Below are 57,671 nucleotides of genomic sequence, written 5' to 3' on the forward strand. Positions count from 1 at the left end.
TAAACCACCAGCGATTGACCCAGAGCCAAACAAAGAACCAGACAAGCCGACAGTGAGGTTTAAAGACGTTACAAAAGTTATCTATACCATCAAACGTAGTGACTTTGGTTCATGGGATAAATTTGAACATCGTGTAGCGTGGGGCGAAAGACGCAAAGGTAAGGTTAAAGGTGTAACGATTAAAAACGCGCACACAATGCGTTCAGTGAGCGACTTATATAACGATAGGAATCAATATATCAATTCAAATGAATACCCACATTACTATATTGATTACATCTCATCGTGGTCGCCACGCGACGAGGGGTACGAGTACCCTGGAGAACCAAATAACTTGGTTATCGAGATATGTGGTGATTATGCAGACGACAAAGAAGCATTCATCTTGAGTGAGTTGAAAGCTATCATGTTAGTTTATGAGATATTTAAAAATCACAACATCCAGCCTAAACTTAAAAACTTAAAAATCGAAAACAAAGTATGGCGTTCGTTGAAAGAACATGTCAATTGGGATTTCGTAAAAGACGGTTTTCCACCTGAACAAAAAGTTGATGAACTTATTAAAAAGATTTACGGTTTGTACGAAAACCGCGAAAAATTACTTGCTAACGTAAATAAGGAAAAAGTAACAAAGTCAAAAATAAAAGTTGTTGTTGATGGAAAAAATAAAGATGTTGTCGCTCAAAGTGAGTCTAAAAAGGGTGAAAAGAATGTTACATCTAATTCACCTAAGATAACCGTCGAAAAGAGTAAGTATGCTTTTAAACAGGCTTTAGACAAACAAATGCGTGTTAACCCGCAAACTAACACAGGTGGCGGTTGGTATAGCGCAAGTCGTGCCAAAACAAGTGACGCTATGAACCCAACTAAGATATGGAACAATATTACACAACGTTATCAAATGTTGGATTTAGGTAAATATCAAGGTGTTCCAGTATCGAAATTAAATCAGTTGTTGGACGGAAGAGGGAAGTTACACAACCAAGGAAAAGTATTTGCTGATGCTTGTAAAAAATATAAGCTAAACGAGATTTACTTGATTGCTCATGCGATTTTAGAAAGTGGCAATGGAAAATCGAACTTTGCAAGTGGTACTTATGGTGTTTACAACTTCTTTGGCATAGGTGCAGTTGATTCAAACCCTAACAACGCGATTGACTTCGCTAGAAATAGCGGTTGGACTACACCGGCTAAAGCTATTATTGGTGGTGCTAAGTTTGTAAGACAAAGATATATTTCTAAAGGACAGAATACGCTTTATCGTATGCGTTGGAATCCTAAAGCGCCCGCAACGCATCAATACGCTACTGATATAAACTGGTGTACGCATCAAGCAACAATAATGGCGAGTTATTACAAAAAAATAAAGTTATCAGGAATACACTATATTCAAGATAAGTATAAGTAGGTGATTGAGTGATATATAAAAACAAAGATATTAAAGCAAACATCAATTCAAACGGTGTTGATGTAGGTACTATCGATGCTAACTTTTATACTAAAGATGTTGGTACAGCATCTATTAGAATTAGTATAAGTTGGCAAGGTAAGCCTTTCGATTTATCGAAAACAAGTTTTACACCTCAACTAGATCTATTTTGCGAAGACGGTTCAATTTTTATTGACGAGAAAATCGATGTCATTTCCCAAATTGGTGGTTTGATTCAATATAACGTTAGCGACAAGGTCATTCGCCACGCTGGTAAAGTTAAAGCTAAACTATTTTTAACGAATGGCAATGAATCTATTCATGCGTTAAATTTTGAATTCACTATTATTGACAGTGAAATTGATTCTCTTGTCTCCAAAGAGGTAAGCGTTAATTTAGTAGACGACACTGTACGTCGCATCGTAAAAGAAAATGCGATTCAATTATTAGGAGACGATTTCAAAACAAATTTGAATGACAATATTAAAGTATATTTGAATGACAACACCGATAAATTTAAAGGTGAATCGTTTAAATATACTGATTTCACTGAAGAACAATTAAGTGAACTAAAAGGAGAACGAGGAGAAGTTGGACCACCAGGCCCACCAGGAGAAAAGGGTGAACAGGGACCTAGAGGACTTCAAGGAGAAAAAGGTGTTGCCGGCAGCACAGGCCCTCAAGGCCCATCGGGAATACCTGGAGAAAGAGGACCTCAAGGAGAGCGCGGGCCTCAGGGAATAACTGGAGATAAAGGTGATAGAGGCGACGTAGGTCCACAAGGGGTGCAAGGTCCACCAGGTATGAAAGGAGAACAGGGTGTACCTGGAAACACAGGACCTCAGGGGCCGCCAGGGAAAGACGCGGTTATTTTCGATACTTCTTGGATTAATTTAAATTTAATCAACGGTGTACAGTCCTATGGCAGCACATCTACTCCATCATATAGATTGGTACAAAGCGATTCTGTTTATTTTTTAAGTTTTACTGGAGCTGTAAAAAATATTACATCAACACCTCTAGTAATAGCTAAGCTACCTAGCAATGTAAGTAATAAAATAACTGGCGATATTCCATTCGTTCAAAACACATCGATAAAAAGTGGTAATGCTAGTTTTGCACGTTGGACTGTTAAGGCGGACGGTAGCATAGAATTATTTAGGACATCAGAAGGGAATAGTAGCTTAAGCGAGTCAGATTACTTTCCTATTTCAATAACTATAATTTTGTAAAAAGTCGGCACTGATGTGTCGGCTTTTTATTTTGAGGAGGAATTAAATATGGAAGATAAAATTAAACAGTTTATCGCTTTAATTGGTGGCTTTCTAGGCGCTCTATATTTAGCATTACAAGCTAGTGGAATCAGTGCGGAATGGATTAATCCGCAAGCAGTTGATGCATGGATTAACGTATTAAATACAGGTGTGCCTCTAGCATTAGTAGCGTATGGTGTGTGGAAGAATACATTTATTGTTAAAAAATCAGCACGTGAACAAGAGGAATATCTGAAAGAGAAAGGGCTGAAGTGACATGCTAACTGCTATTGACTATCTTACGAAAAAAGGTTGGAAAATATCGTCTGACCCACGCACTTACGATGGTTATCCTAAAAACTATGGATACCGCAATTACATTGAAAAAGGTATTAACTACGACGAATTTTGCGGTGGTTATCATAGAGCGTTTGACGTGTATTCTAACGCAACAAATGACGTGCCTGCAGTAACAAGTGGTAGAGTCATCGAAGCGAATGACTACGGTAATTTTGGTGGTACATTCGTCGTTAAAGATGCTAACGGTAATGAATGGATCTATGGCCATCTTCAACGCGGCTCAATGCGTTTTGTTGTAGGTGACAAAGTCAATCAAGGCGATATTGTTGGTTTACAAGGTAGTAGCAACTATTACGACAATCCTATGAGTGCCCATTTGCATATACAGTTACGACCTAAAGATGCATCAAAAGACGAAAAATCACAAGTGTGTAGCGGGTTAGCAATAGAGAAGTACGACATTACTAACTTAAATAAAAAACAAGATAAATCGAAGAACGGGAGAGTGAAAGAATTGAAACACATTTATTCAAATCACATTAAAGGTAGTAAAATTACAGCGCCTAAACCTAGCATTCAAGGTGTAGTTATCCATAATGACTATGGCAGTATGTCACCGAGTCAATATTTATCGTGGTTGTATGCGCGTGAAAATAATGGAATGTATGTGAATGGTTGGGCGAGTGTTTATGCCAATAGAAATGAAGTACTTTGGTATCATCCGACGGATTATGTAGAGTGGCATTGCGGACATCAATGGGCTAATGCTAATTTAATCGGTTTCGAAGTGTGCGAGTCGTATCCTGGTAGAATCTCGGACAAATTATTTTTAGAAAACGAAGAAGCGACATTAAAAGTAGCTGCGGACGTGATGAAATCATATGGATTACCAGTTAATCGCAACACTGTACGTCTGCATAACGAATTCTTCGGTACTTCTTGCCCACATCGCTCATGGGAATTGCATGTTGGTAAAGGTGCACGATACACAACTGCAAATATTAATAAAATGAAAGACTACTTCATCAAACGCATCAAACATTATTATGACGGTGGAAAGTTAGAAGTAAGCAAAGCGGTAACAGTTCAGCAATCTGACGTTAAGCATCAAGTGAAAAAGCAAGAAGCTAAGCAAGTTGTTAAAGCAACAGATTGGAAACAAAATAAGGACGGTATTTGGTACAAAGCTGAACATGCTTCGTTTACCGTTACTGTATCAGAGGGGATTATCACAAGATATAAAGGACCTTGGACAGGTCATCCTCAAGCTGGCGTATTACAAAAAGGTCAAACGATTAAATATGATGAAGTTCAAAAATTTGATGGTCACGTGTGGGTTTCTTGGGAAACGTTCGAGGGCGAAACTGTATATATGCCAGTGCGTACATGGGACGCTAAAACTGGCAAAGTCGGTAAGTTGTGGGGCGAAATTAAATAAAATATGATACACTATGTATATCCACGACATGAAAGGGTGGTCATTGCGACTGCCCTTCTTTTTTATGCTATAATATACATAGATTACCGGTAACCAATCCTGCTTATTTACCACCACCTATACTAGTTAATGGGGGGAGGTAAATATTTTTATTGACTAATTAGTTAATAGAGTTTATGATGGCTATGTTTATACCTGCAGAAAGATGGGGATGCAGTTTGATTATTGAATTAATAGGGTATCATGGTACTACTCAAGACAACTCTTTAAGTATAATAAGGAACAAAAGTTTTAAAAAGTCAAATAAGAAAAACGAATGGCTTGGACATGGTGCTTATTTTTATGAATTGTATGAAAAGGCTGAGTGGTGGGCCAGTCTAAAAAAGAATCCAGCCATTATAAAAGCTAAAATATTGGTAGCTGAAAAAAGTTATATCAACTTAGATAAACCAAGTGAAGAAGATAAATTAGGAAAATTTATAGAAACAATTGAAAAAAGTGGAGTGAAATTTACAGTTCCTGGCGATACTGAAGAAATTAGATGCCAAATAATGAATTTATATATGAGTTATGGAAACTTTAAAGTAATATCCGGTACACTTCCTTCAACTAACAAGAGGTATAAAAGACAATTAGATAGTATAGGGTATCCCAGAACAGAAAAACAGATTTGTGTACACGATGTAGATTGTATAGTGTATAATGAACTAGAAGTCGTGAACTGTTAGGAGGTAGTAATTATGTATGATATAAAAGAAATTGTTGAAATTGCTAAAGAAATTGGTATGGAAGTTGATGAGTCCCCAGAAAATAACGAAAGTGGTTTTTATTCTATTAGCGATAATAATCAAACAGAAAAATGGGACGCTTTTTCAGCTTTTGGCCTGGTTTCTGCAATAAAGAAAAATGACGACTGTCATAATAATTACTTTAATAAACACTCTTACACTAAAGAAACAAATAGATTTTCTTATAATAGTTCAATTTCTAAAAATAATACTTTCCCTTCTAATCCAGAAAAAATTGATTCACTAATAACGGAGGCGGCGTGATGGCGGCTATAAATTTTATTAATTACGTAGTAGATACTATGTATTATAAAACTAACCCTAATTTTGACATTGACAACAATGAAGATATAATTATTGATGAGGAAGTTGACGCTCATATAAATATTATTGATAACGAAAAAACAGCAATAATAACTTTGAGATCTGAACTTAAAGAAAAAGATAGTGTGCCCTTCTCTTTTGAAGTAAGGATAGTGGGTTATTTTGAATTTGATGAAAAAGAATCAGATGGGGTGGATTTTAAAGATTTGTTAAAAACTAATGCGGTTGCTATTTTATTCCCATATTTAAGAGCGATTGTAAGTGAGTTAACAGGGAAATCGAATAGATTTCCAAACTATAATATGCCAGTCAGAAATATAGCTCGAGAAATGGCTGAAAAAAATAATATAACAATCACAGAATAACTAAATTAAAACAGCGGTACCCACCTACCGAGCGTATTTTAGGCAACTGTTACTGACGGTTGCCTATTTACCCACCACACCCTAACCGGTGTGGTATTTTTTTGCGTAAAAATTAAAAAAGTTAGTGATAGGGGTTGTAAAAAGGACGATTGTCCTTTATAATGATAAGTGTAGTAAGGGAGGTGATAACATGGATAGGCTACAACGGCAAGAAATTGAAGCAAGAATTGCAGAATCCAAAAGCAATACCTTTCGAAACTACTGCTTGGGGATTGCAACGCTTGCTTCTATAATCAAACTATGGTGGGGGATTTAATTCCCTCCTTCATAGTATAAAACGAGGTGACTAATATGACAAATCTTACGAAATTTAAAATTGTATTAAATTATACAATTGGCGTCTTAGCTCTAGTATTTGCTGTATACATTCTATTCTTTTTATAACGAAGTAATTAATCAATAGCCTATCCATGTTTTATATGATAATTCAAACAGTAAAAAAATTAATTGATTCAAATATTGATGCAACTACAATTGAAAAGAACACAGGTGTTGACGCTTCTTCTATTAGGAGAATAAGACGTGAGGAAAGAACTGTAGAAAAGTTGAGTTTCGAAAAAGGTATCGCCTTATACAACTACCAAAAGCAACTCGAAAAAGAAAACGAATAAATTAACCCCGCCTGCAATAGGTGGGGTTAATTTTAGGGGGTATGAAATAGGTACGCTCATTGGGACACCGCCACTCATCATTTTAAAAGGGCAATATGCGACTAACTTTGGTGGCGAACTGAGTTTTGCGAAATGGATGATTGTCGGCGTGCCAACTGTCATTTTACTGCTATTTTTAGCATGGCTTTATTTCAAATTTGTCGCATTTCGTCATGATATGAAAACATTGCCAGGCGGTCAAAAAGTTATTAAAGATAAATTGGACGCGTTAGGCAAAGTTAAATATGAAGAAAAAGTCGTATTCGTTGTCTTTTTATTAGCGAGTTTCTTATGGATTTCACGTGAATTTTTACTGTCGAAATGGGCATTTACAGAACTTGTGGCAGACGGTACCATAGCGATGTTCGTGTCGATTTTACTGTTTTTAATTCCAGCGAAACATCAACATAAGCGTATTTTAGATTGGTCTGTCGCAAAAGAATTGCCGTGGGGCGTGCTCATTCTATTTGGTGGCGGTTTAGCATTAGCCAAAGGGATTCAACAAAGTGGTCTTGCAGCATGGCTCGGTGAACAACTGACATTGTTAAAAGGAGTTAGCCCGATTATTATTGTCGTGGTGATTACCGTATTTATCTTGTTCTTGACGGAAATCACATCCAATACCGCGACAGCAACGATGATTTTGCCAATATTAGCGACACTCTCTGTAGCCATTGACGTGCACCCATTACTATTAATGGCACCTGCAGCGATGGCGGCCAACTGTGCGTACATGTTGCCGGTAGGGACACCACCGAACGCGATTGTCTTTGGTACAGGTAAAATTCAAATTAAAGAAATGGCGGTCAAAGGTTTTGTCATGAACTTGATCAGTATCGTCGTTATTATCGTTGTCGTGTACTTTATCATGCCGCTCGTGTTAGGGATTGATATTACACACAGCCTTCCAGTTAAAAAATAATAGAAGTCCAATATCAATAGGCGTTGAACAAAAGTCTGAATGTATTTTCAGATTATCATGTTCAACGCTTATTTTTTGCATTTGACAACTATACAGTTCGACTATATAATTGAACTATACAGTTGAACTATATAATGTGTGGTGAAAATAAATGAAAAAAAGACCTCAACTCGTCCCATTATCCGAAACAATGCATTACATTTTATTAGCATTACGTGAACCGTTACATGGCTATAGTGTGATGAGTCATGTCCAAGAGTTAAGTTTAGGACAAGTCCAAATCGCTGCCGGAACATTGTACGGGGCGTTAGAAAATTTAAGCAAACATGGGTATATTCAAATGACTAGTGACCCTAAAGAAAGACGTAAAGTGTACCAAATCACAGCGCGAGGCGAAGAAATTTTAAAACTAGAAACAGAACGCTTGCAACATTTAGTGTCACTTTATCAACAAGGAGGGACTTCAGATGAAAATGCGTTATAAAAAGTGGAAATGCTTTTTTGATCCTGTAAAAGAAGAACAGTGGCTCAATGACCAACTTCAACAAGGATATCGTTTAGTCAAAGTGTCATTATTAGGCAACTATTATTTTGAAAAAACGCATGAACCGCATATCGTACGCTTAGATTATCAAGAAATTTATAGCCGCCAAAAAATGAATGACTATCTTTCATTATATGAATCATTTGGTTGGGAGCACGTCCAAGGCTATCGAGGGGGGTGTACGAATCAATATTGGATGAAAGCAGGGGACGAGACAGAAGTGTTGTTTTCTGATCGTGAGTCTTTAAGCCATTACTACAAACGATGGCTGAGATTTTTGGAAGCGATGTTCATTCTGTTTTTCGTCTTATTCATAACGAGCTTGACGCAAAATCATTATAATAGCGGCATATTTTTAACGCCAGGACTGTGGGAGAAGCAAGGTGCTGAGTTTTGGCATGCATACTTGTTTGAACTGCCCTTTGCGATGATGCGCCTCGCCGGTCATTTCATTTATTTGCTTATCTTGATTCCGCTTTTGGTTGTTTACCATAAATTTAAAAAGAAATTGAAAGCACTCAGTGTGTAAGCGCAGTGGTTTAGGGTTTTTTTGTTTTATAGTAAATCGTAACATGAGTAAGAGGCTGGAAATCAAGCGCCAGCCTCTTTTGTTGTGTGTGCTAAAGTGAGGAACAAGATTCTAATTTGCATTTTTATTAATCCAGTCTGCAATGTCTTGAGTGATAGGGAGTATATTGCCCTCATAGTGTTGATTTCTTGTAGTGATGATGCCAATAAAGCGACCATTTTTCAAGAAAGCACCAGACCCCGACTGTCCTTCATAAGTAGGCATTGACGTATAAAGGAAAAAATCTTGTTGATAATAATTTTGAATGCGACCATCACTGCGATATTGCTTATATCTACTAAACTGATACGGGTAGCCATAAGTATATACGTCACGACCTATCATATCCTTTAATGCTTTATTTGAGAGAGCTGTAACAGTAGTTCTCTTGAAGCCTTTAAAATAGTATTTGTAGGCTCTACTTTGGTCTTGTTCAGTCCCTTTTAATAGCGCAATATCATATCTTGGGTGTGGAATGTAGACTCTCACGTTCATATAACCAAAAGGCGTACTCATTCCTGACTCGCCTGGATAAATCGTTCCATTAAATGATGAGAGATAATCCCCACCGCAATGTTTAGCGGTTAATGCGACAGTTGATGAAATCAGAATGGCACTACAATGGCTAAGGTGAACAGACTCGTATATTGCGGTATATCTGCTATGAGGATCTTTGACGGTATCTGGGACGAGCACTTGTGTCCCTTTTTTGGCATAAGCAGAGTCGATAGGGAAGATGATAACGTATGCGAGAGAGAAAAAGCACATCAAACGTAATATTTTCATATCAACACACCTTTAGCGTATTAAAATTTATGAATGCATAATTTTTGAAGTTTTGAAGTGACAAAAGTAAATTTGTAAACAGAATGTAGGTGGCTAAGTTTATTTTTCAGTTCACTCATCACGTCAGTAAGAGGACAGGAATACACACATTTGGCGTTGAAGTTCGTAAAGGAATGTACGGATTACAGCGAGATTCTAATTTTTTGCGTGTTGGTTAATCCAATTTGCAATATCTTGAGTAAATGGGAGGAAATTGCCTTCATAACTTTCTGTCCTTGTGATGATGATTCCGACAAAGCGCCCATCTTTTAAGAAAGCGCCAGATCCTGATTGCCCTTCATACGTAGGCAATGACGTATGAACAAAATGTTTATCTTTGTAATAATAATAGATGCTACCATCACTGCGATATTGCTTATAACCACTAAACTTGTAAGGATAACCATAGGCGTAAACATCTTGACTGACGATATCGTACAATTCTCTATCACTGAATCCAGTAACGGGTGTATTGAAATTTTTAATATAATATTTGTAAGCTCTACTTTGGTCTGCTTCAGTCCCTTTTAATAGCGCAATATCGTATGTTGGGTGTGGGATGTAGACTCTCACGTTCATATAACCAAAAGGCGTACTCGAGCCTGACTCACCTGGATAAATTGTCCCGTTAAATGATGATTTGTAATCTCCACCGCAATGTTTCGCAGTTAATGCAACTGTTGGAGAAATCAAAATGGCCGTACAATGATCAAGGTGAACTGACTCGTATTTGGCAGTTAATTTACTGTGAGGGTCCGCGACGGTATCTGGAACGACGTGTTGAGCCCCTTTTTTGGCGTAAGCAACATCAACAGGAAAGAAGAGAAGGCATGCTAGAAACAATAAAAGTAGCCAATGTATTTTTTTCATGTAATCACTCCTTTAATAGATGTCATTTTATATAGTAAAGGAATAACTTTAAAATTTTATGAAATAATTATTTTTCGAGTTGTAAACTGAAAGTTGAAAAATCTAAATCAATGTTAGCGGACATTAAATGACTTTTTTACCATTAAACCATGACACCAAAAAGAGGCAGGAATGAGCTACTAACCTCTTTCTTAATGTGACTGATATAAGTGCGGTGAGTTATGAATGGTCGTTAATCCATTGGGCAATTTCTTTTGTAAAGGGGAGAACGTTACCTTCATATTGTGGTGTTCTAGTGATGATAATGCCGATAAATTGACCATCTTTTTTGAAGACACCCGACCCCGATTGTCCCTCGTAAGCAGGCAATGAGGTGCGAAGGAGAAGGGGATTTCTTTGATAAAAAATAACTTGACCATCACTACGGTATTGCTTATAAACACTCCGCTTGTATGGATAGCCATAGGAGTATATATCGTCATAGAGAAACCCCTGTAATTCTTTATCTCCAAAACCTGTAACTTGTGTCTTGAACTTTCTAATATAGTAACGGTAAGCCTTACTTTGATCTCTTTCAGTCCCTTTTAATAGCGCAATATCGTATTTTGGGTGTGGAATGTAGACCCTTACATTCATATAACCAAAAGGCGTACTTAATCCTGATTCACCTGGATAAATTGTCCCGTTAAATGATGTTTTGTCATCCCCACCACAATGTTTCGCAGTAATTGCGACGGTTGACGAAATCAGAATGGCTGTACAATGCTGATGGTTAGCAGATTCGTATTTGGCGGTTAATTTACTGTGTGGATCTTTGACTGTATCTGGAATAAGGACTTGTGTCCCTTTTTTAGCATAAGCAGCGTCAATAGGGAAGAGAGTAAAACATATGAGTAACAGTACGAATGGCAACCGAAATTTTTTCATGTTATCCCACCTTTAATAGATAATATTTAATAAATTAATGTAATAACTTTAAAACTTTATTGAATAGTCATTACCGTGAAATTTTGGTGTGGTAGGGCATTAAGGGCATTGTAGAGTTGATAGCATGAGTAAGAGGCTAGAATTTGATTTCCAGCCTCTTATGGCGAGAATTATAAAAGTAGTTATGGAATGTACGAAAAAGTTAAATATTATTTCGCGTTTTCATTAATCCATTGTGCAATTTCTTCTGTAAAAGGAAGTGCATCTGCCTGACCATTTCTGCTTGAGATAACAATGCCAACAAATGGACCATCTTTTTTGAAGACGCCAGACCCTGATTGCCCTTCAGAAGCCGGCATATTGGTGCTAAGAAGAGGAATGTATTTATGATAAGAAATAATTTCTCCGTCACTGCGGTACTGCTTAAAAACCCCGCCTTTCAAAGGATAGCCATAAGAGTATACTTCTTTACCAACGAATCCATCGAATGTATCATCGGAGTAACCTGTAACTTTTGTTGTAAATGGCTTGATATAGTATTGATAGAATTTATCTTGATCTCTTAAAAGTCCTTTGATTACTGCAATATCATATTTGGGATGTGGAATATATTCCCTAATATTCATATAACCAAAAGGTGTTTTATCTCCTGAAGCACCTGGATAGATCGTGCCGGCAGGGGACAAACTTTTAGTACCGCCACAATGTTTAGCAGTTACTGCGGCAGTTGATGAAATCAAAATGGCTGTACAAATTTTACCAGTACCAGAAATATATTTTGCAGTATATTTACTATGGCGATCTTTCACCGTATCCGGAACGACTTCTTGATGTGGATTTGCAGCTTTATCTGGGGATGATGTTTGATCGTCTTTGGCGTAAGCCGCATCAACAGGGCTAAGTATTAAGCATACTAGAAACAGTGGCATAACTAATCGTAATTTTTTCATGTCGTCACACCTTTATTAGATTTATAAAGCGAAAGCATTTTATAATTTTATTTCGCATTGTTATTAATCCATTGTGCAATTTCTGTAGTAAGAGCGAGAGCATGTGCTTCATGTTTGTCTACTGTACTATCGGTAATGATGCCAACAAGTTGTCCACTTTTTAAGGTGACACCAGAGCCGGATTGACCACCATAAGAAGGCAAATTCGTATAAAAAAACTTGAAGCTATCAACGTAACGAGTAATTGAACCATCACTGCGATATTGGTAGTAAATATTACCTTTTTTAGGATAGCCATAGGAGTATGCTTCTTTGTTTACAAATCCCAGTAATGCTTGATCTGAATAGCCTGTGACTGTCGTTTTGAATTTACCAATGTAGTATTTATAAAATTTATCTTGATCTCTTTCAGTCCCTTTGATGACAGCAACATCATATTTAGGATTTAGAGCGTAGCTACTAATATTCATATAACCAAAAGGCGTTTTCTCACCGTTTGCACCTGGATAGATTCTGCCGGCACTTGGTCCGCGTTTAGCCTGTACGCAATGTCTAGCGGTTAATGCGGCAGTGGATGAAATTAATATGGCAGTACAATTCAAACCGGGTCTAATGGCGTACTTTGCAGTTAGTTTACTGTGGGGGTCTTTCACTGTATCTGGAACAATGTCTTGGTGAGGTTTTGGAGGGGGATCAGGAACTGCTTCTAGCTCACTTTTGGCATAAGCAGCATGGATAGGCATAAGTAGGAAGCAAGAGAGAGATAACAAGCCTATAAAACGTGATTTTTTCATATCATCACACCTTTGTTATATTATGTTTTATATAATAACATAATTAATAATAATATGTATAATTTATGTAATAACGCTTTCATGCATATAAAAAACAGAAATAAACAAAATGACTGTGATGCTCATGTGCTGAGCGGTGGTGTACGATGTTCAATCGTGCACGAAATGTAAAAAGTTGTGGCATTTGAACGATAAGTTTATTTTTAACTTGAGTCATAATAATAAAGAAGAGGCTAGAATTATTTCAGCCTCTTCCTATTTGATAGATGTCATATAACGTGTTGAAAAGTGCATGATAAGATGTTACTTCGCATATTTGTTAATCCATTTGGCAATATCTTCAGTGAAGGGGAGTACATTACCTTCGTAAGTTTCTGGTGTTCTTGAGATAATGATGCCGACAAAATCACTGTTTTTAGTGAACACGCCAGACCCTGATTGCCCGCCATAAGTTGGCAAGTCGGTACGAAGATATAAGGGTGTTGTTTGAGAAAAATTAATCTCACCATCACTGCGATATTGATAATAAATACGATCTTTGTTTGGATAGCCATAGGAATAGGTTGCTTTACCGACGAACCCCTGTAATTCAGCCTTTGTGTAACCTGTAACCTTCGTTTTGAAAGGTCTAATATAGTATCTGTAAAATTTATCTTGGTCTCTTAAAGTTCCTTTGATAACCGCTAAATCATATTTGGGATGTGGAGTATAGGTGCTAATATTCATATAACCAAAAGGTGTGTTGTAACCTGACGCACCAGGATATATTCGTCCACCATATTTTAAAGGGCGATTCCCTCCACAATGTTTCGCTGTGATAGCGGCAGTAGATGAAATCAAAATGGCTGTACAAGTGTGGTAAATACCAGATTTGTATAATGCAGTGTATTTACTATGGGTGTCTTTAACTGTATCAGGAACAAGGACTTGTGTCCCTTTTTTGGCGTGAGCAACATCGACAGGGATTAGAGACATACATGTTAGAACGATTAAAAGTATCAATTGTAATTTTTTCATATCATCACACCTTTGAGATAAGATGTTTAATATATTACTTTATGATAATTAAAATTTTATGAAATAACGGACCTATGAAGGATTAAAAGTAAAGCGCAAAATGATGATGTGATGAACGTTACAATATAAACAAACAGGGGCTGAAAAATAACATGTGGCATTTGAATCATTGGTTTGTTGGAGGAAAGAGACAGGACAGTATCATTCACGCAATGTGATTTGAGGAAAGCCGTCTCACAACGTATTATAGCGCAAAATGAGTAAGAGGCTGGCCATCAAGGTCCAACCTCTTTTGAAGTGCGTTATACATTTACTCAAAATAATACGTTACTTCGAATTTCTATTAATCCAATCTGCAATGTCTTCGGTAAAAGGGAGTACATTTGCAGTGTACACTTTTGATCTTGTGATGATAATTCCCAGAAATTGACCATCTTTTTTGAAAACACCTGAGCCTGATTGACCGCTATCATTAGGCATATCTGTAAATAGATAAGGTTGTGGCATTCTTTTAAAAGCCATGACTATACCATCACTACGGTATTGTGTTTTCTTAGGCGTTTCTTTCTTGTCAGGATAACCATATGAGTATACCTCTTCACCTTTAAACTTCTTAAGTTCATCATCTGTATAACCTCGAACGGTTGTCGTGAATTTTTTAATATAGTATTTGTAGAATCTATCTTGGTCGATTTCCGTTCCTTTGAGCAACGCAATATCATAGTTGGGATTTGGATTTGGAATGTAAGTCCTAATATTCATATAGCCAAAGGGTCTTCGGTTTCCATTTTGACCTGGATAGATTGTACCCACTCTTTGTGCAGGTTTAGCGCCGACACAATGTTTAGCGGTAAGTGCAGCAGTGGATGAAATGAGAATAGCTGTACAATAGCGACCTGAATTCGTTTGAAAATATGCAGTATATTTACTGTGAGCATCTGCGACGGTATCTGGCACGGGTTCTTGTGTCCCTTTGGCATGAGTCGTGTTAAAAGGCAGAAGGAGTAAGCAAGAGAGACATAATAAGAGTATTAACGACAACTTTTTCATGTGATCACACCTTTGATATGAGATGTTTAATATATTAAATGCGTATCATTAAAATTTTTTAAATCATATGTTTATGAGGCTAGCAATCATGCACGACCCTCTTATTGGGTATGAGGTAAAAGCTACTGAAAGATTTAGCAAGTTGTTAATTCATATTTTGGTTAATCCAATTTGCAATGTCTTCGGAAAAAGGGGTTACAACGCCAGTGTAGCCACTTGTTCTTTTGACCATAATGCCGATAAAGTCACTGTTCTTTGTGAAAACACCAGACCCCGATTGTCCAGGATGAGCAGGCATATCCGCAAGCAGGTAAGGGATTGGTTTGGTTTTATAATCTGTAATTTTACCATCGCTGCGATATTGCATATGATTGATAAGCTGGCTACCGTGAGGATAACCATAGGCGTATACATCCTGACCAATGAAACTTTTGAATTCTGCATTTGTGTAACCTTTGACTGTCGTAGTAAATTTTCCAATATAGTATTTGTAGAATTCATCTTGATCTCTTTCGGTGCCTTTGATGATCGCTAAATCATACTTTGAATTTGGATGTACTGTGTAGGTTCTAATATTCATATAACCAAAAGGCGTTTTGTCTCTAGATGCCCCAGGAAATATTGTGCCCCATAGTCCTCGGCTTGGGGACTTTATGCAATGTTTGGCAGTGAGTGCAGCAGTGGATGAAATGAGGATAGCTGTACAATATTGACCTGAAGCGGTTTTGTATAATGCAGTTAGTTTACTGTGAGTATCTGCGACAGTATCAGGGATGGGTGTTAGTTTTCCCTTGGCATAAACAGAGTCAAAAGGCATAAGAAGCAAGCATGCTAGAGAAAATAGGAGTATCAAGCGCAATTTTTTCATGACATCACACCTTTATTTGATTATTTTATCGATCAACACAATCATAAAAAGGAATTATTCATTATTCAATGATGCTTTTGTGATGATTTAAACCGAAAAGACAATTATTGTAGACGTGCCCAACGATAATGTAAGACATGCATTGATAGCTTGAAAGTTCAATTTGTGGCAATTGACTAATGGCATGTAGGCAAAATGTTGAAAGGAGATAGCGATAAAATCCTCCATAGCTAAAGGAAGAGGCTGGCAATCGTGCACCAACCTCTTTTGAAGTGCGTTATAAAGTTACACAAGAAGAAAGCAATGCGCTATTCCGCATGTTCGTTAATCCAATCTGCAATTTCTGTCGTAAAAGCGAGTGCATTTGCGGTGTTCTTGTCTGTTTTTGTGCTGATAATACCAATAAATTGACCATTCTTTTTGAAGACGCCCGATCCTGATTGACCGCTATAACCAGGCATATACGTTGGAAGGATAGGTGCTGGGGTTTCTACATATTTATAAATCGTACCATCACTACGGTATTGCACTTTCTTAGGCGCTGGACTCCTGTTCGGATAACCATAGGAGTATACCTCAGCACCAATGAAACCTCTTAACTCTTTCTTTGTGTAACCTGTGACTTTCGTCGAGAACTTTTTAATGTAGGTTTGATAGAAGATGTCTTGGTCTTGTACAGTGCCTTTGATTAACGCAATATCATACTTTGGATGTGGGATGTACGTTCTAATATTCATATAACCAAATGGCCTTTTGTTTCCATTAAGCCCTGGATAAATTGTGCCCACTCTTTCTGTAGGTTCTGTGCCTCCACAATGCCTAGCGGTGAGTGCGGCAGTGGATGATATCAGGATGGCTGAACAACTGCGGGTTGGCGTCACTTGATAATATGCAGCATATTTACTGTGAGCATCTGCAACGGTATCTGGTACGGGCTTTTGTGTGCCTTTTTTGGCGTAAGTCGTGTTGAAAGGTATCAGCAGAAAGCATGAGACAAATAGTAAGAGTATCAAACATAATTTTTTCATATCATCACACCTTTGAGATAAGATTTTTATTAAAGCATTATAATTAAGTTTTTATGAAAGTATATAGTGGTGAAGTAGTGCGAAATGAGAAAGGGACGGACATTATGATCCAACCTCTTTTGCGTAAATTAAAAATATGACAAAGCATTATTTCGCATTGTCGTTGATCCAATCTGCAATTTCTTTGGTAAAAGGGAGCACATTGGCAGTTTTACGATTTTTGCTTGTGATGATAATGCCAATAAATTGACTATCTTTTTTGAAAACGCCAGACCCTGATTGACCGCCGTAACCTGCAGGCATATCCGTGAAAAGGTAAGGTGTTGGAGATGTTTTATGTCTATAAATTTGACCATCACTACGGTATTGTAATCTCATAGGCACTGACTTCCTGTTCGGATAACCATAGGAGTATACCTCATCACCAACGAAACGACTTAACTCTTCATTTGTGTAACCTGTGACTGTCGTCGAGAATTTTTTAATATAGGTTTGATAGAAGGGGTCTTGGTCTCTATCTATGCCTTTGATTAACGCAATATCATATTTTGAATTTGGAATGTAGGTCCTAATATTCATATAACCAAATGGTCTTTGATCGCCATTGCGCCCTGGATAGATTCTACCCACTTTTTCTGCGGGTTCTTTGCCTACACAATGTCTAGCAGTGATTGCGGCAGTGGATGAAATGAGGATAGCTGTACAATAACGGCCTGAATTTGTTTGAAAGTATGCGGCATATTTACTGTGAGAGTCTGCAACGGTATCTGGCACGGGTTCTTGTTTCCCCTTAGCGTAAGTCGTGTCGAAAGGTATCAGCAGAAAATATGAGAGCGTCAGTAAGCATATCAAACATAATTTTTTCATATCATCACACCTTTATTTTATTATTTTATCAATCAACACCATCATAAAAAGTAGTCGCTATTTCTTCAATGGTGTTTTTGCGTGGAGTGACTTTAGCTTGAGTGAAAATGTAGGGGAATGATAACGGAATGAACGCTCACATAGGACAGGCTTGAATTATTTGAAAGATCAATTTGTGGCAATTGACTAATGGGAATGTTGGAAAAAGCAGACTTGTATCATCGGCCATCTCTGCGTGACTTGAATATTTCCACCTTGAAAAATTGTGAAAAAAGAGTAAAATGAATAGAGTTAAAAAATTGAGAGGTGAGACGTCGAGGTGAAAAATAAATTTTTGGTTTGCGATGATTGCCAAGCAGTGAATCTTAAAACATTGACGCAAAAATTGAAAAAGCTTGACCCAGACGCTGAGATTGAAGTGGGTTGTCAATCATATTGTGGACCAGGTCGACGTAAAACATTTGCGTTTGTGAATAACCGTCCGCTTGCTGCAACGACTGAAGAAGAATTGATGGAGAAAGTTCAAAAGCAGCTTCAAAAGCCACGCGATCCTGAAGAAGAAGAGCGTTTAAGAAAGCGTAATGAAGAACGAAAACGTCGCAAAGAAGAACAAGACCGTAAATTAAAAGAAAAATTGGCAAATCGTAAAGCATAAGTCCAATTTCTTATACCATATAACGAGAGCTAAAGAGGCGCGCCTTAATTTGAGAAGGTGAACGTCTCTTTTTTATGCAGATGAATCATCTTCAAAGTACTGGATTTTATACTATATCGTGTTTGCTCAAATTGGTATCAATAATCAATGTTGATTTATTTGAAAACACATACATTCAGAAGCATTTTCTGCGCTGTTCAGCCCCTTATTTATGATATAATAAAAAGTATTCTAGCAAGCAATAAGGAGCGAAATGTGGAATGTATGAAGTAAGAATTGCTACACCAGATGATGTGATTGGTATCCGCGATGTTGCGACAAAAGCGTGGTACAATACGTACTTAAATATTTATGCAGCTTCAACAGTGAATGAACTCCTCGCAGCTTCATATAACGAAGAGCATTTGCGTAAACGATTAGAAGAACAACTGTTTATGGTTGCAATTGAAGATAAAGAAGTGGTCGGTTTTGCGAACTTTATTCAAGGCAGTGAGTTGTATTTATCTGCGCATTACGTTCGCCCACATTCTCAAAATAAAGGATATGGCCGCTTACTATTAGAACAAGGTTTAGCACATTATCAAGGTCAATATGATGCGGTTTATTTAGAAGTCGACACGAAAAACGAAAAAGGTGTCGCGTTTTACGAACAAGAAGGTTTTGAAATCATTCGTACGTATGCACATGTGATGTACGGTGAAACGATGAATCTCGCACTCATGAAAAAACCATTAAGTTAAATGCCAACAAGGAGGGTTTTGATTGACAGAAACAGCTTATGTCACACGTAAGTTATCAGAAGAAAAAGTGTTCAAAGATCCCATTCATCGCTATATTCACGTTCAAGATCAATTGATTTGGGATTTAATCAAAACAAAAGAATTTCAACGATTACGTCGGATTAAACAGCTCGGCACGTTAAACTTAGCTTTTCACACGGCTGAACATAGTCGTTTTGGTCATTCCCTCGGTGTGTATGAAATTGTCCGTCGTATGATCGATGAGACGTTTAAAGGTCGACAAGAGTGGGATGATGCGGACCGACCACTCGCGATGTGTGCGGCGTTATTACATGATTTAGGACACGGCCCGTTTTCGCATAGTTTCGAAAAGATTTTTAATACCGACCACGAAGCGTATACCCAAGCGATTATTACGGGTGATACAGAAGTGAATGCGGTATTGCGACGTGTCAGTGAAACATTTCCAGCTGAAGTGGCTGAAGTGATTAACAAAACACATCATAAGCAACTGGTTGTGTCGATGATTTCGTCACAAATTGATGCCGACCGTATGGATTATTTACAACGTGATGCTTATTTTACAGGGGTATCTTATGGTACGTTTGATATGGAACGGCTTTTGCGATTGATGCGTCCTTCAGCAGATGAAGTGTTGATTAAAGAAAGCGGGATGCATGCGGTTGAAAACTTTATTATGAGTCGCTATCAAATGTATTGGCAAATTTATTTCCATCCGGTGAGCCGCGGTGGAGAAGTGGTCTTGAATCATTGTTTTAAACGTGCGAAATATTTATACGAGCAAGGATACGAATTTAATATTCCACCGCGTGATTTTGTGCCATTTTTCGAAAATCGTGCGACAGTTGAAGAATACGTCCAATTAGATGAAGCCGATGTGACGTATTATTTGAAGCGATGGATGGATGAGGACGACCCGATTTTGAGTGATTTGGCACGTCGTTTTATTCACCGCGACTTATTTAAGTTTTTACCGTTTGATGGTTCAATTATTACGATTACGGAGCTTCGTGATTTATTTGAACAAGCGGGAATTGATCCAGATTACTATTTTGTGAGTGATTCGTTTTCCGATTTACCTTACGATTACGATCGACCAGGTTCGAATCGTCAACCAATCCATTTACTTCAAAAAAATGGCAGCATTCGTGAAATTAGTAGCCAATCGTTGATCATTTCAAGTATAACGGGCATTAAGCGTGAAGATTATAAACTGTATTATCCGAAAGAATTGATTATGAAAATTGAAAACCTGGAACTTAAAGGGAAGATTATTAACCTATTAAATGAACTGAATTAAGGGTTCGATATTGCGTATATTCACAATTCAATCGATGTATTTTAAAAAGAAGATAACAAGCGTATGAATAGATTTGGAGGTACAATGAGATGGCTGAGAAAAAAGGGTTTAACTTTAATATTATCAAGAACGATCCACTTGATGGTCATAAAGGGACGAATATTGGTTCGATCAGTCTCGATAATATTGCCCCCGTTTTTATCGATATCGAAGCAGGAGAAGCCTTTATTGACATCGGTGCCATGCATGCACGTGCAGCAGTAGAACGTGGTGTGAAATGGATTACTGATAAAGAGACGGTGGATGTCGAAGGTGCGAAAGCATACTGGTTATGTTGGGTGACGACAGAGCGCGGCGAACAAGGACCGTACTATGCTGGTGTCACTGCGGCGTATTTATTAGTGAATAAAACGATTCGTCGAGGTTATAAAAGTATGCCAGAACATGTCAACATGATGGATAAATCAATGAAGCATAAAGTGATTGTGGATCATATCGGTGCAGAAAATCGCCAAATATTAGCAGATTTTCTTAAAACGCACAATCCAGACATGTGGGCCAATGCGTCAGAAACGTTACACCAAGCATTTGAGGATACAGAATAAGGCGAGACTTCATTGCAGTTTGAGTCATAACAGCTAAAGGTGACTTGATTTCTAAACAACTTGTGCGAAGTGACTTTAGAAAGGGAGTCACCTTGTGCATGTCTGTCACGTTCTCGACTCAAATCGCTCGATAAATGTGAAATTCTATCAGTTCAGCACATGTAAAATGTGTTATAATGGCAAGTATTATTTGATGAAGTAAGGTGAAAATGACCATGGAGCATAACGTCAAAATTGATGTCCATCAAATTGTGAAAAGAGATGCGCAAAAAGAGCATTTTTCACATCAAACAACGGGCCAATGGTTGAAAAAAGGTGAGGATTGGATTCGTTACCAAGAACAAATTGAAGATGCTACAGTCAATGTGACGATTAAGCTAACAGATGAAAGTGTGAAATTGATTCGTAAAGGCGATATCAATATGAACATGCATTTTATCGAAGGGCAAGATACGACAACTTTTTATGAATTACCTCATGGAAAAATGGTGATGACAGTGCATACGATGAGTATTCTACATTTTGTGACACCAGACGGCGGTAAGTTGAAAGTGCATTATGCCTTATTCCAAGGTGATGAAAAAATGGGCACCTATCAATACGAAATGAAATATAAGGAGATATAAGATGAATATTATTGATCAAGTGAAACAGACATTGATTCAAGAAATCGAAAAAAGTATTCAACAAGCCAATATTGTTGAGTCAATTCCTGAAATTAAAATCGAAATTCCAAAAGATACAAAAAATGGCGACTATGCGACAAACATTGCGATGGTATTGACGAAGCTCGCAAAACGTAACCCAAGAGAAATTGCACAATTGATTGTCGACCATTTAGATACTGAAGCGGCGCATGTCAAAAAAATTGATATTGCGGGACCGGGCTTTATTAATTTTTACCTCGATTCAAGTTATTTAAATGACGTCATCGATCAAGCTTTAGCGCAAGATACACAATTTGGTCGTGTGGCAGAACCGAAAAATGAAAAAATATTAGTGGAGTACGTGTCAGCAAACCCAACTGGTGACTTACATATCGGCCATGCCCGTAACGCAGCAGTCGGGGACACGCTATGTAATATTTTAGACGCAGCAGGTTATGACGTTACAAGAGAATACTACATTAACGATGCTGGGAATCAAATTACGAACTTAGCGAAATCAATCGAAGCACGTTACTTACAACATTTAGGTCAAGAAGCGGATATGCCAGCTGACGGCTATCACGGTCAAGACATCCAAAATATCGGTGCAGATTTAGCTGAAAAACAACCGAACTTAATGGATTTATCTGATGACGAACGTTTGAAGACATTCAGACAGCTCGGCGTGGACTACGAAATGACAAAGTTAAAACAAGACCTTGCAGATTTCAACATTCATTTCGATAATTGGTTCAGTGAAACATCTTTATATGAAAAAGGTGAAATTCAAGCCGTATTAGACCGTATGAAAGAAAATGGTTACACATATGAAAAAGACGGTGCGACATGGTTGCGTACGACGGATTTCAAAGACGATAAAGACCGTGTGTTGATTAAACAAGATGGGACGTACACATACTTTTTACCAGATATTGCGTACCACTATGATAAATTCCAACGCGGTAACGACAAATTGATTAACTTATTTGGCGCGGATCACCACGGCTACATTAACCGTTTGAAAGCATCACTTGAAACGTTTGGCGTGGACAGTGACCGTCTAGAAATTCAAATTATGCAAATGGTGCGTTTAATGCAAGATGGCGAAGAAGTGAAAATGAGTAAACGTACAGGTAATGCGATCACATTAAGAGAAATTATGGATGAAGTGGGGATCGATGCAGCGCGTTACTTCTTGACAATGCGTAGTGCGGATACACATTTTGACTTTGATATGGCACTTGCGAAAGAACAATCTCAAGACAACCCTGTTTACTATGCACAATATGCACATGCACGTATTTGTTCGATTTTACGCCAAGCAGAAGCACAAGGCTATCAAGTTAAAAAAGGTGCCGATTATCAAACAATCACAAATGATAAGGCGATTGAATTATTGAAGAAAGTCGCGGAATTTGAACCGATGATTGAAGGGGCTGCAGAAGCGAGAGCACCGCATCGTGTGACAAATTATATCCAAGACTTAGCTGCACACTTCCATAAGTTTTATAATGCAGAAAAAGTATTAACAGATAATCAAGCAAAAACACAAGCACACTTAGCATTGATTGATGCTGTACGTATTACATTACGCAATGCATTACAATTAGTCGGTGTGTCTGCACCAGAACAAATGTAAATCAAAAAAGCAACTTCAGTTCATAAAGCGCTGAAGTTGTTTTTTAAAATATGCAAAAGTAAGCGATTGTTATACAATAGACGTCTATCGCAATACGTATCATTGCACAGTAGGATGATCAATGTCATTGATGTGAGTCACAATCGGGCGTAGCACACCAAATTTATAAAAGAAAGGGAGTCCACACATGTTGCAACCTTTGATTCATGGCGTATTATTAGCTTTAGGTTTGATTTTACCTTTAGGCGCGCAAAATGTATTTGTATTTAACCAAGGTGCGAACCAAAAAAATTTTAGTAGGGCATTACCTGTCATTATTACGGCTGGTATATGTGATACTTTTTTAATTGTCATTGCTGTTTTGGGCGTCTCTCTCATATTAATATCTATGCCTACTTTACAGCTCTTAATTTATGTAATTGGATTATTATTCTTGATGTATATGGCGTGGTCTTTATGGACAGAAAAGCCTTCAAATATCAAAGAAATCGCACCAATGTCCCCGAAAAGACAAGTATTGTTTGCTTTATCTGTTTCTTTGTTAAATCCGCACGCGATCATGGACACTGTTGGAGTGATTGGAACGAGTGCCGCAGTGTATGCAGGTTATGAAAAAATAATATTTATGCTAGCAACCATTTCAGTATCGTGGGTTTGGTTTATATTATTAGCGGTGTTGGGGAGAATAATAGGAACAGTAGATAAAAGCGGTCAGTACATCGTTATTTTAAATAAGGTTTCTAGTATGGTGATATTCATTGTAGGGATGATTATTCTAAAAAACATTATAGAATTACTAAATTAGGAAAGGGGTTGGGATATAGAAAATTTTTGGTCTCAATCCATTCATAGATTTATGATTTATTAATGATTTTAAAACAGTCGAAAAATGAGGAATAATTGCACATAAAAATAGATGCTATGGATTGTCTTCATTTTAGAAACTTGCCCTCTGTTTCCTGTATTTGGAGTAAGATTGCCTGAAGGCTGAGACTCCTGAGGGTATGCGTACATACTGCTAACAGTTCCTTCTTTACTTTAATAGTGGATGATGTTTATCGCAGTAGCTGTCTGACTTCTCAATGTTTGAACTTTTGAGAAGTCTAGTCAGCCTTGCGGGGGCAGTACTACGAAATCTTTGTCGAACATGAGATTTCTGTACTGCTCCCAGAATCCACTAACGCATCAACAAATGTAACAGTTTAATCAAGCGTTAGTTAGTCGAAGGGCCAGCCCCTAGGAAAGCGAAGCCTTCAGGCAATCAAAAACACAATTCATAGCGAAAGGGCAAGTTAAATAAAATAATGTATCAATAGCATCAAAAATTTTTATCTCTTATCTTCTTTTTTATTGATAAGGTTTCGTAAATCGAATGATGGACATACTCAGTTCAAATAATAAAATCAAAGGTAAGGACAATAAAATATTTAACATGATGTCTGGTGGTGCAATCAAACTTGCCAATACGAAACAACCGAAATATACATATTTACGATATGGGCGTAACATCGTCACATCAATGAGTTCGAATTTGGCCAACCCGATAAATAAAATCGGGAGTTGAAAAATGACACCAAAGAAGAGTAGCCATCGCAGCAGTTCTGTTAAATACTGTTTAAAGCCAATCACCGGATCAATTGACATCAACTGTGACAAATTGAATGAAAACTGAATGATGAGTGGGAAAATGAGCCAGTATGCGAGTGCAATCCCTGTAATAAAAAGGACAACTGAAATCAAACTATATTTATAAATGAATTGACGTTCAATATCTTTTAACCCTGGTGCGATAAATGCCCACAATTGGTAAAACAGCACAGGTGAAACAATACATAATGTACAAAATAAGATAATCATAATGTAAATCTGTATCATTTCGGTAAAACTAAAGGCATGTAACTGCACACCATTTTGGGCGACAGCGTGTATGAACGGTCTAATCCACCAATGAGATGAAATATAGACGACAACGAGCACGATGACAAATGCGATAGCAATTTTGATCAATCGTGCTCTCAGTTCGTTAAAATGATTAAGTAACGATAACTCATTGATGTTCTTGTTTTTTAGATTTTGAACTGGGTGTGTCTAATGATTCGTCATCTTCTATAATATTTTCTGTGGCAGATTTAAATTCGCGTAACGTAGAACCAATTGCACGACCAAATTGAGGGAGCTTTTTCGGTCCAAACAAAATGAGCGCAATGACACTAATGATAATGAGACCTGTTGGACTTGCCATACCTAAAACGAATGTACTTTCTAGCATAAAAATTCCTCTTCTCTTAAATTTTTTATCCATTCACAAATTGCTTTAAAAATAAGGACGATAAATTCAATATATGAAACGTCATACCGATGGATACTTGAGTTAAAGAGGCTGAACATGCATTGTCTCAGCCTCTTTATACCTCACTGCTACTTTTTATTGCCTCTCAACGTATAAATCAATACGACAAAAATAATGAAAATGACTTGTGCCACAATCGTTTCAACAGTCGGATAGAAACCAATCCAACTGAGTGTCGGCACATGTTCTAAACCGTGTCTCGGTACAATATCTAATAATTGTAATTTTTGAATACTCATCCCAAGCATTTTGAACGCCATAACAAATAGAATGAGTGATAAAAATTTAAAAATATAATAAATAGGGATTAACTTCACAATAAAGCGATATAACAATGCAAATACAGTTAAAATCGCAAGGGCATAAACAATCCCTAAAGTAAACTGTACAGCGGTAATGTTACCAACCATACCCATGTAAAAGACAATGACTTCGACACCTTCTCTTAAGACGGTAATGAATCCAATCACACCGAGCAGGAGGAGGTTACGGTTTTGGATGGCGTTGTCATACATTGACTGCATCATTGCGTCCCAACGTTTCGCATTTGAACGTTGATGCATCCATATACCGACGATGTACATTAAGAACACAGCGACTAATCCTAGTGTTGCTTCCATACCTTCACGGAGGACACCACTATCGCCAAGCAAGCTAATAAATAAGAATGCCAGCAATAGACTGATGATTAATCCCGTTACGGCACCACTGAGCACACTCGCTGTTCCTTTTCTATCTTTCATTTGACGTGTCATCGTTGTCAATGTCATCACGATGAGTAACACTTCTAACCCTTCACGTAGAAAGATGAGCATGACATCCCAAGACGTATAACCTTGTTTACCAACCGTTTCTGCAATATCTTTGTTGATGGACGTTAATTCTTTTTTAACATCCGCTTTGTTCTCGTCATCCAATATACTTTGATAGTAGGGGATGCGATTTTCGATTTTATTATACAAACTGATGTTTTTCGTTTGAATTTGACCTTCGACATACGGCCATGTTTTGATAAATTGACTGAGAGATTGGTCCGCTTGATCCAAATCGCCTTTATCAATCGCTTGGATGGCTTTATCGAGATGTGTATTTAAATCTGTTGCGTGGTATTTACCTTTATTTTTTGATGTTGCCGCTTGGTCTGCTTGATCAATTGCTGTTTTGAAAGACTGCCAACTTGATTCAACTTTTTGCGTGTTCAACGGTTCTTTTTCAATAGCTACGCGGAGTTGCATTAAATAGACTTCAATTTGTCCGTATTGATCGACATTTTTATTTCTAATGACCGATTCATGTTTCGTCCAAATGGAATTCAGTTCGCCGTTAATTTGTTTTAATTTCTCTTGATCACTTGCTTCAATGGCCTTTGTAATCGGTGCATTTTGTTGATCAATTAAAGACTGTAACGTTTTAATTTCTTCTGTATCGTCTGATTTGTTGACTGTATTTTCATAAGCGATCAGTGTCTTCGTTAATTCTGAAAGCTGTGCCGTTTGTTTCTCAGCTGATTTAGATTGGTCTAATGCTTTTAATGCGGATGTGACCTGTTTACCTTCTTTGGATTGATCAATGTTGAGGTCGGCCACTGCTTTATCCACTTGATCAAGACTTTGTTTTTTAGCATTTTTCGATTGATTTTGATCCTGTAATGTTGACTTTGCGTCTGAAATAGCGACATACACATCACTAAAATCCTTTTCAGCAGCAGTCACAGGAGGTATTTTAGCGATGGTCATCAATAGTACAGCGATGATGACGCATTTAATTAAATAACGTTTCACCTAAATAACCTCCCTTTTTGACGCCTGGGAGAATTAAAAACAATCCAGACCCTTTATGTGTAATATATTCATTTAATTTATCTACAGAGCCTAAATTGTTTTGGATATCAATAAATTGTTGCGGATGCTTCTGGAATGAAATAAACAAAAGGCCTGCATCATAGTTTCCTGTTTTATCGTTTGTCCCACGCATATAATTATACGCACGACGTAAAATTTCAGTGTTCGCTTCTTTCGCTAGACGTGCATGCGCATCTTTTGGAATGACGTATTCACCGTGTGCGTCTTTTGCTGATAAGTCCATTTCATCAAACTCATCTTTTTTACCTAACGGCGCACCGGATGCACGATGACGTCCAAATGTCGCTTCTTGTTCTTCTAAAGCGGTGCGATCCCACGTTTCGATATGAATTTGAATCTTTCTCAATACGCAATATGTGCCGTATTTTGCCCAACCATCTTCTAGAAATACATAATCTTTGTAACCTTTTGTGTCACGCGGATTTTGCGTCCCATCTTTAAATGCCATTAAATTACGTGGTGTTTCTTTGCCTTTTCCTGAAATAAAACCTGTTTCGGACCATTTCACTTGCACGACATCAAGATAGGGACGAATTAAGTTATGAATGGCGTGGAAAGCGACTTGTGGATCATCTGCACAAGCTTGGATGAAAATATCGCCGCCGGTAATGTCTTTATCTAACTGATCATTTGGAAAGTGTGGTAAGTCTTTAAACGATTTCGGAATTTTACCGTTGAGCCCTAATTTTTGTAAAAAGTCTTTACTCACACCGAAAGTAATTGTTAATTTGTTGGCATCCAGACCGATTGCTTCTCCTGTATCGATAGGTGGGAGGAGGGTATTACTTGTCGTCTTCCCAATCGCTTCACCGTGCATCATTTTCACTGTACTCTCGGTCCAAGCTCGAAACATTTTTTGAACCGTCGTCTTATCTTTACTTTTTAAATCTAATACCACTAAATTAATGTTTTTTTGCGTCGGTGTCGTAATACCCGGTTGCACTTTACCATAAAATTGATAAGCTTGGTCTGAATCTTCTTGTGGTGTATCAAACATCGATTTAAATGAAAAAATACTGCCGACACCGCTTGCACCTATTGCGACGCCCGCACCGCCAACCCCTAACATTTTGAGGAACGAACGTCTGGAATAGGTCGTTTCATGATGGTTGTTTTCTTGTGTCATTCTGTAACCACTGCCATTTGACTTAACGGTTCACCAAGTTCATTGACTGCATTTGAGAGTTCTTTTTTCTGTGAATCGGTTAATTCAGTAAATAAAATGTAACCGTCGTCTTTTTTATATTTATCTAATAAGCCATTCACTTTATCAAATTTTGAGTTGATTTTTTGACTTAAATCTTTATCCTTTTGATCTAAAATCGGTTTGAAAAGTTCATATATTTTTTGTGCCCCTTCAATGTTGGCTTTAAAGTCATATAAATCAGTATGAGAATAAATTTCTTCTTCACCTGTAATTTTAGAAGTTGAAATTTCGTTTAGTAAGTCAACAGAGCCTTGAAGCATGAGTTTTGGCGTGATTTCCAATGTATCCGCTTTAGCACGTAATTCTTTCGCGTCTTTTAATAGCTGGTCGGCATCTTTTTTCGTTGTCTCATTAATCATTTGATCTTCATATAAAGCTTTTTCGATTTTATGATAGCCAGTCCATTCACTTTCTTTGTTTTCTTCTTTCAAGTCAGCTAAACGGGCATCAATTTTAGGGTCTAAGTCTCCAAATGATTCAGCAACAGGTTCAGAGCGCTCATAATACATACGCACATTAGGATATAATGATTTCGCTTTTTCCATATCATCATTTTTAACCGCTTGTACAAAGTCTTCAGTCCCAGCAAGGAATTGATCCAACTCTTTATCTGTGAAGCTTTTATATTCTTTAGTTGCTTTTTCTAACGCTACTTTATTTTCGGTATTTTCTTTAGATGATTGATCTTTTGATTTGTCGCTATTTTCTTGATTCCCGCAAGCAGCAAAGAGAAGTGATGATGCGATGAATACCGTTGTTAATTTTTTCATAATTTCCACCTCAGCAGTAAGATTGATTGCTATCAATTGTAGATTTTGTTCGTCATTATCAAACGTTGTATGTATGCACAAGACAACAACGGAGCCCTTGATATGTTGGAGAATATGATTTGAAAATTGTATATAATGATAAACTGTTTCTCTCAATTGATAATCATTTTCAATTAATTATATTCCGATGCGTAAACACTGTCAATACAGTTTTTAACGTATTTTATTAGATAGTATAAGAAATATAAATTTCAGTTGTTATCGCTTTCATTATCATTTGTAAAAAGGGAGGCTGAAGTCCGATTTTTGTGTCTATCTAGCTAACTTGTCATCAAGAACTCGTATTCGTTTGCAAATGCCATTCTAATGAAAAATTTTCAAATGAAATGGTTTTTAAAATTTTGTACAAAAAATCAATTTAAGACGCCAAAAAACAATGAAAAATGATAAGATAAACAAAATAAGATGAAAAGTAGGAGTGGAAGGATGAAATTCAAATGGTTCGTACCTGTGATGGTCATGGTTGTATTCATGCTCGCAGGTTGTAACTTCAATGCAAATCAGTCGAAAGAGACGGGCAAGTCTTCGGATAATGGTCCGGAACGTATTATTTCATTAATGCCAAGTAATACAGAGATTTTATATGAACTTGGGTTAGGGGATAAGGTTGTGGGCGTTTCTACGGTAGATGATTATCCAAAAGCAGTGAAAAAGAAGCAACAATTTGACGCGATGCACCTCAATAAAGAAGCGTTGATTAAAGCACAACCGGATTTGATTTTAGCACACGAATCTCAAAAAGCGTCTCAAGGTAAGGTGCTTGATGATTTAGAAGAGAGTGGTATTCGTGTTGCTTACGTTAAAGATGCCCATTCCATTGATGAAATGTACGAAACGTTTCATCAAATTGGAAAACTCACAGGCACTGAACAACAAGCAGCGCAATTAGTAATAGAAACGAAGCACAACATCCAGCAAGTCATTGACGACATTCCAAATCGAAAAAAAGCACCAAAAGTGTTCATTGAAATTGCGTCTGAACCTGAAATGTATACAGCAGGCAAAGGGACATTTATGAACGACATGTTAAAGCAACTCCATGCACAAAATGTGTTTGACGATACAGAAGGCTGGCCAAAAGTGTCTAAAGAACAAGTCATTAAGAAAAATCCAGATGTTATGATAGCGACTTCAGGCGTATCGACGGAGGATTATCGTCATATTGTTCAGCAACGTGGTGGATTCGAGGAAGTTGAAGCAGTGAAAGATGACCATGTTGTCGCATTAAATGACGATATGTTGTCACGTCCTGGTCCGCGTTTAGATGATGCGATGAAATTGTTGAGAGATGCTGTGTATGAAAAATAACTTAACGAAAGGCTTCATGAGCATCAGTGCATGGAGCCTTCTTTTAATCTTTGTCTGTGCGTACAGTTTGTTCAGTGACTTAGAGTGGGACAGCTCTTTAACAACGACACTCATTATGGAGGTACGTTTTCCTAGAACGTTGCTCGCATTATTTGCAGGCATGGGGCTCACGATAGCAGGACAAATGTTTCAAATCATCTTGAACAATCCACTTGCGGATAGCTTCACACTAGGACTCGCAAACGGTGCAACAGTGGGGGCGGCGCTGGCTGTATTACTTGGGTTGCCCTTTGTATGGATTGCCCCTTTAGCAATGGTGATGGGGATTTTATCACTAGTCGTTGTGATGACTGTTGCGTATACCATTTCTCGAGGTTACCCGACACGTTCACTCATTCTGGCAGGGATACTCATCGGTTCGTTGTTGAATGCAGTGCTATTTTTACTCGTCCAATTCAATCCTAAGCGGCTTCAAAATATTGTGGCATATATGTTTGGTGGATTTGGAGCAGCAGAATATCGGGAAGCAGTCGTTGTGATATGTGTGTTTGTCATTATCACATGCATCCTCATCATGTTGATTCCGAAAATAAAATTACTGCAATTGTACGCGCTATCCAGTGCTGCATTAGGACTGCATGTCGAACGTTTATCTATAATGGTCTTAATATTATCGACAATCATCGCTACAGTCATTATTGGCTTTGTAGGGGTCATTGGCTTTATCGGTATGGTCATTCCACAATTTGTACATCGTATGAGCCGAGGAACATTACCATTTAAAATGGCGCTCAATATTTTAATCGGTGGGTCAGTGATGGTATTAGCAGATATTTTAGGGGCAAAACTCCTTGATCCCATTCAATTGCCTGCAAGTATTGTCTTAGCGATTTTAGGTATTCCACTGATGTTTTATCTCATGATAGTTGAACGACCTTAAGCAATTGACTAATATAGTATTATATGACTTTTAAACCATAAGTAATGAGGTATACCATGGACTTAACAAACATTAAAGCAATTATATTTGATTTAGAGGGAACGTTGTTAGACCGTCAAAAATCACGTGAAAAATTTATTGAAGAGCAATACGAACGTTTTCATGATTACTTAGTACGTGTACAAGCCTCAGACTTCCGCAAAAAATTTATCGAACTCGATGACGACGAAGATCATGATAAACCTGATTTGTATAAAGAAATCATCAAGCAATTCAATATTGATCGTTTAACATGGAAAGATTTATTTAACGACTTTGAAATGCATTTCTATCGGTATGTTTTCCCATTTCATGATACAACCTATACTTTGCAAAAATTGAAGGAAGCAGGTTATAAAATTGGTGTCATCGCAAATGGAAAATCCAAAATTAAACGTTATCGTGTCTATGCGCTAGGAATCGAATCGTACGTGACACATTTAACGACTTCAGAAATGGTAGGCTTTCGAAAACCGCATCCACGCATTTATGAAGAAATCATTGAAAAATTAGACGTCGCACCTGAAGAGGTCGTATATGTCGGTGATGATGCATTGAATGACGTCGCACCCGCTCGTGCAATGGGCATGGTCAGCGTCTGGTACCGTCATGGCGAAAGAGAAGACGACATCATTCCTTTAGAATCAGAAATGGATTATGAAATTACAACACTTGAAGAATTATTAGATATTTTACATATCGAACGGGAGGCTGAAAAGTAATGCATTTATTTAGAGCATCAGATGGAACAGCGTTGAATTATCGCTCAATGGGGAAAGGTTATCCGATTGTGATGGTGCATTCGGTTGATATGAATCATACAGTCTTTGAAGAGATTGCGAAACGTTTGTCACGCTATTTTCAAGTGATTTTAGTGGACTTAAGAGGGCACGGATACTCTGACAAACCATTAGAGATTGATTTTCATGATTATAGTCAAGATTTAAAAGAATTAATGGAATTTCTGTATATTGAATGTGCGACGTTTATTGCGATTGAAATGGGGAGTGCAGTTGCATTAGACCTCGTTCAGCGTGATCCAAAGAAAGTATCAGAACTTATTTTAATCAACCCGACTGTCTCTGGAGAAAAATTACCGCATGAACGCTTATTCCGTAAATACGCTGAAACAATTCGAACGTGGAGCGATAGTGAACAAGATAAATTTTTAGAAAAACATTTATACTACGCTAAAGGAAAAGTGCGTAAGTTTCTTAAAAATGTGAATGACTCAGCCGCACTATTAACAGATTATGAGAAAAATGCGGTAGATCAGTCATTTGCAGGATTTGAACTCAATGCGCCTTTATCAGAAATACAAGTGCGTACGCTTGTCATCGCGGGTGTGGCGAATGAACGTATTGCACCAAGTGAGTCTGAAAACATTGCTAATTTAATGCCCAATGCGACATACGAATTATTTAAAAAGTCAGGCGTGTATCCATTTGTAGAAGAAAAGGAAAAATTCCTTAAAACAGTGAAGCATTTCATGCAAAGAACGACGCACAATATGGACCTGTAATCATTTTGTAATATAACTGTTATTTTATTGCAATTTAGGGTATGATGATAATAAGCACAAAATAGAGAGACAAAAGAGGAGCGTGTGCCCTATGAAAAAATTAGTCAGTGCAATGTTGATAACAGGACTTACATTTTCGGGTATTTATGCAGGTACAGCAGATGCGATGTCAGGCAATACATTAGACTCAGTGAAATCATTACAACATGGCGATCGTACAGTTGAAGGTGTGACAATTGGTGAACGGATGAGTAACGTATTTCGAGACAAAGGCCACGGTATTCATACAACAGAAGCGTATGGTCACCATCACTATTATGAATTTCACACTAAAGAGGGTGTGATGATTGTGACTGCAAATGGCGCGGGGCGAAATGCGAAAGTGACACGTGTAAGCATGAGTTACAATAAACTGAACGGTCCGAAGTATCAAGAAGTGAAAAGTCAAGTGAGCGCAAATGCGATTAAGCGCGAACATCATAACAAGGTCACAGGCGGCAGTGGTTATATTTCAGATGGCAACATAACATACCAATTTGGGTCTTCTCATCCAAAAGATCAAACATTGAAACTCTATCGTATTGATGTAGAGTGATGCATGATTGTATGGAGTGAACGCGCTCAAGCGTCTACACGCCACGTCTCACTTCTGATATAATGGTGCTATCAAATGAGACGGAGGATTTTATGAGACCTAATGATCGGACTTTACTGGAGAATGTAGAAGATTACTTTACACATAAAGGCGTATCTCCAAGTTTAATCGACGACGTTAAAGAAAATTTGAGAAAAGATATTCAAAAATCAGAAGCGGAAGATAAAGACTATATCGAATATCGTCAAAAATCTCCGGCTGAAATTATATTAACGATACAAAAGAACTTATTTATATTACAATTCAATCCAGTTGTATTTTTTATTATTAACTTTATCTTAATTTCATCGCTTTATGATAAGCAACTTGTGCCATTCGGAGCTGCAACAGGTTTATCACTTGTCTATATGCTTGTCATGTTGCCGATATCGATTATCATCTATACACGAATCATGCATAAGAACTATCTCTATCGTAATAAAATCGAGAGTTATGCAGGTGGTGCTTTAGCGATTTTAGCGCTCGTACTCATTTTAATGAATGCGTTTGATTTAAATTTAGGTATTCATGTTGTCACACAGTATGCGCATATCGTGATTGCAGTGATTGGTATGATAATTACAAGTTTTGGATTATATAAAAAGTATTTAGAGTACACGGGAATTGGCTTATTGCTGCTTCAAAAAACGATTGATGTCATTGTGGCGGATGATCAAGCGGCTCAGCTTATTTCCATTGCGATTTGGGTGATGATTTTAGTATTGATTATTTTCTATACAATCGAATTGTCAGCAAGTAAGAGAACATAAGTAAAATGTCTTCAATCGCAAATACCCTTTCGAAGTCCATTACATCTAAAAATGTGGCTTGGAAAGGGTATTTTTATAGATTGAATATGGAGGATGAGGGGGCTCAGATGATGAAATGAGACGAAAAGAAAAGTAAAACCACGCGCTGTAGTCGTACTCAAAGACACGCATGGTTTTACTTTATATTGAAACGCATGCTTGGACGCCCTCATGCGTTTCATATTTTGCCCCAAAATTACTGTGGTCTAATATCTGTAGATTTGATTGTTTCGTTAACGCGGTCTAATAAAGCATTAATTTTTTCGCGTTGCTGATCGTTAATTAAAATCAGTACCGTACGTTCATCATTTTCGTTACGGCGTTTATCGAAATATCCTTCTTGAGATAAGTTTTTAACAGCTTTAACGACTTGCGGTTGCTTATAGTTTAAGTTGTTAATGATATCTTTTAAATAATATTCCTCTTCTATTCTATAGCTTAAGTGTGTCAAAACAGCGAATTCTTCAAAACTAATCTTAAATTCCTTTTTAATCACACTTTTCAATCTATCAGCGTATGTCACCATAGATAATAACTCAAAACAATCTTTGACTCTTGTAACTGCCATTCTCATAACCTCCCATATATATTACCCTTAAACGTGTTTTGAAATATAATATATGAGATATTACATTTCAATAAAATCCCGTTAACACCTTATATTATAGCAAATGAAGTGTATATAACTCCACCCAAACGCACTAGTATAAATAATATTATATTTAATTAGAACGGAATTATTTAATATATTATATCTAATGGATGTGGATTTGTAAAATAAGACACTTCAACGTTTTACAACATTATAATGATCATAATCTTTATTTGAAGTGAGCAAGATAGGTTGTCATATATGGCCATTAATCCATTATTTGCAATTCAATAGCTGAAAATAACACCAAAAAAGCAAAAATGAATTTAATGTTGTCTTTAACATGGTTCTAAAATATTTGCATTGGGATTCTAAACAACTTTTCCATCAATAAAAACACCATTATTAATTAAAAGTTGCTTATTTATTTTATCATAAATTATTATTGCTTTGATGAATTTATACTTTTACTTATTGCAAAAGTGATTCTTTTCGGCACCGCTATATGTGAAATATATTGTGAGAAAGTACTATTTTGGAGCTAAAATATATATAAATGGATAATTATTTTGATATTAAAACAGCAAATTACAATGTAAAGAGACAGATTTTATTGAGTAGAATAGTAGGCTGATAATATAGATGGCTAAAGGCTTTATGACAGTCTCATAAATTAATGATTTTAATTATAATTATTTGTCTTTAATCAGAAAAATAGTCAAAAAGTTCTTAAATGAAAAATTAAATTTATTTACTGTTTGAATAAAATGTAAGATAAATTGTCGAATATGTGTCTGTAAAATTTTATGCAATTGCACAATAAAATAAAAGGGGGCAATCGTTATACACTTAGTGGCGCAATGATTCGAGTCGTTTAATGTAAAAATAATGTAAATAATGTTAATTTTTGATGTAGATCTATGACAAAAGCTATCTCGTATACGATTTAATTAGTATAATAAAATAATAGGTAAGCATGACCTTTAAAATCAAAGCCTTTGTCTATTTGGCGCACGTAGAAAAAAGACTGTAATGACAATGGTACAGCATATTCTGAGCTGTTTTTTTATGTCATGCCAGTGGTTGATCAATCGCTATTTGCGTTTAGAAGTTATCTGAAATAAGTATATCGTATAAATAAGTAGATCAGTAAAAATAATATGAAATAAAAAATCAGAAAATTTCTTGACATATATAGACCTTGATGCTTAGTGATACTTTATGAGTGTGTGCAATTCTTTATTTAGTTGTATCAAAATTTGAAGTGTTTAATTAATAGTTAAAGCATTATGTAGCTGTTTTTTTGCATTAATTTTCATTTTACTGAATTTTTAAATAGTAATGAACGACATTTTATTGCTGCTTATCGTATGTGTGGAATGTAAAAACTGGCTTCAAAAAATGAAGGATACATTTTTTGAAGCCAGCTGGTAAAATTGAGGTGCACTTAATTGAACTGAATGATAATGATGGCAATGATAATGAACACAAAACCTAATAATCGCTGTCTCGTAATATGGCGATGCGGCACACCGAATAGACCGAAATGATCAATGAGTAAGCCCATCATAATTTGTCCTACCATCACGGTAATCAGTGTGAATGTGACCCCAATCACAGGTGTTAAAATAATATTGGTTGTGACAAAAATAACGCCTAATGCGCCGCCGACAAAATGCCACCATTTCAACGGACCAAATTGCTCAGATGTTGCATGAATTTTAATGCGTCTGTGCAGAATCAGTGTCAAAATGATCAGTGCGGATGCACCTACAGTAAATGAAACTAAAGAGGCAAAGAATGGCGATTGGAGTGTTTGGCCTAAATGGCTATTAATTGCTGTTTGGATTGGCGGCGTAAAACCAATGATCATGCCGACCAACATCCATGGGCCATTGTGACCGCTTTGTACCATTTGTTTCGCGTTATTTTGAAGATTCATCAAAATAATGCCGATAAGCAATAGTACAATTCCAAACACTTTCAATAAATGCAACGATTGAACATCTACATTGAACCAGCCGAATGTATCAATCAAGACACTCATTAAAATTTGTCCTGTAATTGTTGTCACGACGGTTAATGAAGCGCCTATTCGTGGTAACAAAAGCATATTGCCTGTGAGATAAATCACACCCATCAAGCCGCCCACATACCAGTAATAATCAAAATGATAATATTGGAAAGCTTCGGCGGTCAACAAGTGTGGGTTGAGTACAAAATTGAGTAGCACAAGTAACAATGTACCAACTGTAAACGAAATGGCAGAAGCGTATAAAGCAGATTGTGTGTAACGGCTCAACCTGGAATTGATAGACGTCTGTACAGGGATGACAGCACCCGCCACTAAACCTAAAATAAGTAAGAGTGAAAGCATAATCAACCATCCTTATATTTAATTGTGTTATTATTATAGCAAAATGTCATTGTGATAGTGCTATATTTGATTGCAATCAATTTCATAGGAAGACACCTCCGAAAAAAGGTGTCATTCGAAACTTATTGATTATTATAAAGCAATAATAAAATGTAGTAAATCATGCATGTGAAAATGCAAAAACATCGGTAGAAACAACATCATGACTAAGAATGAAGTTAAGGAAAGTTGTGATATTTTGAAGAAACATGAAATCGTGCGTGTGATTGATGAGCATCTCTTTTTTATTAACATCGATGCGTCATCAAATCTTCAAGAAGGGCAGTATGTTGAAGTACTTAATCCCTTTAAATCTTATAAAACGTTAGCACGTATTGATGAAGTATACGAAAAATATGCGATCTGTCAAAAGTTGGGAAAGTATAAGGTTTTTTATGGTGATGAAGTGAGAATTCGCCCAAATTATCAACCGAATGTGTAAATAGAGAGAGGCATCGATGGGTGAGATATAATAGTGTGAGTAGTCTGAAATGAGGCATATCTAATATTTACGGGTTATTCACTCGAAACGATTTAAATTTAACGTAATTGGACTAAGACTGGGTTGACCTTCACTTAGTCCTTTTTTATTGATGATGCGCATGTTTGACTTAAGCATCAAGCGCATGTATAGACATGGATTGACAGTCTGTGAGGGCCATCTATCCTGAAATGTCGATTAAGTGATTCGCCACCGCCATTCGTGTGAGACGTAAAATGGTATCAATCAGGAACTTCAAAAAGTAGAGATACAATTAACAAAATAGGAAATAAAAAAGCAAGACGTTTATTGTATTTGATTATTATGGACATTATTAGGGGAAGAAAACATTATCAAAGTCACATTGTGGATGATTATTATAAATTAAAAGAGCAGCCTTATGGGAAAGCCCACAAGACTGCCGTAATAGCGAGTATCAATCGCTTATTAAAGACCATTCACTACTTGATAGTCAATGATAAATGATATGATTATCAGAAAGCACCACACTAACGAAACTATATAACCATATACGTCATAACACCTTATTCAAAAAAGTAAAAATTGGACGATCTAGTTCAGTAATGTCAATTTTAATCATTGAACCTTTGACAAATCGTAGGAATGGGACTGGGGCATTAAGTTTTCCCAGTCCCATTCAATCATGCTACGTGTTAAAACAACACAATGACAGATTTATCAACGACCTGCGCGCCTGATACTTTAACAACAGGTCCATGACTTGTTTTTAACACATTCAAAGCGACTAATTTTTCTGCTTCTTCTTGTACTAATTCTATTGTAATTGTTGTCTTAATATTCGGTAAACTTAATTTGAACGTTTTTTGCAATGCGTCTAAAAAAATAATTTCTAATGTTTTTACATTCATTGTACATGCTCCCTTTATTGAATATTTTCTGATGTCATTAATTCGATTGTGTCATACTGTTCGCCAGTCAACTTTTCGATAATTTGACTGAACGCTTTTAAATCTTCGTGTGAAGCATCTGATTTTAACTGTGTAAAACGACGAGATGCTTTCTTTGGTTTTCCCTCGGCTGATGTTGTTGTTTGCGTCAGAATGAGTGTTAAGTGATTGATGTTCATGTTTCTGACCTCCTTTCACTTTATATATCGAAATGGAGTGCTTAAAATCACACCCTAAAAAGAAAAAATTTTGTGAAAGTTGTTTCATGTTACTTAAATATAGTTTATAATGATATAAGAAACATAAGGGAGGGGAAACGAGTGAATTGCGTGGATCCAATTCGTGAAACTAAAGATATTCACAGGATGTATGATTTTTTACAATCCCATTCAATGCGTGATTATTTGTTTTTTAAGTTCGCGATTCACACTGGCGTTAAGTTAGTGGAATTATTAAATTTAAGCGTCGATCAAATGATGAATGATGATGGGACGGTCATTGAAAAGTGGATGATGTCTCAAAATCAAGAAATTGGTGTGCGTATTCCTGACGAATTAAGGGAAGAGTTAAAAGCGTATATTGAAGCCGAAGCGTTGGTGCAAACGGATTTAGTATTTCGCTCTAAACGTACACAGAAGGGATTAAGTCGACAACAGGCCTATCGTATTATTAACACAGCAGCACAACAATTAGGCATCGAACATATTGGCTTGACCACTTTGAGAAAAACTTTTGCTTATCATGCATATCAATCAGGTATTACAATTTCAATGATTCAAAAGTATCTTGGTCATCAAACGTCACATGAAACAATGAAATTTATCGGTGTTTCTAAAGAAAAAATGGATACGACAATCGCTTTAAACCTATAAAAATAGAAAAAAGGAGGCGTGATGATGCTTAGCGGTTTGTTTCTCATTTTAATTGGCATTATGGGTGCACTCGTCATCTCGATGCAATGGCAGACCAAACGTTTACCAAATTGGATTGCGTTGCTTGCACCTGTAATTTCATCAATTATTTTTATACTTTATACTCCTCAAGTTTTAAATCATCAGCAAATCGTTGAAACAATTCAATGGTTCCCTGCACTAGATATTAACCTCATTTTGCGCTTAGATGGACTCGGTCTCTTTTTTGCGCTATTGATTTCACTCATTGGTGTTGCTGTATTTTTCTATGCGACACGCTATTTATCACATCAACATGATAATCTACCTCGTTTTTATTTGTATCTTGTCTTATTTATGTTCAGTATGTTGGGGATTGTGCTTTCAGATAATACCATCATTCTTTATATATTTTGGGAATTGACGAGTGTATCATCATTTTTACTTATCAGTTATTGGTACGACACCTCAGAAAGTCAAAAAGGGGCAGTGACGTCCTTTATGGTGACTGTTTTTGGTGGTTTGGCAATGCTCGTTGGATTTATCATGCTGTATTTCGTGACAGGAACGAATGTCATTAGCGAACAGCTCAGTCAACGTCATGACATTGCAGAACATCCATTATTTATACCTATTATGTTGTTACTCTTGCTCGGTGCGTTTACGAAATCCGCACAGTGGCCATTTCATTTTTGGTTACCGAAAGCAATGGCAGCACCTACACCAGTAAGTGCTTTTCTACATTCAGCGACGATGGTAAAAGCAGGTATCTACTTGTTACTCCGCTATACGATGTTGCTCGGCTTGAGTGATACCTACAGTTATGTGGTAACAGGTGTTGGCTTACTTACGATGATTTTCGGATCAATCACAGCGATTAAGCAATATGATTTAAAAGCCATTCTTGCTTATTCCACAATTAGTCAGCTTGGGATGATGATGTCAATGGTCGGTCTCGGCGGTGGCATTGCTCAAGCGACAGACTCGCATATGATTGAGATTTATGCGTATGTGCTGTTTGCTGCGATTTTTCATTTATTCAATCATGCCTTGTTTAAAGGAACGTTATTCATGGGTGTTGGCTTAATCGACCACGAAACAGGCACGCGTGATATTCGAGAACTAGGTGGTTTGAGACGGCATTTGCCTGTGACCATGGTTGTCATGTTTGCGGCCTCATTAGCGATGGCAGGGGTCCCACTGCTTAACGGTTTTATCAGTAAAGAGATGTTTTTCGAAAGTTTAATCGAAGCACATCATTTAAGTGCGTTTAATGTACCACTGATGGTTGTTATTGCGTTTATTGGATGGTTGGCAAGTATTTTTACTTTCATTTATTCGATGTATTTAATTAAAGCAACCTTTTTCGGAGAGTTGCGCTTACAACGTCATGTGCATGAACCGCGTCTAATGATTTTACCTGCGACTGTGTTGGCAATATGTTTACCTCTTATCTTTATCGTGCCACAGTGGGTAGGGACACACGTGATTACACCAGCATTTAGAGGTGTTGTACATGCAGATGCAATCGTCCAAACAGCACCGCATCTCGTCCAATGGCATGGCTTTAATCTCGCGTTATTGATGAGTCTTGCAGTCATTGTCATCGGTACTGTAGGTGTGTTTCTCGTTGATCGTACACGCAAACGCTTTTTCTCTGATAAAGAAAGTGCTTTATCGGTTGAAAACATTTTCCAATCATCATATCAATCCATGGAACATGTTTCAGGTTATGGCTTACGTCACTTGATGAACAATCGACTCAATTCATACATTATTGTAACGTTACTCATCTATGTCGCTATTAATGTGTATGGGTTGATACGTGTAGGTGTACCGAAACTGTATGATATCGAAGTGACGGATTACCACATTTTCCATATTCTGTTACTCGTGACGGTTGTCCTCATTGGTTTTGCACTGATTTTTATTCGTCAACGTTTAACAATGGTGATTTTAACAGGCGGCATCGGCTATATTGTGACATTATTTTTCATTTTAATGCGCGCACCTGATTTAGCATTGACGCAATTAGTGACTGAAACAATTACAACAGTATTATTTATTGTGAGCTTTTCAAGATTACCCAATGTGCCACGCGGCAAGTTTAACTTGAAAAAAGAATCAGTAAAAATCGCGGTGTCACTCATGACTGCAGTGACAGTGGTCAGTTTGATATTTATGGTTCAACAAGCGAACGCATTAGAAACGATTTCCGTATTTTACCATGATGCATATGAAAAATCCGGTGGTAAAAATATTGTGAATGCGATTTTAGGAGACTTTAGAGCGCTAGATACGTTAGCAGAAGGTTTGGTACTGATTATTGCAGGATTAGGTATTTATACGTTACTTAACTATAAAGATAGGAGAGGTCAAGATGAAAGAGAATGATTTAGTCCTTAAAACAGTCACACGCATTGTCATATTTATCATTTTAACATTCGGCTTTTACCTCTTCTTGGCAGGGCATAACAATCCAGGAGGCGGCTTCATTGCAGGATTGATTTTAAGTTCTGCGTTTATCTTAATGTTTTTAGCTTTTGATGTTGCCAAAGTGTTAGAAGCGCTGCCCATCGATTTTAGAAAGTTAATGATTATCGGCGCCCTCGTTTCTTTAACAACTGCAATTGTTCCTGTGTTTTTCGGCAAGAATATTTTGTATCAGGCCGATTGGTACGTCCAATTCCCGTATTTTGGTGAAGTCCACATTTCTACCATAATGTTTTTTGAAGCGGGCATCACATTAAGTGTTGTTGGCGTTGTTGTCACAACCATTCTTTCGTTGAGTGGAGGGAAATCATGAATATTATATTACTCCTCGTCATTGGTTTTTTAGTTTTTATCGGAACATATATGGTGTTATCTAAAAACTTAATACGTATCGTTATCGGAATTGCGATTTATACGCATGCAGGTAATTTAATCATTATGAGTATGGGCGAGTACACGCCTCAAAAAACTGAACCATTAATTGTGGAAGGGCATCAAAATTTTGTTGATCCATTGTTACAAGCGATTGTGTTAACAGCGATTGTCATTGGTTTTGCGATTACCGCCTTCTTACTCGTATTAGTATATCGTACGTTTAAAGTGACAAAAGAAGATGAAATTGATGTCTTAACTGGAGGTGAAGATGATGAATGATAATTTATTAGCTGTTCCGATTCTTGTGCCTCTCATATGTGCTTTGTTTCTAGTCATTTTGCATCGTCAAGTGCGTTTATCTCGACGTCTTGCGTTAGGTGCATTATTGATTTCGTTTATCGTCTCATTGATGATGTTAATCGACGTTTTGAAACATGGTCCGATAACGTTGGACTTTGGTGGTTGGAAAGCGCCGTTTGGGATTCAATATGTAGGGGATCCATTAAGTCTGATATTAGTCACGACAACATTTTTAGTTGTTTTCATGATCGTTGCATTTGGTTTTGGACGTGGTGAAAAACGTGCCAGTCGCTATTATTTACTGTCCTTTATCTTATTTTTAACAACAGGGGTCGTCGGTTCATTTTTAACGGCAGACTTATTCAATCTATACGTCATGTTTGAAATTATGTTATTGGCATCGTTTGTACTCGTGACACTCGGTCAATCTGTAGAACAACTTCGTGCGAGTATCATTTACGTCGTCTTGAATGTGATAGGTTCATGGTTCTTCCTTGTTGGGATTGGTTTACTTTACCGTCAAGTCGGAACGTTGAACTTCACACATATTGCGGTAAGAGTTCAAGAATTAAATGATCCCACTGCAATTCATCTTGTTGCGATGTCATTCATTGTTGCATTTGGCTCGAAAGCTGCGTTAGTCCTCTTTATGTGGTTGCCTAAAGCGTATGCGGTATTGAATACAGAACTTGCTGCATTGTTTGCTTCATTAATGACGAAAGTAGGAGCCTATGCATTAATTCGATTCTTTACACTTATTTTTAATCAAAGCAGTGATTTAGTAGAACCCTTACTGATTGTCATGGCATGTCTAACGATGCTCATCGGTGCGGTTGGAACGATTGCTTATAGAGATATTAAAAAGATTGCAGCCTATCAAGTCGTTTTATCGATTGGTTTCGTCATATTTGGGCTTGCGACAAACACATTTTATGGTGTAAATGGTGCGATATTCTATTTAGTTAACGACATGATTGTAAAAGCATTATTGTTTTTCATTATTGGCATTATTGTTTATACGACTGGTTATCGACAATATCGACATTTGAAAGGACTTGCCAAAAAAGAACCGTGGCTGGGTGTCGCTTTTATCATTGTCACACTCGCAATTGGTGGTGTACCGCCATTCAGTGGTTTTCCCGGGAAATTATTGATTTTCATGGGTGCAATTCAACATCAACATTACATTAGCTTAACATTGATGATTTTAACGAGCTTAATCGCAATGTATAGTTTATTCCGTGTCTTCTTTTATATGTACGCGGGTAATGATGCGAAAGGCGCAGAAGTTGATTATAAGCCGATTAGAGCGAATCGTAAGGCAATTGTCATGTTTATGACAGGTGTTACATTAGCAATGGGACTTTTTGCGCCAATGATTTATAAAGTGACGGAACAAGCGACAAATTTATCAATGGACGTTCAGCAATACGAAAAAATGGTGAATCCAGAACTGCGAGGTGGCAGTTAGATGAGACAAATAGGTTTGAATGTCATGATTGCGTTTTTATGGGTGCTATTCCAAGATGAAGATGCTTTCCGACTCACGACTTTTGTAACAGGTTATATTATCGGTATTGTGGTCATCTATATTGTGCATAAATTTTTCGATCAAGAATTTTATCCGAAAAAAATCTGGGTATCGATTAAGTTCCTGGCTGTTTATTTATTTCAATTATTGACAGCTACGATTTCAATTGCGAATTACGTGCTTTTCAAAACAAATCAAATGGACCCAGGATTAGTCACATATAAAACACAATTAGACAAAGATTGGGAAATTACGTTTCTAACGATTCTTATCATTATTACGCCGGGATCAACAGTCATTCGTGTGAATCGTGAACCGAGTATTTTCTTGATTCATGCGATTGATACGACTGAAAAAGAGAAAAAGAGCTTACTCAAAAGTATTAAACAATATGAGGAATTAATCGTGGAGGTGACGAAATGATTGAGCAATTAACGCAATTCTTTTTATCAAGTGCATTAGTAATTTTTGCAATTTCGTTAGTCGTCGTATTATTTCGTCTTATCAAAGGGCCAACTACTGCGGATCGTGTTGTCGCTTTTGATGCCATCAGTGCGATTTTAATGTCGACAGTAGGGGTGCTCAGTCTATTATTTGAAACATTTTCATTTTTAGACTCGGTATTGCTCATAGCGATTATTTCATTTTTAAGCTCGGTCACAATTTCCCGTTTTATCGAAGGAGGCAATGTATTTCATGGCGATGACAAATGATATCATTGAACTTTTAGCAGCCTTTCTTGTATTCGCGGGAAGTATTATTGCATTAGTGAGTGCCATTGGTTTAGTGCGGTTTAAAGATGTGTTTTTACGCATCCATGCAGCGACCAAGGCTTCGACAGCAGCAGTGCTGTTGACACTTGTCGGCGTATTTATCTACTTTATCATTGCACAAGGTTATTACAGTGTACGGACGTTGTTAGCATTAGTATTTATTAATATTACTGCACCCGTGGGCGGCCACCTTATCTCAAGAGCGGCATACCGCACAGGTGCCTATATGTATCAAAAAAATGCCTATCAACAAAATACAGATTTGAACCAAGCAGATTTGGATGAAGAAGCCAAAAGACAAATGCGAATCGAAAAACGTGCCAAGCGCCGTAAAAGTATTTACTCACGATTAGATAAAGATGAATCTTAGGTAAGATATACAAAACCCCCTCTCTATGAATTGAAGTCGAAACTTTATATCATAGAGAAGGGGATTTTTTATAGCATTTCCCTTTATTTAAGATGTAGGACGTATTATAAATAGCAAGAATCAGCCCTTGCAATCATCCCCCTTCATCCAAAGAAAGGGGATTAGATGTGGATGAGTATTAATGATGAATTGTTTTCAAAGATTATCTTACTCATTTCGACAAGCGTCACTTTCAAAAGATTGTCGAACGATACTTTACTTAATACATGGGCTTGACTGATGAGATTGCAGCCAGGGCAAGACTCCTGAGAACATGGGAATATAACGCAAAAATCCCCCTCTATGGAGAAGAAGTGAAAAACTTCAGTATCATAGAGAGGGTTTTTTAAGAATTCACTTCAGTTGAGATAGGGTACTTGTATGAAATTGCAAGAATCAGCCCTTGCACATAGTATAGCTGTCATCGTAAAGATTACAAATCTGGGCGAGACTCCTGAGGGATTAGCTGAGCCGGAAAATCCACCAACGCCTCAACCAATGTAACAGTTCAATCAAGCGTTGGTTAGTTGAAGGCTCAGCCCCTAGGAACGCGAGCCCAAGATAGTAATCAACGATGACAAGAACGTTATAACAAGGGATGATTCAGCAATTCAAACTTGCCAAAATTAACTGTAGAATTCTAAAAAATTACTGCATACTTTCGTGAATCGTCTTAATATTCGATTCCATCATTTTATAATACGAATCCCCATCGCTACCTTCTTTACCAATCGAATCCGTATAAACTGTACCGTAAATCTTAGCACCCGTTTCCTCACCAAGACTCTTCATACTCTTATCACTCACACTCGTTTCAAGCAATAAGTTTTTAATATTGTGTTCCTTCACAAAATCAACAGCTTGTTTCATTTGTTCTGGTGTTCCTTGGTTTTCAGTATTAATTTCCCAAATATAACCTGGTTTCACATCAAATTGTTGAGCGAAATATTTAAACGCACCTTCACTCGTAATCATGACACGTTTCTCTTTCGGAATGTCATTGAATTTATCTTTACTTTCTTTATTCAATTTCTCAAGTTTTGATAAGTATTCAGACCCTTGTTTGTCATAATCTTTAGCATGTGTTTTGTCTACATTTTCAAGGGCTGTTTGAATTGTTTTCACATACGAAATGCCATTGTCTAAGCTGAGCCAAGCGTGTGGATCGATATTGTGTTCAGTTTTTTCACCTTGCTTTAAGTAAATCGGTTCTACATTTTTCGAAGCCTGAATCACTGTATCGTCTTTAATAGATTTATTGGCTTGTTTCAACGCTTTCTCAAACCAACCGTTACCACTTTCAAGATTGAAACCATTATAAATAATGACATCAGCGTCAGTTAAAGCTTGGACGTCTTTAGGTTTTATTTCGTATTCGTGAGGGTCTTGACCAACTGGAACAATCGAATAAATCTCAGCGTCATCCCCTGTAATATTTTTCGTCATATCGTATAGGATAGAGTTCGTAGTGACAATTTTTAATTGATGTTTTGATTCGTCTCCTTTATTGATACCACACGCAGCGAGTAAAACAGAGAGAATCACTAAGGCGAATATTCGTTTCATCATGATGTTTGAAATGCTCCTTTTTGTAATAAGTTTTTAATTTTAATGATGCCAAATGTTAAGCCATATAACACAGCTGAAATGAGTACAATGACGGCACCACTGGGTAAATTCATTTTAAAGCTCATATAAATGCCCAACGTTGAACTGATGACACTCAATATACTTGAAGCAATCATCATCGTGGACAATTTTTTAGTAAATAAAAACGCTGTTGAAGCGGGTGTGATTAATAGTGCGACTACTAAAATAACACCAACTGTTTGTACACTTGCGACAATCACAAGTGCGAGTAATAACATGACAAAGTAGTGGATGACGCTCGTATTTAAACCACTCATACGACTAAATATTGGATCAAATGTCGACATTTTCAGCGGTCTATATAAAATTAAAATTAATGCGAGAACAACGATGCTGACAGCGAGCGTCGTGTGAAATGCGGTTTGGGTAATCGCGAGAATGTTGCCAAAGAGAATATGATACAAATCAGTGGCTGAATGAATGACGCTAATGAGTACAATCCCTAGAGCTAAAAAAGTAGTGAAAGTAATCCCAATCGCAGCATCTTTCTTCGTTTTTGAAGCTTCAGAAATGTATCCAATCATGATACTGCTTAACATCCCTGTTACCATTGCGCCGATAAACATTGGAATATTCATTAAAAACGAGAGTGCTACACCAGGTAGGACTGCGTGACTCATCGCATCTCCCATCAACGATAATCCTCGTAAAATAATGAGACAACCGACCACACCACAAACGATACCGACTAAGATGGCTGTCAACATTGCACGTGATAAAAATTGATACTCAAAGAGGTGTTGAACGAACGACATGTTGTGTGGACTCCTTTCTGTGCTTCGTTGTGTCTTCTTTAGCTTGGTGGTAGCGGCTTAAAAATACAGATTCGATATTTTCAGGTTGTAATGCTTCAGCACTGTCTCCCAAAAATGCAATCGATTGATTCAGAAGAAGAATGCGATCGAAATATTGTTCAGCTGTTGAAAGATCGTGGTGTACAATTAAAATCAATTTCCCTTGTTGCTTCAGATGTTGCAACTTCTCAAAAATAATCCGCTCACTTTTAAAATCGATGCCGACAAATGGTTCGTCTAGAAGATACACAAGACTGTCAGACATCAGTGCACGTGCGATAAAGACGCGTTGTAATTGCCCGCCACTCAATGCATGGAGCTGTCGTTTACGTAACTCATAAAGCTCGAGTTCTTTTAATAACGCATCTCTCTTTTCTCGAATTGCTTTAGGTATACGTCGAAACCAACCAATTTCTTGATAGTAGCCTGTCAGCACTAAATCTTGTACATTAATTGGAAAATCTAGATCTAGTACAGATTTTTGTGGAATATATGTAATATTTGTCAATTGTTGTTGCGCCGGTTGTTGATTCAGTGTAACTTTCCCTTTTGCAGGCAATTCTCCAATGATTGATTTGATGAGCGATGATTTTCCGCTCCCGTTCGGCCCCATAATGCCTATCATTTCGCCGTTGAAAGGTAAATTTAAAGAGATGTTTTTAAGGACGTGTTTTTGTCCAAGATGTAAGTTTAAGTTTTCTATAGATAACATAATTACCACCACCTTTATTTTAAGTTAGGTTACCCTAATAAAATTATACGATAAATTGAAAATTGTCAATATGAATTCGTTTCGTGGTACAATAAAGTGAATATTTGAGAGAGGTGAACATATGTTAACTGAGGAAAAAGAAGACTATCTTAAAGCGATTTTAAGTCATGATGGTATAAATACGTATGTTTCGAATAAAACATTGTCTCGCTTTTTAAATATCAAACCGCCATCCGTGAGTGAAATGGTAGGGCGTTTAGAAAAGGAAGGCTATGTGATTACTAAGCCATATAAAGGTGTTAAATTGTCAGAGCTTGGTTTAACATATACGTTAGATGTGATTAAACGCCATCGTCTCATTGAATTGTTTCTCATTGAAGTATTGAACTATACTTGGGAAGAAGTGCACGTTGAAGCGGAAGTGTTAGAGCATCGTGTGTCGAAACTCTTTGTTGAACGATTAGATGAGCTTTTAAAATATCCAAAAACGTGTCCTCATGGTGGTGTCATACCGCGGGACAATCATTTTGAAGAAATATATAAGGTACCACTCCTCTCTTTTGAAGAAGGCGATGTTGTAACGATTCGACGTGTGCGAGATCGTTCGGAATTGTTGGTGTTCCTATCTAGTAAGGCGCTGTCGATTGGAGATACGGTGAAAGTGATAGCGAAGGATGATATTAATCATTTGTTGGAGTTGGAGAATAAGGGCGAGAAGATTGTGTTGAGTTATCAGAATGCAGAAGTGATTTTTGGTGAAAAAGTATAGTTTTATCAACATTTCGATTACATGATAAAGGTAGCGAATCTTTACAGATTGCTGAACCAACCGACGCTTTCCTAGGGGCTGATCCTTCAACTAAATTCGGCTTGATTGAGGTATACACTTAGATGAAGCCGAATTGGATTTTCTGGATCAGCTGTTCCCTCAGGAGTCGCGGTTGGTTTTTGCAATCTGAGGTGTAGTGATGCTAACTTTTAAGAGTGTGGAAATGAGAAATGGCTGATACTCATTACAGTTCAACTCAATCGCTGTCTACCTTTTCTTGGAAGGTGATGGGAGATAAGTTTTATGGATGTCGAGATTGTGTGGCTTATTCTTCAACTAAATTCGGCTTGATTGAGGTATACATTTAGATGAAGCCGAATTGGATTTTCTGGATCAGCTGATCCCTCGGGAGTCTTGCCCGGTTCTTGCAATCTGAGGTGTAGTGATGCTAACTTTTAAGAGTTTGGAAATGAGAAAATAGCTGATATTCATCCACATTTCAACTCAATCACACGCCACTTTCTTTTGGAGAAGTGGGGAAGTTGAGCGGTTATTGCAATTAGATCAGAGCTGTACTTTCTAGGGGCTTATCTCAACTCAATTTAGTTAATCAATATCGAAGTGACAAGTGATGAGGGTATTAATAACAAATAAAAAACGGTTGTAGCAGAAAGTGAGATTTCTCATCTACAACCGTTTTTGTGTTGTGCTTTTTGTGGATGTCTACAATTTTTTGACGGTGAGTAATAAATAGATAAAGAATGGGGCACCAAATGCAGCGATGAAGACGCCGGCAGGGACTTCTTTCGGTAAAAAGAGTGTGCGTCCTATTAAATCTGCCACCATTAAAGAAATGGCGCCGATACAAGCGGTCATGACGAATTGCTTAAATGTGCTTGTACGAATGAGTGTTTTGGCGATATGCGGTGCGATTAATCCAATAAAACCAATATTACCGACAAAACTGATTGCGACGGATACGAGTAATGTTGCGACGATAATTTGAAAAATCCGTGTTTGTTGAATATGTAGACCGAGTCCAGTCGCGACCGAATCATGTAAAGCAGCAATTTTCATGCGCGGTATGATGACCCATAAGAGTGGAAACATCAATAGTAGCGCACCACATAAAAGCAAGCTATCTTGAAATGAAGCACCGTATAAACTCCCAACGAGCCATGTATAGGCTTTAGCTGCGGAGAGTTGCTTGGCTGTGAGTAACAGACCTTGTGTGATACCCATAAGTACGGTTTGTAATGCAATCCCAATAATGATTAATGTTGAAGGACGGATTTGTTGGTTCAATTGAAATGACATCAAAATCAACATTGCGATAGTTCCTCCCGTGATGGCGAATAGCGGAAGAAGATGAATGCTCAAGTGGCTGAACCAAGTGATGAATAGTACAGCACTTAAACTTGCACCCCCTGTGACACCAATAATATCAGGAGAAGCAATAGGGTTTTTCAAGACGTTTTGTAATAATAGTCCACTGATGCCTAGAGCAGTACCCGCAAGGATGGCCAATGTAATACGGGGAAGGCGTAAAACTTCTAACGTAAACTGATACGGACTTGCACTCGGATCAATGAAATATGCGATGATGTCTGTCAAATGAATGACGTCTGAACCGAACATCATGCTTAAAAAGCCTACGATGACGATACTCACAAGGCCGATGCACAGATGTATGTTGTCTTTAGTATAGCGCTCATTTTTCATACACGGTAAATCCCCTTTTTCATAAGATAAATCAACACTAAAGCGCCCAAAATGCCTGTAATAATGCCTACAGGTAGCTCTAGAGGACGAATCATCCATCGCGCAAGAATGTCAGCACTAATCATTAAACAAGCTCCGAGCAATGCAGAGTACGGTATCAATAACTGATAGCGGGGTGGGAGCACAAGTTTTGCGATATTTGGAACGATGAGTCCGACAAATAAGATAGAGCCCGCAAGTGCAACGGAACTTCCTGCAAGTACACTAATCAAGAATACAATCACCCATTTGATGCGCTTTACATTTTGTCCTAAGCCTGTCGCAATCTCATGGCTCGTCATCAAAATATTGAGATGTGGCGCGATAAAAAGTGATGCAACGAGGAAGAGAATCATGATCACCATCATCCACGGTATGTCCCAAATATTACGCAATGATACGGAACCGCTCAGCCAGAATAACAAGCCTTGTAGATTCGTTTCGTTCATAATTAAAATCCCTTGCGTAAAAGCAGTGAACAGCATTGAAATCGAAGCACCAGCCAGGATGACGCGTTGTGGTGAAAAACGTGCTTGTTTAAACATGCCCAATGCTACAACGAGTATTGTGACGAGAATAGCACCTACGAAAGCCATCACAACAAGTGCTTCAAATGAGTGTACACGAATCAACGTGATGCCCACGACGATAAAAAAGACGGCGCCTGCATTAATACCGAACAGTCCAGGTGAAGCAACCGTATTTCGCGTGAGTACTTGCATGAATAGGCCTGAAACCGCGAGTGCCGCACCTGTGAGAAGGGCGATGATTGTTCGAGAAGCACGTGAACCTGTCACAAGTGTATGTATATCGTTTTGGCCGTCAAAGTGGAAGAACGCCTGTATCAACTGAGGTAGTGATACAAGCGTGTTTCCAATCATTAAGCTTAAAAACGATACAATGACAAGGCATAAACCTGCGATAAATATATGATGTATCGGTTTAAGCGACATAATGTAACTCCTTAAGTTATTGCTTTTTAATTTCTAGTTTTTCGTACAAATCATCAATCAATTTAAGTGAAGATTGGTAGCCACCTGCTAAGTTCCAAGTGATTTCATCTACACCATCAACGACATGTCCTTTTTTCACAGCGTCTAAGTTTTTCCATTCTGTGCTTGATGTCCATTCTTGTTCTGTTTTTTGTACAAGTTCAGCATCTTTTGCGTTAGGATCAGATTTGAAGATGAAAATTTGGTCCGCATCCATCAATGGGATACTTTCTTTTGAAGTGAGTTGAATAATATCTTTTCCTTTATCCACTTCTTTTTGTTGTGCTTCAGGACGTTTGAATCCTAAATCTTGTAAAATATCTCCAGCATAACCGCCAGCGTAAATACGTGTTTGGTCAGCGCGGAAGTTTACGACAGAAGCAGAAATCGGCCATGCGTCACCGTATTTTGCTTTAGCATCTTTTTGGAATGCTTTCACTTTATCGTCATATTTTTGAAGTAAAGATTTTGCTTCTTTCTCTTTCCCTAAAGCTTTCCCCATTAATTCAGTTGTATCTTTAAATTTATAAACGGTATCTGTCGTAATCGTTGGTGCGATTTTTGACAATTGATCATACACTTTTTCGTTTCTCACTTTAGAAGCAACGATTAAATCTGGTTTTAATTTTGAAATTTCTTCTAAGTTCGGCGCAGGTTCTTGACCGACATTTTTCGTGTCTTTTAAATCATCTCTAAGGTATTCAAATTGAGGGGCTTGTGTCCAAGATTCTACTGCACCCACGGGTTTTACACCTAATGAGACTGCGACATCAGTTGCGCCTTGATATAAAGTAACGACACGTTTAGGTTCACCTTTGATTTCAGTTGTTCCCATGGTGTGTTTAACGGTTGTTGTATCTGCTTTCTTTTCTGACGCTTCATTTTTACTTGTGTTGCCACACGCAGATAAGACGAATAATAAGACTAAAGGTAAAACGAGTAGCTGTAAAAGTTTATTCATGAGATTTACTTTCCTCCTATGTATCAGCGGTATTTTTTAGTAATAATGAGAATCATTATCAATTAAAGTATGTCGAATTCCGGAGCATAAGTCAATAATATTTTTATCATTTTTGGAAAAACTATAAATGTTTGACTTATAAATTGAATATCAATATAATGCCACCATAACCGATAATGATAATCATTCTCAGTTATGAAATTTAATCTCAATTCGATTCAAGGAGGTCGTCGTTTTTGGTTAAAAATGAGGCAACATATGATTCGTTACTATCTTGTATTGGTCAGACACCCCTCGTACAACTGCAACGTTTATTTCCTGAACATCGTGTTTTAGCGAAATTGGAATATATGAATCCAGGCGGTAGTATGAAGGATCGTCCAGCCAAATTTATTATAGAGCGTGGGTTAGCGACTGGAGAAATTAATGCATCGACCCATTTGATAGAAAGTACATCAGGTAATCTCGGCATTGCACTGGCGATGATTGCAAAAATTAAAGGCTTGAAGCTGACGTGTGTGGTAGATCCTAAAATTTCACCGACTAACTTGAAAATGATTGAAAGTTACGGTGCCAATATTGAAATGGTAAATGAACCAGACGCGCATGGCGGCTATTTGATGACACGTATCGAGCGTGTACAAACGTTATTAGAAGAAACAGACAATGCGTATTGGATCAATCAATATGCTAATGATTTAAATTGGCAAGCCCATTACCACGGTGCTGGCACAGAAATTGTTGAGGCGGTAGCAGAGCCGATTGATTATTTCGTTGCGCCCGTAAGTACGACAGGTAGCATTATGGGGATGAGCCGTAAGATTAAAGAAAGTCATCCGAACGCACAAATTATAGCTGTGGATGCTAAAGGGTCAATTATTTTTGGAGATACGCCATGTGACCGCGAACTTCCTGGTATTGGTGCAAGTCGTGTTCCAGAGATTTTGAATGCAGCTGAAATTGATGACGTGATACATATTGATGATTATCAGTCTGCATTAGGGTGCCGACAATTGGTTGATCAAGAAGGCATTTTTGCAGGCGGTTCGACAGGTGCGATTATGAGTGCGATTCAACAACTTACACAAAAAGTTGAACCGGGTGCGACGATTGTGACGATTTTGCCGGATAGAGGCGATCGTTATTTAGATTTAGTGTATTCCGAAGCGTGGTTTGAGCAGTTAAAAAATAAACAAGAAAGTGAGACGTGTTAATATGAAACATCCATTATTGTATTTAAACCGTACGGACATCGAACAAGCAGGAGGGGCACAGTCACAAATTTATGTGGATGCATTGACAGAAGCGTTGACAGCGCATGCCAATCAAAATTTTGTACAACCTTTAAAACCTTATTTACGTCAAGATGCTGAAAATGGCCATATTGCCGACCGTATTATCGCGATGCCAAGTCATATCGGTGGTGAACATTCAGTGTCGGGGATTAAGTGGATTGGCAGTAAACACGACAACCCTTCAAAACGTCAAATCGAACGCGCCAGTGCAGTCATTATTTTAAATGATCCTGAAACGAACTATCCGATTGCTGTAATGGAAGCAAGCTTAATCAGCAGTATGCGTACAGCAGCGGTTTCAGCCATTGCTGCACGTCACTTAGCGAGACCAGGTTTTGAGAACTTAACGATCATCGGTTGTGGTCTCATTGGTGATAAACAGTTACAAACAATGCTCGAACAGTTCGATCATATTCAAAATGTGTACTTATATGACCAATTTGAAGCAGCATCACAAAAAATGATTGAAAAATGGCGCACAGCAAGACCAGATATCACATGGGTTCAAGCTCAATCAGCGCGTGAAGCGGTAGAAAATGGTGACGTCGTGATTCCATGTACTGTAACGGATCAACCGTACATTGCATACGACTGGTTACGTAAAGGGGCTTTTGTGAGCAACATTTCGATTATGGATGTGCATAAAGAAGTTTTCATTAAAGCAGATAAAGTCGTGGTGGATGATTGGTCACAAAGTAATCGAGAAAAGAAAACCATCCATCAACTTGTACAAGACGGTCTATTTAGCCGTGAACAGTTGCACGCTGAACTCGGACAACTGGTGACAGGTGAGAAAGTCGGCCGTGAACATGACGATGAGATTATCTTGTTGAACCCAATGGGCATGGCAATTGAAGATATTGCCAGTGCGTACTTCATTTATCAACGTGCGCAAGCTGAAAATATAGGCACAACATTAAGTCTTTATTAGGAGTGGCATATATGGTAAGCGAACACGAACACAATGTAACGCGCGCACAACAATACATACTACAAGACCTTGTGGATGCGTTATTATTGGAAGATTTAGGTGGCATTGCATCGACGAGTCACCGTTTGACGATACAACAACAAGAATATTTGCGCTATGAGAAAAAGGGGATTGCGTTACTCATTCCTGTCTATTTCAGTAGCTTGAATGTATATCGCTTCAGTGGCGAGGCGGTATACCACATTGAAAGTAAAACGTGTATGCCATTGACTGTACGAGAATTGTGGGATTTGTTTGTGACAATGAACGCAGATTTAGCAACAGAGTGGGCACATGAGCGCTTTGCAGAAGGGGTGGAAACAGCAGTTACACAGTTGACGGCACAATTCGATGGCTTTAAAGCTTCCGAACAGCCATTTATCTTTTCAGAACAGCTCGCCAGTTTGAAAGACAGACCGTTTCATCCGGTTGCAAAAGAAAAGAGAGGATTAACGGCAGAAGATTATACATTGTATCAAGCAGAATACCATCAACCGTTAGCTGTGAAGACAGTCGCGATTAAAAAGTCGCACTTGATACAAGGGAAAGGCGTAACAGACGCGCACTACACACAGTTTTGGGGTCACACATTGACGCGATGTCAACAAGCCCTCGTTGAAAAAGGATATGATGCAACAGACTATATCATTTTTCCTGTGCATCCTTGGCAATATGAACATGTCGTACTGACACAGTTTAGTTCGGAAATTCAACAAGGTATCGTTGTTATGCTCGATGTGACGATGGGACAATATCTCTCATCTTCATCTATGCGCACATTGATTCCGTTAGACACACCATTCACACATTTAAAAGTGCCGTTTTCAATGCAATCACTTGGCGCATTGAGACTGACACCGACACGTTATATGAAAAATGGTGAAGCGGGAGAAGCATTATTACGTCACATTATCACTCAAGATGCGTCACTTCACGGTCGTGTTGCACTATGCGATGAAACGGTATGGTGGTCGTATATGAATGAAGCACAAGATATTTTTCAAGATCAGTCAGGACACTTAACGATGCAGTTACGACATTATCCTCAGTCAGTAGAGGAGGCAGATTGGGTTGTTTCGATGGCTGCCCTTGCTACTCATGAACCTACACTGTATGAACAAATTTTAGGGACAGCAGATCCAACAAACGAACAAATCACCGCGTTGTTTGCAAAAATCAGTGACGCCTTTTTAATGATGACTTTATCAATGATGAAATATGGCGTGTTGCCTGAATTGCACGGTCAAAATGTGCTCATTGCTTTTCGAGAGGGGCAAGTATCGGAATTTATCTTGCGTGATCACGATACCGTTCGTATTTTCCCGAAATGGTTAACAGCACAAGGGTTTGAATTGCCGAAATATGCTGTAAGAAAAGATACGCCTAACACATTATTAAATGAAGATATCGAGACATTTTTTGCTTATTTCCAAACGTTAGCAGTCAGTGTGAATTTATATGCCATTGTAGACGCTTTAGTGGATGTATTTAAAGTGTCTGAAATTGAACTGATGACACAATTGAGACAAACGATGAAACGTCACATCCGCACAATAGATTGGTTACCTGGCACGTCTGAAGCAGTGGAACACATCATTTTTAATCATGAAACATGGCCATTTAAACGTATATT

The 57,671-nt window shown here is 37.6% G+C and carries 62 protein-coding genes and 2 pseudogenes (1 of these 64 running past the window's edge); 39 read left to right on the plus strand and 25 right to left on the minus strand.

Features of this window, described 5'->3' with window-relative positions; genetic code table 11:
- The 12 genes and pseudogenes from CD138_RS01950 to CD138_RS02000 form a co-directional block, all read left to right on the plus strand.
- A partial coding sequence (locus CD138_RS01950) for an N-acetylglucosaminidase (RefSeq protein ID WP_180991059.1) occupies positions 1-1,408 on the plus strand: 1,408 nt, incomplete at its 5' end.
- A gap of 8 nt (positions 1,409-1,416) precedes the next feature.
- On the plus strand, positions 1,417-2,661 hold the full coding sequence (locus CD138_RS01955; protein WP_019167582.1) for a BppU family phage baseplate upper protein: 1,245 nt from the start codon (positions 1,417-1,419) through the stop codon (positions 2,659-2,661).
- Positions 2,662-2,709: 48 nt separating this feature from the next.
- Complete coding sequence (locus CD138_RS01960; protein ID WP_103265960.1) at positions 2,710-2,958, plus strand: phage holin; 249 nt, start codon at positions 2,710-2,712, stop codon at positions 2,956-2,958.
- 1 nt (position 2,959) lies between these two features.
- Positions 2,960-4,420 (plus strand): SH3 domain-containing protein, encoded by a 1,461-nt coding sequence (locus CD138_RS01965; protein WP_019167197.1) that lies wholly within the window; start codon positions 2,960-2,962, stop codon positions 4,418-4,420.
- A 218-nt stretch (positions 4,421-4,638) separates the two neighbouring features.
- Entirely contained in the window at positions 4,639-5,148 is a 510-nt protein-coding gene (locus CD138_RS01970; protein ID WP_026066744.1) for a hypothetical protein, read from the plus strand.
- A 12-nt stretch (positions 5,149-5,160) separates the two neighbouring features.
- Entirely contained in the window at positions 5,161-5,472 is a 312-nt protein-coding gene (locus CD138_RS01975; protein ID WP_019167195.1) for a hypothetical protein, read from the plus strand.
- Positions 5,472-5,897: a protein-export chaperone SecB gene (locus CD138_RS01980; protein WP_019167194.1), complete on the plus strand. Its 426-nt coding sequence runs from the start codon at positions 5,472-5,474 to the stop codon at positions 5,895-5,897. The genes CD138_RS01975 and CD138_RS01980 overlap by 1 nt, the downstream gene beginning before the upstream one ends.
- A 190-nt stretch (positions 5,898-6,087) precedes the next feature.
- Positions 6,088-6,213, plus strand: coding sequence for a hypothetical protein (locus CD138_RS14615; RefSeq protein WP_019165676.1), 126 nt, complete (start codon positions 6,088-6,090; stop codon positions 6,211-6,213).
- 163 nt (positions 6,214-6,376) lie between these two features.
- On the plus strand, positions 6,377-6,568 hold the full coding sequence (locus CD138_RS01985; protein WP_244913381.1) for an XRE family transcriptional regulator: 192 nt from the start codon (positions 6,377-6,379) through the stop codon (positions 6,566-6,568).
- A pseudogene (locus tag CD138_RS01990) lies at positions 6,537-7,529 on the plus strand (SLC13 family permease); the annotation flags it as partial. The gene CD138_RS01985 and the pseudogene CD138_RS01990, both read left to right, overlap by 32 nt.
- Before the next feature lie 151 nt (positions 7,530-7,680).
- Complete coding sequence (locus CD138_RS01995; RefSeq protein WP_019167191.1) at positions 7,681-8,013, plus strand: PadR family transcriptional regulator; 333 nt, start codon at positions 7,681-7,683, stop codon at positions 8,011-8,013.
- Complete coding sequence (locus CD138_RS02000) at positions 7,997-8,602, plus strand: DUF2812 domain-containing protein (protein ID WP_019167190.1); 606 nt, start codon at positions 7,997-7,999, stop codon at positions 8,600-8,602. Before CD138_RS01995 ends, CD138_RS02000 begins: the two co-directional genes overlap by 17 nt.
- A gap of 111 nt (positions 8,603-8,713) precedes the next feature.
- Here the strand turns inward: CD138_RS02000 and CD138_RS02005 are convergent, their stop codons facing one another.
- From CD138_RS02005 to CD138_RS02050, 10 genes are all read right to left on the minus strand, one after another.
- Entirely contained in the window at positions 8,714-9,427 is a 714-nt protein-coding gene (locus CD138_RS02005) for a trypsin-like serine peptidase (RefSeq protein WP_096559954.1), read from the minus strand.
- A 195-nt stretch (positions 9,428-9,622) separates the two neighbouring features.
- The gene (locus CD138_RS02010) at positions 9,623-10,336 is read right to left on the minus strand and encodes a trypsin-like serine peptidase (protein ID WP_096559952.1); all 714 of its coding nucleotides are present in this window, start codon (positions 10,334-10,336) and stop codon (positions 9,623-9,625) included.
- Between the two features lie 219 nt (positions 10,337-10,555).
- Positions 10,556-11,263 (minus strand): trypsin-like serine peptidase, encoded by a 708-nt coding sequence (locus CD138_RS02015; RefSeq protein WP_019167187.1) that lies wholly within the window; start codon positions 11,261-11,263, stop codon positions 10,556-10,558.
- A 209-nt stretch (positions 11,264-11,472) separates the two neighbouring features.
- The gene (locus CD138_RS02020) at positions 11,473-12,213 is read right to left on the minus strand and encodes a trypsin-like serine peptidase (protein ID WP_019167186.1); all 741 of its coding nucleotides are present in this window, start codon (positions 12,211-12,213) and stop codon (positions 11,473-11,475) included.
- A gap of 47 nt (positions 12,214-12,260) precedes the next feature.
- Complete coding sequence (locus tag CD138_RS02025; protein ID WP_096559950.1) at positions 12,261-13,007, minus strand: trypsin-like serine peptidase; 747 nt, start codon at positions 13,005-13,007, stop codon at positions 12,261-12,263.
- 303 nt (positions 13,008-13,310) lie between these two features.
- On the minus strand, positions 13,311-14,024 hold the full coding sequence (locus CD138_RS02030) for a trypsin-like serine peptidase (protein WP_019167183.1): 714 nt from the start codon (positions 14,022-14,024) through the stop codon (positions 13,311-13,313).
- Positions 14,025-14,351: 327 nt separating this feature from the next.
- Positions 14,352-15,074 (minus strand): trypsin-like serine peptidase, encoded by a 723-nt coding sequence (locus tag CD138_RS02035; protein ID WP_019167182.1) that lies wholly within the window; start codon positions 15,072-15,074, stop codon positions 14,352-14,354.
- Between the two features lie 145 nt (positions 15,075-15,219).
- Positions 15,220-15,942, minus strand: a complete 723-nt coding sequence (locus tag CD138_RS02040) for a trypsin-like serine peptidase (RefSeq protein WP_019167181.1) — start codon at positions 15,940-15,942, stop codon at positions 15,220-15,222.
- Positions 15,943-16,250: 308 nt separating this feature from the next.
- Positions 16,251-16,970 (minus strand): trypsin-like serine peptidase, encoded by a 720-nt coding sequence (locus CD138_RS02045; protein ID WP_026066742.1) that lies wholly within the window; start codon positions 16,968-16,970, stop codon positions 16,251-16,253.
- A gap of 147 nt (positions 16,971-17,117) precedes the next feature.
- Positions 17,118-17,837 (minus strand): trypsin-like serine peptidase, encoded by a 720-nt coding sequence (locus CD138_RS02050; RefSeq protein ID WP_096559946.1) that lies wholly within the window; start codon positions 17,835-17,837, stop codon positions 17,118-17,120.
- 319 nt (positions 17,838-18,156) lie between these two features.
- Between CD138_RS02050 and CD138_RS02055 the strand changes: the two genes are divergently transcribed.
- From CD138_RS02055 to CD138_RS02085, 7 genes are all read left to right on the plus strand, one after another.
- Positions 18,157-18,492, plus strand: coding sequence for a YuzB family protein (locus tag CD138_RS02055; RefSeq protein ID WP_014614671.1), 336 nt, complete (start codon positions 18,157-18,159; stop codon positions 18,490-18,492).
- Between the two features lie 260 nt (positions 18,493-18,752).
- Positions 18,753-19,232 carry a GNAT family N-acetyltransferase gene (locus CD138_RS02060; RefSeq protein WP_019167178.1) on the plus strand — a complete coding sequence of 160 codons (480 nt, stop codon included), beginning with the start codon at positions 18,753-18,755 and terminating at the stop codon, positions 19,230-19,232.
- Positions 19,233-19,254: 22 nt separating this feature from the next.
- Positions 19,255-20,553 carry an HD domain-containing protein gene (locus tag CD138_RS02065; protein WP_019167177.1) on the plus strand — a complete coding sequence of 433 codons (1,299 nt, stop codon included), beginning with the start codon at positions 19,255-19,257 and terminating at the stop codon, positions 20,551-20,553.
- Between the two features lie 89 nt (positions 20,554-20,642).
- Positions 20,643-21,158 carry a YwhD family protein gene (locus CD138_RS02070; RefSeq protein ID WP_019167176.1) on the plus strand — a complete coding sequence of 172 codons (516 nt, stop codon included), beginning with the start codon at positions 20,643-20,645 and terminating at the stop codon, positions 21,156-21,158.
- A 215-nt stretch (positions 21,159-21,373) separates the two neighbouring features.
- Complete coding sequence (locus CD138_RS02075; RefSeq protein ID WP_019167175.1) at positions 21,374-21,784, plus strand: YwiB family protein; 411 nt, start codon at positions 21,374-21,376, stop codon at positions 21,782-21,784.
- A gap of 1 nt (position 21,785) precedes the next feature.
- Positions 21,786-23,444, plus strand: a complete 1,659-nt coding sequence (argS, locus tag CD138_RS02080; protein ID WP_019167174.1) for an arginine--tRNA ligase — start codon at positions 21,786-21,788, stop codon at positions 23,442-23,444.
- Positions 23,445-23,631: 187 nt separating this feature from the next.
- Positions 23,632-24,249 (plus strand): LysE/ArgO family amino acid transporter, encoded by a 618-nt coding sequence (locus CD138_RS02085; protein WP_019167173.1) that lies wholly within the window; start codon positions 23,632-23,634, stop codon positions 24,247-24,249.
- A gap of 542 nt (positions 24,250-24,791) precedes the next feature.
- Here the strand turns inward: CD138_RS02085 and tatC are convergent.
- The 5 genes from tatC to efeO form a co-directional block, all read right to left on the minus strand.
- The gene (tatC, locus tag CD138_RS02090; protein WP_081583064.1) at positions 24,792-25,499 is read right to left on the minus strand and encodes a twin-arginine translocase subunit TatC; all 708 of its coding nucleotides are present in this window, start codon (positions 25,497-25,499) and stop codon (positions 24,792-24,794) included.
- Positions 25,492-25,713, minus strand: a complete 222-nt coding sequence (locus tag CD138_RS02095; RefSeq protein ID WP_019167348.1) for a twin-arginine translocase TatA/TatE family subunit — start codon at positions 25,711-25,713, stop codon at positions 25,492-25,494. Before CD138_RS02095 ends, tatC begins: the two co-directional genes overlap by 8 nt.
- 149 nt (positions 25,714-25,862) lie before the next feature.
- Positions 25,863-27,575 carry an FTR1 family protein gene (locus CD138_RS02100; protein WP_019167347.1) on the minus strand — a complete coding sequence of 571 codons (1,713 nt, stop codon included), beginning with the start codon at positions 27,573-27,575 and terminating at the stop codon, positions 25,863-25,865.
- The gene (efeB, locus tag CD138_RS02105) at positions 27,556-28,782 is read right to left on the minus strand and encodes an iron uptake transporter deferrochelatase/peroxidase subunit (RefSeq protein WP_019167346.1); all 1,227 of its coding nucleotides are present in this window, start codon (positions 28,780-28,782) and stop codon (positions 27,556-27,558) included. The genes CD138_RS02100 and efeB overlap by 20 nt, the downstream gene beginning before the upstream one ends.
- A complete protein-coding gene (efeO, locus tag CD138_RS02110) occupies positions 28,779-29,633 on the minus strand; it encodes an iron uptake system protein EfeO (protein WP_019167345.1) in 855 nt (284 codons plus the stop codon). The genes efeB and efeO overlap by 4 nt, the downstream gene beginning before the upstream one ends.
- A 486-nt stretch (positions 29,634-30,119) precedes the next feature.
- Between efeO and CD138_RS02115 the strand changes: the two genes are divergently transcribed.
- The 6 genes from CD138_RS02115 (at position 30,120) to CD138_RS02140 (ending at position 34,906) form a co-directional block, all read left to right on the plus strand.
- Positions 30,120-31,001 carry an ABC transporter substrate-binding protein gene (locus tag CD138_RS02115; RefSeq protein WP_019167344.1) on the plus strand — a complete coding sequence of 294 codons (882 nt, stop codon included), beginning with the start codon at positions 30,120-30,122 and terminating at the stop codon, positions 30,999-31,001.
- Positions 30,991-31,941, plus strand: coding sequence for a FecCD family ABC transporter permease (locus CD138_RS02120; RefSeq protein ID WP_019167343.1), 951 nt, complete (start codon positions 30,991-30,993; stop codon positions 31,939-31,941). The genes CD138_RS02115 and CD138_RS02120 overlap by 11 nt, the downstream gene beginning before the upstream one ends.
- A gap of 56 nt (positions 31,942-31,997) precedes the next feature.
- Positions 31,998-32,702, plus strand: coding sequence for an HAD family hydrolase (locus tag CD138_RS02125; RefSeq protein WP_019167342.1), 705 nt, complete (start codon positions 31,998-32,000; stop codon positions 32,700-32,702).
- Positions 32,702-33,502, plus strand: coding sequence for an alpha/beta fold hydrolase (locus tag CD138_RS02130; RefSeq protein ID WP_019167341.1), 801 nt, complete (start codon positions 32,702-32,704; stop codon positions 33,500-33,502). Before CD138_RS02125 ends, CD138_RS02130 begins: the two co-directional genes overlap by 1 nt.
- A 91-nt stretch (positions 33,503-33,593) precedes the next feature.
- Positions 33,594-34,097, plus strand: a complete 504-nt coding sequence (locus CD138_RS02135; RefSeq protein WP_019167340.1) for an SA0570 family protein — start codon at positions 33,594-33,596, stop codon at positions 34,095-34,097.
- Positions 34,098-34,189: 92 nt separating this feature from the next.
- Positions 34,190-34,906 (plus strand): hypothetical protein, encoded by a 717-nt coding sequence (locus CD138_RS02140; RefSeq protein ID WP_019167339.1) that lies wholly within the window; start codon positions 34,190-34,192, stop codon positions 34,904-34,906.
- A gap of 235 nt (positions 34,907-35,141) precedes the next feature.
- Here the strand turns inward: CD138_RS02140 and sarA are convergent, their stop codons facing one another.
- Together sarA and CD138_RS02150 are read right to left on the minus strand one after the other, a co-directional pair.
- Positions 35,142-35,513: a global transcriptional regulator SarA gene (gene sarA / locus CD138_RS02145; protein ID WP_014614657.1), complete on the minus strand. Its 372-nt coding sequence runs from the start codon at positions 35,511-35,513 to the stop codon at positions 35,142-35,144.
- A 1,471-nt stretch (positions 35,514-36,984) separates the two neighbouring features.
- Positions 36,985-37,914 (minus strand): DMT family transporter, encoded by a 930-nt coding sequence (locus CD138_RS02150; protein ID WP_019167338.1) that lies wholly within the window; start codon positions 37,912-37,914, stop codon positions 36,985-36,987.
- Between the two features lie 202 nt (positions 37,915-38,116).
- Here CD138_RS02150 and CD138_RS02155 point away from each other — a divergent pair, with 202 nt between their 5' ends.
- Complete coding sequence (locus tag CD138_RS02155) at positions 38,117-38,395, plus strand: hypothetical protein (RefSeq protein ID WP_019167337.1); 279 nt, start codon at positions 38,117-38,119, stop codon at positions 38,393-38,395.
- A gap of 267 nt (positions 38,396-38,662) precedes the next feature.
- Positions 38,663-38,920: pseudogene (locus CD138_RS02160) on the plus strand (transposase); the annotation flags it as partial.
- Positions 38,921-39,108: 188 nt separating this feature from the next.
- On the opposite strand, the gene CD138_RS02165 reads toward CD138_RS02160, so the two are convergent.
- Positions 39,109-39,324, minus strand: a complete 216-nt coding sequence (locus CD138_RS02165; RefSeq protein ID WP_019167335.1) for a DUF2922 domain-containing protein — start codon at positions 39,322-39,324, stop codon at positions 39,109-39,111.
- 14 nt (positions 39,325-39,338) lie between these two features.
- The gene (sroA, locus tag CD138_RS02170; protein ID WP_019167334.1) at positions 39,339-39,542 is read right to left on the minus strand and encodes a sigS mRNA-stabilizing protein SroA; all 204 of its coding nucleotides are present in this window, start codon (positions 39,540-39,542) and stop codon (positions 39,339-39,341) included.
- Positions 39,543-39,683: 141 nt separating this feature from the next.
- On the opposite strand from sroA, the gene CD138_RS02175 reads away from it, so the two are divergent.
- The 8 genes from CD138_RS02175 to CD138_RS02210 are packed head-to-tail and all read left to right on the plus strand — an operon-like array spanning position 39,684 to position 46,095.
- Positions 39,684-40,235, plus strand: coding sequence for a tyrosine-type recombinase/integrase (locus CD138_RS02175; RefSeq protein ID WP_019167333.1), 552 nt, complete (start codon positions 39,684-39,686; stop codon positions 40,233-40,235).
- Between the two features lie 21 nt (positions 40,236-40,256).
- Entirely contained in the window at positions 40,257-42,647 is a 2,391-nt protein-coding gene (locus CD138_RS02180; protein ID WP_019167332.1) for a DUF4040 family protein, read from the plus strand.
- Complete coding sequence (locus CD138_RS02185) at positions 42,634-43,059, plus strand: monovalent cation/H+ antiporter subunit B (protein WP_019167331.1); 426 nt, start codon at positions 42,634-42,636, stop codon at positions 43,057-43,059. The genes CD138_RS02180 and CD138_RS02185 overlap by 14 nt, the downstream gene beginning before the upstream one ends.
- Positions 43,056-43,400, plus strand: coding sequence for a Na+/H+ antiporter Mnh2 subunit C (mnhC2, locus tag CD138_RS02190; protein ID WP_019167330.1), 345 nt, complete (start codon positions 43,056-43,058; stop codon positions 43,398-43,400). Before CD138_RS02185 ends, mnhC2 begins: the two co-directional genes overlap by 4 nt.
- Positions 43,393-44,892 carry a Na+/H+ antiporter subunit D gene (locus tag CD138_RS02195; RefSeq protein WP_019167329.1) on the plus strand — a complete coding sequence of 500 codons (1,500 nt, stop codon included), beginning with the start codon at positions 43,393-43,395 and terminating at the stop codon, positions 44,890-44,892. The genes mnhC2 and CD138_RS02195 overlap by 8 nt, the downstream gene beginning before the upstream one ends.
- Positions 44,893-45,375 carry a Na+/H+ antiporter subunit E gene (locus CD138_RS02200; protein ID WP_019167328.1) on the plus strand — a complete coding sequence of 161 codons (483 nt, stop codon included), beginning with the start codon at positions 44,893-44,895 and terminating at the stop codon, positions 45,373-45,375. It abuts the gene before it with no gap.
- Positions 45,372-45,665 carry a monovalent cation/H+ antiporter complex subunit F gene (locus CD138_RS02205; RefSeq protein ID WP_019167327.1) on the plus strand — a complete coding sequence of 98 codons (294 nt, stop codon included), beginning with the start codon at positions 45,372-45,374 and terminating at the stop codon, positions 45,663-45,665. The genes CD138_RS02200 and CD138_RS02205 overlap by 4 nt, the downstream gene beginning before the upstream one ends.
- Positions 45,649-46,095 (plus strand): Na+/H+ antiporter subunit G, encoded by a 447-nt coding sequence (locus CD138_RS02210; protein WP_019167326.1) that lies wholly within the window; start codon positions 45,649-45,651, stop codon positions 46,093-46,095. Before CD138_RS02205 ends, CD138_RS02210 begins: the two co-directional genes overlap by 17 nt.
- Before the next feature lie 687 nt (positions 46,096-46,782).
- Here CD138_RS02210 and mntC read toward each other — a convergent pair.
- Genes mntC through CD138_RS02225 form a run of 3 tightly spaced genes read right to left on the minus strand, consistent with a single transcriptional unit; the run spans position 46,783 to position 49,290 of the window.
- The gene (gene mntC, locus CD138_RS02215; protein ID WP_019167324.1) at positions 46,783-47,703 is read right to left on the minus strand and encodes a manganese ABC transporter substrate-binding lipoprotein MntC; all 921 of its coding nucleotides are present in this window, start codon (positions 47,701-47,703) and stop codon (positions 46,783-46,785) included.
- Positions 47,700-48,539 (minus strand): metal ABC transporter permease, encoded by an 840-nt coding sequence (locus tag CD138_RS02220; protein ID WP_019167323.1) that lies wholly within the window; start codon positions 48,537-48,539, stop codon positions 47,700-47,702. The genes mntC and CD138_RS02220 overlap by 4 nt, the downstream gene beginning before the upstream one ends.
- On the minus strand, positions 48,514-49,290 hold the full coding sequence (locus tag CD138_RS02225; protein ID WP_019167322.1) for a metal ABC transporter ATP-binding protein: 777 nt from the start codon (positions 49,288-49,290) through the stop codon (positions 48,514-48,516). Before CD138_RS02225 ends, CD138_RS02220 begins: the two co-directional genes overlap by 26 nt.
- Positions 49,291-49,411: 121 nt before the next feature.
- Here CD138_RS02225 and CD138_RS02230 point away from each other — a divergent pair, with 121 nt between their 5' ends.
- Complete coding sequence (locus tag CD138_RS02230; protein WP_019167321.1) at positions 49,412-50,059, plus strand: metal-dependent transcriptional regulator; 648 nt, start codon at positions 49,412-49,414, stop codon at positions 50,057-50,059.
- 723 nt (positions 50,060-50,782) lie between these two features.
- Here CD138_RS02230 and CD138_RS02235 read toward each other — a convergent pair.
- The 3 genes from CD138_RS02235 to CD138_RS02245 are packed head-to-tail and all read right to left on the minus strand — an operon-like array spanning position 50,783 to position 53,773.
- Entirely contained in the window at positions 50,783-51,781 is a 999-nt protein-coding gene (locus CD138_RS02235) for a FecCD family ABC transporter permease (RefSeq protein WP_019168776.1), read from the minus strand.
- On the minus strand, positions 51,778-52,773 hold the full coding sequence (locus tag CD138_RS02240) for a FecCD family ABC transporter permease (protein ID WP_019168775.1): 996 nt from the start codon (positions 52,771-52,773) through the stop codon (positions 51,778-51,780). Before CD138_RS02240 ends, CD138_RS02235 begins: the two co-directional genes overlap by 4 nt.
- Before the next feature lie 16 nt (positions 52,774-52,789).
- Positions 52,790-53,773 (minus strand): ABC transporter substrate-binding protein, encoded by a 984-nt coding sequence (locus CD138_RS02245; RefSeq protein WP_019168774.1) that lies wholly within the window; start codon positions 53,771-53,773, stop codon positions 52,790-52,792.
- A 236-nt stretch (positions 53,774-54,009) separates the two neighbouring features.
- Here CD138_RS02245 and sbnA point away from each other — a divergent pair, with 236 nt between their 5' ends.
- The 3 genes in view from sbnA to sbnC are tightly spaced (at most 11 nt apart) and all read left to right on the plus strand, a layout consistent with a single transcriptional unit that may run on beyond the window.
- Positions 54,010-54,987, plus strand: coding sequence for a 2,3-diaminopropionate biosynthesis protein SbnA (gene sbnA, locus CD138_RS02250; RefSeq protein ID WP_019168773.1), 978 nt, complete (start codon positions 54,010-54,012; stop codon positions 54,985-54,987).
- Between the two features lies 1 nt (position 54,988).
- The gene (sbnB, locus tag CD138_RS02255) at positions 54,989-55,999 is read left to right on the plus strand and encodes a 2,3-diaminopropionate biosynthesis protein SbnB (protein WP_019168772.1); all 1,011 of its coding nucleotides are present in this window, start codon (positions 54,989-54,991) and stop codon (positions 55,997-55,999) included.
- A gap of 11 nt (positions 56,000-56,010) precedes the next feature.
- Positions 56,011-57,671, plus strand: partial view of a staphyloferrin B biosynthesis protein SbnC gene (gene sbnC, locus CD138_RS02260; protein WP_019168771.1) — the 5' portion only. The gene runs 115 nt beyond the window's last position; the window shows 1,661 of its 1,776 coding nt (coding positions 1-1,661); it begins with the start codon at positions 56,011-56,013; the stop codon falls past the right edge of the window.

It is taken from the genome of Staphylococcus intermedius NCTC 11048, from assembly GCF_002902385.1.
GTDB lineage: Bacteria > Bacillota > Bacilli > Staphylococcales > Staphylococcaceae > Staphylococcus > Staphylococcus intermedius.

Bases quoted from the DNA above. Each gene is read 5' to 3' on its own strand.
- CD138_RS02020 (WP_019167186.1), bottom strand. From the start codon at position 12,213: ATGAAAAAATTACGATTAGTTATGCCACTGTTTCTAGTATGCTTAATA.
- CD138_RS01995 (WP_019167191.1), top strand. From the start codon at position 7,681: ATGAAAAAAAGACCTCAACTCGTCCCATTATCCGAAACAATGCATTAC.
- CD138_RS02150 (WP_019167338.1), bottom strand. From the start codon at position 37,914: ATGCTTTCACTCTTACTTATTTTAGGTTTAGTGGCGGGTGCTGTCATC.
- CD138_RS02030 (WP_019167183.1), bottom strand. From the start codon at position 14,024: ATGAAAAAATTACAATTGATACTTTTAATCGTTCTAACATGTATGTCT.
- CD138_RS02060 (WP_019167178.1), top strand. From the start codon at position 18,753: ATGTATGAAGTAAGAATTGCTACACCAGATGATGTGATTGGTATCCGC.
- CD138_RS02015 (WP_019167187.1), bottom strand. From the start codon at position 11,263: ATGAAAAAATTTCGGTTGCCATTCGTACTGTTACTCATATGTTTTACT.
- CD138_RS02095 (WP_019167348.1), bottom strand. From the start codon at position 25,713: ATGCTAGAAAGTACATTCGTTTTAGGTATGGCAAGTCCAACAGGTCTC.
- CD138_RS02025 (WP_096559950.1), bottom strand. From the start codon at position 13,007: ATGAAAAAATCACGTTTTATAGGCTTGTTATCTCTCTCTTGCTTCCTA.
- CD138_RS01965 (WP_019167197.1), top strand. From the start codon at position 2,960: ATGCTAACTGCTATTGACTATCTTACGAAAAAAGGTTGGAAAATATCG.
- mnhC2 (WP_019167330.1), top strand. From the start codon at position 43,056: ATGAATATTATATTACTCCTCGTCATTGGTTTTTTAGTTTTTATCGGA.
- mntC (WP_019167324.1), bottom strand. From the start codon at position 47,703: ATGATGAAACGAATATTCGCCTTAGTGATTCTCTCTGTTTTACTCGCT.
- sbnB (WP_019168772.1), top strand. From the start codon at position 54,989: ATGAAACATCCATTATTGTATTTAAACCGTACGGACATCGAACAAGCA.
- CD138_RS02200 (WP_019167328.1), top strand. From the start codon at position 44,893: ATGAGACAAATAGGTTTGAATGTCATGATTGCGTTTTTATGGGTGCTA.
- CD138_RS02140 (WP_019167339.1), top strand. From the start codon at position 34,190: ATGAGACCTAATGATCGGACTTTACTGGAGAATGTAGAAGATTACTTT.
- CD138_RS01980 (WP_019167194.1), top strand. From the start codon at position 5,472: ATGGCGGCTATAAATTTTATTAATTACGTAGTAGATACTATGTATTAT.
- CD138_RS02075 (WP_019167175.1), top strand. From the start codon at position 21,374: ATGGAGCATAACGTCAAAATTGATGTCCATCAAATTGTGAAAAGAGAT.
- CD138_RS02180 (WP_019167332.1), top strand. From the start codon at position 40,257: ATGATGCTTAGCGGTTTGTTTCTCATTTTAATTGGCATTATGGGTGCA.
- CD138_RS02245 (WP_019168774.1), bottom strand. From the start codon at position 53,773: ATGAATAAACTTTTACAGCTACTCGTTTTACCTTTAGTCTTATTATTC.
- CD138_RS02010 (WP_096559952.1), bottom strand. From the start codon at position 10,336: ATGAAAAAAATACATTGGCTACTTTTATTGTTTCTAGCATGCCTTCTC.
- CD138_RS02130 (WP_019167341.1), top strand. From the start codon at position 32,702: ATGCATTTATTTAGAGCATCAGATGGAACAGCGTTGAATTATCGCTCA.
- CD138_RS02165 (WP_019167335.1), bottom strand. From the start codon at position 39,324: ATGAATGTAAAAACATTAGAAATTATTTTTTTAGACGCATTGCAAAAA.
- CD138_RS02085 (WP_019167173.1), top strand. From the start codon at position 23,632: ATGTTGCAACCTTTGATTCATGGCGTATTATTAGCTTTAGGTTTGATT.
- CD138_RS02185 (WP_019167331.1), top strand. From the start codon at position 42,634: ATGAAAGAGAATGATTTAGTCCTTAAAACAGTCACACGCATTGTCATA.
- argS (WP_019167174.1), top strand. From the start codon at position 21,786: ATGAATATTATTGATCAAGTGAAACAGACATTGATTCAAGAAATCGAA.
- CD138_RS02050 (WP_096559946.1), bottom strand. From the start codon at position 17,837: ATGAAAAAATTATGTTTGATATGCTTACTGACGCTCTCATATTTTCTG.
- CD138_RS02230 (WP_019167321.1), top strand. From the start codon at position 49,412: ATGTTAACTGAGGAAAAAGAAGACTATCTTAAAGCGATTTTAAGTCAT.
- CD138_RS02225 (WP_019167322.1), bottom strand. From the start codon at position 49,290: ATGTTATCTATAGAAAACTTAAACTTACATCTTGGACAAAAACACGTC.
- CD138_RS02155 (WP_019167337.1), top strand. From the start codon at position 38,117: ATGACTAAGAATGAAGTTAAGGAAAGTTGTGATATTTTGAAGAAACAT.
- CD138_RS02070 (WP_019167176.1), top strand. From the start codon at position 20,643: ATGGCTGAGAAAAAAGGGTTTAACTTTAATATTATCAAGAACGATCCA.
- CD138_RS02135 (WP_019167340.1), top strand. From the start codon at position 33,594: ATGAAAAAATTAGTCAGTGCAATGTTGATAACAGGACTTACATTTTCG.
- sroA (WP_019167334.1), bottom strand. From the start codon at position 39,542: ATGAACATCAATCACTTAACACTCATTCTGACGCAAACAACAACATCA.
- CD138_RS01975 (WP_019167195.1), top strand. From the start codon at position 5,161: ATGTATGATATAAAAGAAATTGTTGAAATTGCTAAAGAAATTGGTATG.
- CD138_RS01985 (WP_244913381.1), top strand. From the start codon at position 6,377: ATGATAATTCAAACAGTAAAAAAATTAATTGATTCAAATATTGATGCA.
- CD138_RS02045 (WP_026066742.1), bottom strand. From the start codon at position 16,970: ATGAAAAAATTATGTTTGATACTCTTACTATTTGTCTCATGCTTTCTG.
- CD138_RS02125 (WP_019167342.1), top strand. From the start codon at position 31,998: ATGGACTTAACAAACATTAAAGCAATTATATTTGATTTAGAGGGAACG.
- CD138_RS02115 (WP_019167344.1), top strand. From the start codon at position 30,120: ATGAAATTCAAATGGTTCGTACCTGTGATGGTCATGGTTGTATTCATG.
- CD138_RS02005 (WP_096559954.1), bottom strand. From the start codon at position 9,427: ATGAAAATATTACGTTTGATGTGCTTTTTCTCTCTCGCATACGTTATC.
- CD138_RS02220 (WP_019167323.1), bottom strand. From the start codon at position 48,539: ATGTCGTTCGTTCAACACCTCTTTGAGTATCAATTTTTATCACGTGCA.
- CD138_RS02035 (WP_019167182.1), bottom strand. From the start codon at position 15,074: ATGAAAAAGTTGTCGTTAATACTCTTATTATGTCTCTCTTGCTTACTC.
- CD138_RS14615 (WP_019165676.1), top strand. From the start codon at position 6,088: ATGGATAGGCTACAACGGCAAGAAATTGAAGCAAGAATTGCAGAATCC.
- CD138_RS02240 (WP_019168775.1), bottom strand. From the start codon at position 52,773: ATGTCGCTTAAACCGATACATCATATATTTATCGCAGGTTTATGCCTT.
- CD138_RS02040 (WP_019167181.1), bottom strand. From the start codon at position 15,942: ATGAAAAAATTGCGCTTGATACTCCTATTTTCTCTAGCATGCTTGCTT.
- CD138_RS02210 (WP_019167326.1), top strand. From the start codon at position 45,649: ATGGCGATGACAAATGATATCATTGAACTTTTAGCAGCCTTTCTTGTA.
- efeO (WP_019167345.1), bottom strand. From the start codon at position 29,633: ATGAAAAAATTAACAACGGTATTCATCGCATCATCACTTCTCTTTGCT.
- CD138_RS01960 (WP_103265960.1), top strand. From the start codon at position 2,710: ATGGAAGATAAAATTAAACAGTTTATCGCTTTAATTGGTGGCTTTCTA.
- CD138_RS02000 (WP_019167190.1), top strand. From the start codon at position 7,997: ATGAAAATGCGTTATAAAAAGTGGAAATGCTTTTTTGATCCTGTAAAA.
- sarA (WP_014614657.1), bottom strand. From the start codon at position 35,513: ATGGCAGTTACAAGAGTCAAAGATTGTTTTGAGTTATTATCTATGGTG.
- CD138_RS02205 (WP_019167327.1), top strand. From the start codon at position 45,372: ATGATTGAGCAATTAACGCAATTCTTTTTATCAAGTGCATTAGTAATT.
- CD138_RS02195 (WP_019167329.1), top strand. From the start codon at position 43,393: ATGAATGATAATTTATTAGCTGTTCCGATTCTTGTGCCTCTCATATGT.
- CD138_RS02235 (WP_019168776.1), bottom strand. From the start codon at position 51,781: ATGAAAAATGAGCGCTATACTAAAGACAACATACATCTGTGCATCGGC.
- efeB (WP_019167346.1), bottom strand. From the start codon at position 28,782: ATGACACAAGAAAACAACCATCATGAAACGACCTATTCCAGACGTTCG.
- CD138_RS02120 (WP_019167343.1), top strand. From the start codon at position 30,991: ATGAAAAATAACTTAACGAAAGGCTTCATGAGCATCAGTGCATGGAGC.